Genomic DNA, 53,597 nt, shown 5'->3' on the forward strand with positions numbered 1-53,597 from the left:
CCCGCGGAGCGGGCTATGCCCCGGCAAGCCGGGGCATAGAGCGCGAATTGCGCAAGCGCAATTCGGATTCCCGCGCAAGCGCGGGAATGGAATTCCGCAAGCGGAATTACTAACGGAATCCAATTCGCGCAAGCGCGAATTGGAGGCGACCGCGCAAGCGCGATCACCCGGACTGGCTATGAGGGGAGGTGCATCACGCGCGGGCCTGTGTAGGGCTTGGGGTTCCTGACCACCACCCCGCAACGAGAGTGACGGACCGTCGGCCCGATCGGGTGCCGGCCCGCGCCGCAGTGACGGGCTCCGCTGCGCTCCACCCTGACCACTCCCCCACCCTCGAACCCGGCCGCTCACGTTCACCAATACCCCGCCAGCATACCCTATGAACCGTGCGTGCGGGGCGGGATTCAGCCAAGCATCAGCCTACAGAGCGAACCTGTCGCGTGGGTAATGCATCACGGGTGCCGGGTGTGTAGAGTTTGGGACCAGACACCACCACCCCGGCCCGCCAGTCACCGCGCCGGACTCTCATTCCTAATACGCGTCGCATTCCGCGAAAAGGAGAACACGGGAATGGCCGTGAAACTGCGTGAACACCAGATTGAGGCCGTAGCCGCCATCGTGCGCGGCCTCGATATCCCGCCGGGCGGCATTCCCTGGAATGGTCTGCGCGGGCAGGTGCACGCCGCGTGCGGGACAGGAAAGACCATCATCGCGGCGGCCTCCGCAAAGCGGATTGTGCCCAAGGGGCGCATCCTCGTGGTGGTGCCGACCCTGGATCTCCTGGCGCAGACCGTGAAGGCGTGGAGCGGCGCCGGGCACAAGGGGCCGGCCGTCATGGTCTGCTCGCCCCTGGACGACCCGGAACTGTTCCACCTGGGGGTGCGGAGCACCACCAACCCCGTGCAGCTGGCCCTGTGGCACAGCGCCGGGCCGGTGACCATCTACGCCACCTACGCCTCGCTGGGCGTGCTCGTGGAAGCCTTCGAGGGCGCCTACGGGCAGAAACTCGCCCCCGTGGACCTGGCGGTGGTCGATGAGGCGCACCGGACCAGTGGCTCGATGGGGAAGGCGTGGGCGGACATCCACGACCAGACGAAGATCCCGGCGCACCGCCGGCTGTACCTGACCGCGACGCCCCGGATCTGGGAAGAGCGGCTGAACCGCGAGGTCGCCGAAGGGGTGCGTGACCCGCTGCCGCGCGAGATGGCGGCCTCCATGGATGACGAGAAGGTCTTCGGGCCGGTCCTGTACAAGCTCTCGTTGGCGTCGGCGGTGTCCCGGAAGCTGCTGGCGCGGTACCAAATCATCGTCCTGGAGCTCCAGGACCCGGTCGTCACGCCCGAGCGGCTGATGGGCGAGGAGCGGCACACCGAGGAGGTCCGCGGGCAGCGCCTCGGGGCGCTCCAGGCCGCGCTGCTGCACACGATGGAGCAGCACAACCTCCAGACCTGCATCACCTTCCACCACCGGACCATAGAGGCCGCGGCGTACGCGGAGGGCCTTCAGCGCGTGGCCAAGCGGCTGCACGCCGACCAGCCCGAGAAGTACCCCTCCGAGATCTGGGCGGACTGGCTGTGCGGCGAGCACGTCCCCGAGCGCCGGCGGGACGTGCTGGGGAAGTTCGGATCCACCGCCCGGCGGGCCGTGCTCTCCAACTGCCGCGTCCTGGGCGAGGGCGTGGACATCCGGGCCGTGGACTCCGTGGCGCTCCTGGACCCCAAGGGCGCCCCGCACGACATCGTCCAGGCGATTGGCCGCGCGCTGCGCCAGAAGCCCGGACAGGGAAAGCTCGCTTCTTTGATCGTGCCGGTATTTCTCCAGCCCGATGAAAGCCCGGAGGATATGTTCACCTCTGGTTCGTACAAGCCGTTGGTGAAGGTTCTTGAGGGTCTGCGGGCTCACGATGAAGAGGCCGTGGAATTGCTGGCGATCCCGCAGGAGCCTCAGAAGGACATCGCGCAGCCCTCCGAATACATCGGTGCCGCGCCCGCCGATAACGAGGAAGAAACCCGTCTGCTGCTCCGTTTTTCGGCCCCGCGTGATCCGTCGATGGTCGCGAACTGGGTGTCCTTCAACGTGATCGACACCGAGCGGCAGGACTGGGCCCGCGGCTGGGCGAAGCTCAAGGACTTCGTCGAGCGCGAGGGCCACGCCCGGGTGCCGTACGAGCACAAGGAGGGCGCGTTCCCGCTCGGGACGTGGGTCGCGGAGCAGCGACGTGCGTACGGGGCCGGGCAGATGAACGGCCGGCGCGCGGCGCGGCTGGAGAAGCTCGGCATGGCCTGGTCGGCGGCCGATGCGCGGTTCCAGGAGAACCTGGCGGCGGCCCGGGTGTACTACCAGGAGCACTGGACGCTGTGCGCTCCCCGGTCGGCGGCCGCGCTCGACAAGCCGGTGGGGCAGTGGTTGAGCAACCTGCGCCGTCCCGGTGCGCTGGCCGAACACCCGGAGTGGGAGGCGGCGTTGGCGGCCGTGGACGAGGACTGGAACCCCGAGTGGCCCACGGAGTGGCAGCGGCACTACGCCGCGCTGCGCGAGCTGGTGCGTGACGAGGAAGGCCCGGCAGAGGTCCTGCCCGGCTTCACCGTGCACGGCATGGACGTCGGCAAGTGGCTGGCTCGGCAGCGGCAGCCCAAGGTGTGGGCGGCCCTGGCCGACGGGCAGCGCGAGCGCCTGGAGGCCGTCGGCGTCACCCCGCTCGCCGCTCCGGCCCCGGTCGAGCAGGCCGCGCCGACGGAGCCGTCCACGGCGCCCGTGAGCGCCTTCGAGAGGGGCGTTGCGGCCCTGGCGCAGTACAAGGCCCGCACGGGCTCTGTGAAGGTCCCCAGGGCCCACGTAGAGGCGTTGCCGGACGGGACGGAGGTCAAGCTCGGGGTGTTCCTCAGCAACAGCAAGAGCCGCCGGGCCAAGCTGACCGTCGACAAGCTCGCCGCGTTGGCCGGCCTCGGGCTGGAGTGGGCGGCCACGGAAGGAGCGGCGTGATGAGCGCGAGCGACCAGGAGACCGAGGAGCAGCGGGTGCAGGACGCCGTACGGCGGCACGCGCGCACCAATGCCTTCGCGGAGGCGGAGGACATCATCTCGGCTGTGCTGGCCGACCCGGGGGTGCAGGCGGCGCGGGAGCGGGTGGAGGCGGCGGAGACGGAGCTCGGGCTGGAGCTGTGCGCCCGTCTCCAGCCGTTCCAGGACCGTTACGACCAGGCCGTGGCGGCGGGCGACGCGGACGGGCTCACCGGGCTCTGTGAGGGCAAGCACGGGCGCTGGGGGCGGATCTGCGTACTGCCCGGCGGGCACGAGACCTTGATGGAGGAACCGCACTGGGGCCGCACCAGCGAGGGCCGGCCGATCGCGTGGGTGGGCAGTGCACCTGACGACTGGTGAGCGTCGACGGTGAGAGTGGCGAAGGACCCCGAGCGCACGGGCGCCCGGGGTCCTTCGCTGTCCGGGGCCAGCGGCACCGCTCCCAGGTCCTACACGCACTGGGGTGCGATGCCCGGGGGTTCTGAGCTGCGGCATCGCACTGGTGTGCGTGTAGGGACTGGGATCTTCGGGCCGCTCCCCCGGTGAACTACGCGGTGGCCGGGGCGGGTTCGGTGAGGCGGTCGAGCCGGGTGTAGAGGGCCTGTACGAGGCGGGCTCGATTCTGGACGCAGCGGGCGGTGCCGTTGAGCGGGGCGGACAGGCGGCCGTCGGCTTCGCGGAGGATGAGTTCGGCGAGGGCGCCGCGGCCGTCGCTCTTGGGCAGGGCGGTGGCGAGACGCCGGACGTCGGCGGCGACCGCGCGGGCGTGCCCGGTGAGCTGGAGGGCGATCTGCTCGTAGTCGCGGGGCGCGAGGTCCGGGTCCTTCCACGCGAGGACGGCGGTGACGAGGGCCTCGTGCGGGGCACGGTCCAGAGGCAGTTCGGCGTCCAGCAGGCCCTCGGGATCGTGGAGCACGGCGTAGGCCCCGCTCACCGCAGGCCCGCCGCGTCGTCGGCCTGGCCGTGGTCGCCCCTGTCGGCGTCCGGGTCCGGGTCGGCGAGGAAGCGGGCGTAGCCGCGTACGGCGCGCTCCAGCAGCGCGGGGGAAGGCCGGCCGAAGTCGGGCCGCTGGAGGCCGGGTCCGTCGGGTGCGGGTCCGGCGGGTGTGGGTGCGCTCATGGGCACCGCCTCCGTGTGCTGAGTGGTCGCGTCGGTGTCGTTCGACGCTACGGAGGCTCTGGCTCCGTCCTCAACGAGATTGCGGGAAATTGCGGAAGTTCACCCCAGGGCGTCGATCGCGGCCGTGATGCGGTCGCGGGCGGCGTCGCCGTAGACGGCCATCTCCGTGAGGCCGGCGAACGCCCGCGCGTAGTCGGCGAGCTCGCGCGGCTGCTTCACCTTGATCTCCGCCGTCAGGGTCTCCACCACGGCGGTGGTGTCGTCGTGGAGGTAGAACGCCTCCAGCGGCCACACGGTGCGCTGCGCGGTGAACGGGATGATCCCGAGCGAGACCGAGGCGAGCGGCATCACCGCCAGGAGGTGGCGCAGCTGCCCGCGCATCGCCTCGGGGTCGGCAGTGCGGTAGCGCAGGACGGACTCCTCGAGGAGGACGACGTAGCGGTGGCCGCCCTCGTAGAGGAAGCGGGAGCGGGCGATGCGGGCGGCGACCGCCTCGGTGACGTCGTTGGGGGTGCCCTGGAAGCGGGTGATCTGCTCCATGAGGGCGGTCGCGAAGGCCGGCGTCTGGAAGAAGCCCGGGAACACGTTGGAGACGTAGACCCGGCAGACGCGGGTCTGTTCGTGCAGGCTGTTCCAGCTCTGCTGGACCTTGCGCATCCCGTCCTTGTGCAGACGGCGCCACTCCAGATACATGGAGTCGACGGCGCGGGCGGTGGCGATGAGGTCGTCGGCCTGGTCGTCCGCGCCGCACGCCGCACACCAGGCGCGGATGTCCGCGTCGGAGGGCGGGGCGTCGGCCTTCTGAATGCGGGTGGTCTTCGCCGGGTGCCAGCCGCACCGGGCGGACAGGTCCTTCCCGGAAAGGCCGGCGTCCTTACGCAGGTGGCTGAGCCGCACGGCCAGGGCCTCGCGGGCGGCCTGTGCGCTGGACGATGGGGATGCGCTCACGGTGCTCTGCTCAGTGATTCTGGACGGTGTACTTCTCGTGCGGGACGCCGCGCTCCCACACGGTCTCGAACGCGGCGCGGCACAGCGCGACGGCGGCCGGGTCGGTGGTGCGCTCCTTGCCGTCGGTCGCCCAGTCGCCGGTGCCGGTGAAGTGGTGGAACTGCACCAGCCGGTCGTCCAGGAGCCAGAAGTCGTTGCCGGGCAGCGCGATGTCGGAGGCGCGGCGGCGGGGCAGCCAACGCACGTCCTCCCCGGCCTGGAGGTTGAGCGGGGTGATGGCGTGCTCGTACCGGATGTAGTCGGTGACCGGCTCGGAGACGATCCTCGCTCGGCGCATCACCACGCCGCGGGCGACCGCGTCCTGTACGAGCGGCATCCACTGGGGCCAGAACGACCGGGCCGGGTCGAGGTTCGCCGCGCCGGTGGCCAGGAAGTTGGCGTAGTCGTCGGCTTCGTCGCCGACGGCGTACAGGTCGCGCATCTCCAGGTGTACCGCCGTGTGGTGGGTGTCGGCGAGCAGCTCAGCGAACGTCGCGGTGTTCAGCTGCTGCGCGTTCAGCGGCATCGCACGCCTCCCTCAAGATCTGCACCATGTGGAACGGGATCCGGATCACCCGCTCGTGCGGCGGGATCCCCGTCTTGTGGCCGGCGACCCACTCGGTGGAGCCGACCAGGGACTTGAGGAGGGCGTCGGCTTCCTCGCCCTGGAGGACCACGTCCGCGCTCTCCTCTTCCACCCACACCGTCGCTGATCCCTCACCGCCGGTGTTGGGGTCGATCCCGACGAACCGTAGCGTCATCACGTACTCCCCTGGGACTCGGTTGCGCGTAGTTGCGCCGACCGTCCCGCGCGGGGCCGCCGACGTCAAGGGGGCGTCGGCGGCCCCGGTGCTTCTGATCCGTCCGGGTGACCAAGGGCCGCAACTGCCGTGAGGGCAGACGCGCTCCCCCTACCGTGCGGCCATGAACACCACCCCGATGCCTGAGCCGCTGCGCCGGGCGATCCACCAGCTGGTCTCCGAGGGCGTGCAGAACTGCCAGGAGGTGCTGCGGTACACCGAGCCCGACCAGGCGCACACCTGGAAGCGGATGACGCTGTACCGGGCCACGGACGCGGCGGACACCATGAACATGCTGGCCATGCTGATCGCGGCGTACAGCCAGCGCACCGGTACGTCGAAGGACACCCTGGAGTCGTATCTCCAACTCTCTCAGCAGCGCGACCGGGCCGCCGGGCCCGGCGAGGGCGAGTGGGCGCACCTGGCGGGCCTGCTGGGTGAGGACGCGCCTGCCAGCACCGGCGAGGCGGGGAGCTGGCCCAGCATGCAGTTCCACGGGGGACAGACGCACGCCCGGAACGCGCAGCAGCCCGAGGATGACCCGCAGAGGCTGTTCACCGAGGCGTGCCTGCACGGGCTGAAGGCCCGGCTGTGCGACGACGTCGACTCGCTGGACAGCTACCTGCCGCCGCAGGTGGCGCAGCTGGCCCGCAAGGTGGCCGAAGCTCTCGAAGTGCCTGAGCTGGCGGCGACGTAACGGCGGAGTCGGGCCGTCGTTGAACAGCGCGACTCCAAAAGTCGGGCCCCGGGGATGTCATGGCTGATCCCCCGGGGCCCGTGGCGTGTCCGGCGCCCGGGTCAGCTCTGGGGGTCCTCCGGGTCGGTGAGCCAGGTGACGACGTCGGCGTCGGTCATCCAAATCGTCTGCGTCTCGTGCACCTCCTCGCGCTGGACGACGTGGCCGCGGCCCCCGTGCTTGCTCGGCTTCGGCGCGGGGCCGGCGAGCGGCGCGAGGCGCTGCCAGGTGCTGGCGGAGACCCGGGCCAGGATCACCGTGCCGAACATCTCGTGCGGCGCGGCCCCGAGGACGCCGGGGGCGGGCGTGCCGTCGAGGATGACGTGGACGCGGGCGGCGCGTCCGGTCCACAGCGCGGCCTCGAGGGCGGCGACGGCCGGGGAGGTGTGCGGGTCGTCCTTGCCGCGGAACGTCTCCCAGTAGCGGGTGAGCTGGCGCAGCGCGCTGTAGGCGCTGTCCACCGAGACGATGAGCCGGGGCGTGGCGTCCAGCTCGCTGTCGTTGAGGTCGAGGCGGCGGGCCAGTTCCTCTCCGAGGCCGACCAGGGCGTCGTGGATGCCGGCGACGTTCCCGCGGTGGGTGACGGTCGGCAGGCCCCTGGCCCACAGGTGGGAGATCCGCTTGGGGTCGATGACCAGGGCGTGGGCGCCCTGGTGGAGGAACTGGGCGGTCAGGGAGCGCAGCACGGTGGTGCCGCCCCCGCCGGTGGCGGTGCAGACCAGGACGTGCGGGCATTCGCCGGTCAGGTCGACGGCGATGGCGTCGCCGTGGGTGCTGATGCCGATGAGCGCGGTCCCTTCGGGCAGTGCCTCTATCTGCTCGCGCAGGTCGGGAGCGTGGAAGCTGAGCTTCGTGGGGAGCGCGGTCTTGTTCATGGCGGGGTGTTCCTCTTCTGTGCGGTGCCTGGAGAACCGGGTGTTCTCCAGAGCTGGGGGGATCGTGTCGGGGAAAGCGGACAGGTCCGGATCGGTGGGTGGCGGGTCGGATTTCCGACCCGCCACCCACCGCCGTCAGTCCAGGTCGGTGGTGCCGGTGGCGGCGCGGGGCCGGTTTCGGGCCCACTTCTTGAGGTCGCCGACGCGGTAGAGGAGCTCGGCTCCGCGCTTGTCGACCGGGTCGGGGAAGGCCGGGTCGTTGGCGCGGGCGAAGCGCAGCGCGGCCAGGGTGATGCCGGGCAGGTGGTGTTCGGCGGCCTCACGGAGCCCCACCGCCTGGTCGTCGTCGCCCGGGGCCGTCGGCGACGGCGGGGTGTGGTCCGTGGGGCCGCCCGGGTCGGCGGCCGGGGCCGGGGTGAGGCTCCAGGCGTCGGCGAGCGCGTCGCGGTCGGCGGGCGGTTCGATGGCGGGCTGCAGTTCGGGGGCGGGCGTGGACCAGGCGTCGGTGAGGGAGTCGGCGGGCGGCTTCTGCAGCTGCACCGAGCCCGGCTGCGCCCCGGCTGCGGGCGGGGCCGGCGTGCCGGTGGTGGCCCACTCGCGGGCTTCGGCCTCGGTGAAGAACAGGATCTGCGTCTCCCGCGCGGACCCGCCGGAGACGACCTGGGCGCGGCCGTGGTGCTTGGTGGACTTCGGCGCCGGGTGGACCTCCGGGGCGAGCATCCGCCAGGCGTTGACGCTGTAGCGGGCGAGGATGCGGGTGGAGAACTGCTCGCGGACTTCCGGGCCTCCGAGGGCGCGGGCGGTGGCGGACTGCGCGACCAGGAGGACATGCATGCGCAGCTGGCGGCCCATGTAGAGGATCTCGTTGAGCGCGTCGACGGCCGGGGAGATCTTCGGGTCGCCGGACTCGCGGGTCTTCTCCCAGTAGCGGGCCAGCTGCTTCATCGTCGCGTTGACCTCTTCGAGGAGGATCAGCAGCCGCGGGCCGATGTCCTTCGGGTCGGCGTCGATGCCCAGTTCGTCGGCGACGCGGGTACGGCGCCGGCCTTCGATGCCGAGGGCGATGAGCTGGTCGTGGATGTCGGCGATGTCGCGGCAGTAGGTGACGCCGGGCAGGCCGTTGGCCCACGGGTGGGAGATCCGCTTGGTATCCAGGACGAACACGAGGCTGCCGTGGTGGAGCATCTGGCAGGCGATGCACCGCAGGGTCACCGACTTGCCGCCGCCCGTGCTCGCGTTGACCAGGATGTGCGGGGACTCGGCGTCCAGGTCGACGGTGACGATCCGCCCGGCGGAGCCGATCCCGATGACGGGCGCGGACTCCTTCGCGGCGGCCACGATCTCGCGGACCTTGGGCTCCTTGAAGGCCGCCTTGGCCGGGGGCTTGCGGGTCTTCTTCACCGTCACGTACGTCTCGCGGCCCGCCAGGTGCCAGGAGAAGGTGACGCCCTCCAGGGCGAGCTTGGTGGCGATGATGTCGACGACCAGGTCCTTGGCGAAGTCCAGGCGGCCCGGCACGTCCACGCGGATCACCGCGTCGTCCTCGGAGAAGTTGCGCGGGATGTGGAGGTAGCGGCGCGGGTCGGTCTGCTCCGGCAGGCGCAGCGGCAGCGCGAGGGCCTCGTGCAGCGGGAGCACCCACTCGCGCATCAGCTCCCGGCGCTTGCGGGTCAGCGCGAAGTAGGCGGCGGTCGAGACGGCCGCGGTCGACGCGGCGGCGATCCCGGTCTGCTCCAGCGCGGCGAGCGCGGGGGCCGGGTCGGCCCATATCTGCTGGGCGGTGGCGACGGTGGCGTCCTGGTGGACCCACCCGGCCTGGTAGCCGCCCGCGCCGACGGCGGCCAGCGAGCTGATGCGGAAGGTCAGGCGCTTCCACCCGGCGCGGTAGGAGGACCGGGAGACGCGGCCTTCGACCTTCGGCAGGACCCGGGTGCCTGAGCGCCAGAACGTGGCGTCGGTCTTGCGCTCGCCGTCCATCGGTCGGCCGGCCAGGAACCGGCCGATGCCGAACGCGAGGGATTCGGCGGTGTCCTCCACCTGCTTGTCGAACTTCGTCTGTGCCATCGGTCGTGCCCTTTCGGTGTGCGTCCCGGCACCTCACACCCGGAAGCGGACACGAACCGTAAAGCCGTTGGCCTGTGGATAGAGCGCGGCGAAAAGTGGGCCCTGAGCTGCGATCTGTGGACAACTTTTCGGCCCGAAAATCGGCAGCGGCTCCGCCTGTGCGGGGCGGTCGGTACAACGGTGAGGAGAGATCAACCTGGGAGGGGCTCCATGACCGAACACGACGACGACGCACCCGAGTTCAAGGCTGCGGTGGAGCGCGCGAAGCAGTACGAGGCGATGGCCGCCCGGTACGTCAAGAAGGCGTTGGCGGGCGAGGCGGGCGCGGCGCAGATGGCGCAGACGTTCGCGTCGCTGGCGGCCGCTGCCCGGATGGAGCGCCTGGACTGGCGTATGCGGGTGCTCGGCGACCAGCTCGGGGACGTGAAGAAGGCGATGGACGGTCTTCGCCGCAAGCTGCCCGAGCGGTGACGTCCATCGGGTCCGACCACATCACCGACCCCTGACCGCCCCCTGTGGGCCGCACGGGTGACTGTGCTGGTCAACAGGGGTGCGAGGGCCGGACGATGGGGGCTATGAGTACAGACGAGCCTGATGTTCCGCCGACCGAATTCCAGCCGGGTGACTCCCTCACCGGCTCCGCCTGGCCGGGCATCCTGGTCACGGCTTTGCCCGTCGCCACGGCGGTCACGGTGGCCGGGCGGGTGGCGAAGGCGCACATCGAGCAGCGCGGCGCGACGGAGCGGACGGCCATCGAGCAGCGTGGCGAGACGCAGCGCGCGGTCATCGCTGCCGAGGTCGAGCGTGAGCGGATCCGCCGGCCTCAGCTTCCGCCCGGCGACGGCGACGCCGCCTGACCGCTACTCGGTGGTGTGCTCAGGGTCCGGCAGTTGGGGCGGGAAGTGGCGCTCCAGGATCTCCACCCACCGGTGCAGGACCACGAAGCCGGTGGTGTCGGCCTGGGCCTGGACCAGCTCGGTCAGAGCGTCGACGAACGGCTGGGCGGGGCTGTCCGGCGGCAGGCTTTCGGCAGCATGCTTCAGCCGCTCGTGCACGGTGGGGAAGAGCTCCTTGGCCCACGCGTCCTGTTCCTTGATGCGCCGGGAGCCTGCCTCCAAGCTGATCTGCATGACGGTCCACTCCGGGCAGTCGGAGGTGTGCCAGATCTCGTACGGCGTGCCGCCCGCGACGCGGACGTTCTCCCGGGCGGGGCCCGCTGTGCAGTCCGGGCACAGTTCGCCCGGCGTCTCCGCGAAGCCGTTCTTCATCTTCTCGTTCCCTCCGCCTGGAAGCTCACGAGCCTGTCATGGGAGATCACGCGGTGACCAGGGCTTTGCCGCGAGGCCCTTCGCACGAGGCAGGGGTGGCCTTGCGTGGGGTCGGTCGTCCAGGGTGGGGCAATGAGCGCACTGCGACCCGGTGACATCACCGACGACATGATCCAGGCCATGGACACGGCCAAGCGGCAGGGACTGCAGAAGGATCTGCGCGCCCTCGCCGCCAACATCCGCGCCGACGCCGAAGGCCGGTACGACAGCGCGGAGCCCGGGTGGCGGGCCGGAGTCGAGTGGACGCTGCTGTGGATCGAGAACACCGCCGCCCAGCTGACCGAGGGCACCCCGGGCGCCGGGGCCGGCGGCTGGGGTCAGGGTGTGTCGCCGGAGTAGTAGAAGCGGCAGCTGACGCCGGGGCCAGGCGTGCGGGGCTCGCCGGGCTGCGGGTCGTACAGGGCGCGGCCGCCGGGCCACCGGGACAGCTCGGTCGTCAGGGCGACGCCGTCGTCGACTTCCTCGGTGCGCCAGCCGTGGATGTCGAGCAGCAGGCCGTCCAGCAGGCCGCCGACCAGTTCGGCGTAGGTCCGGTGCGGGAGCGGGCCGGGGTTCGGGTCGTCGTGGTCCGCGCCGTAGACGCGACCGGTCAGCAGCTGCTCGTCACCGTTCATCCGACCAGCCTTCCAGCCGTCACCGACAACGGGGGGGCGGAGACGGCGTCGGGCCCGGCCGGGGTGGCCGGGCCCGAGGCGGGAGCGATGCGGTGCTACTGGGTCTGGAGGGCGCCGCGGTCGATGAGGCCCTGGATGTAGTGCGGCCAGTCCCGCTCCAGGCTCGTGGTGATCGCGGCGTGGACGTCGGCGCGGACCTGTGGGGTGACGTGCTCGACTTGGCCGCCGGGGTAGTACAGGCGCACCCCGTCGCGGCTCGCGTCGCACAGGATGGCGTGGGCCTTCTGGACGAGCGTCATGTAGAGCTGCGGGACCGGTGCCTTGACGAGTTCGTCGATGACGGCTTCGTAGTCGGCTCCGAAGTCCGCCCAGTCCTTGCCCTGCTTGTCGAGCCAGAGGGTGACGTCGGAGAAGAAGACCGCTTTGCCGGGCCCCTCGTTCTGGTCGCGGGCCAGGCCGGTCGCGAGGTCGAGCGCGATGCCGGCGCCTTTGCTGACGAGGTGGCGGGGGATCATCTGCGGGGCGATGGCAAGGGCGCACTCGCCCCAGCCGTCCTGGGTCTTCTCCGGCCAGGGCAGCCCCAGCACGAGCCAGCCGTCCGGACGCAGCAGTGTGTTGCTCACCGTGTTCTTCCCCCTCGATGACGTCGGTGGTCTGTGTCGATCTTTCCGCCCGGTGGAGTGGGCGGGCAAGGCGGCCTCCGGTCAGATGACCTCGCGGTCGCTCTGGTCCACCGAGCCCAAGCCGATGAGGAGCACCAGGGCTGGTTCCACTCCCCCGCCGGGCGCGAGGCGTTCGACGCCGCCCTCGCCCACCGCCTGGAGCAGCGCCTCGAACTCGAGGTCGGGCAGGACGCCCGTGGTGACGGCCCCGACCCGGACGGCGGTGTCGTCGTCCAGGCCCTCGATCGCCTTGCGCAGGTCGCCGACCGTCAGCGCCCGGTGCAGCAGGCCCTGCCGGTTGGTCGCCATGCCGAACTCGAAGGTGTGGCGGCCGTCGTGGCCGTCGAACAGCAGGCACGGCGTCGGGTCGTCCGGGGCGTGCTCGGTGTCGCGGGCGGTGCAGGGCGGAAGATTGACCAGCTCACGGGCCCCGGGCCGCCAGCGCAACCACCAGTTGCCGTCGCTGGCGGTCTGTCCGAGGGCGTAGTGCCACTCGCCCTCGTGACCGGACTCCACCTCGCACCAGGTGAAGTCCTCCAGCGCGTTCGCGCCGAAGCGCAGGTTGGCGAGCTCGCGGTGTTCCTCCACCGTCAGCTGGGTGGCCACCGCACAGTTCTTGCGCACCAGGGACACGTCGATCGGCTCCTTCACGTCGTTGTTCGCGGTGCTCATCCTCGCCTCCGGCCGGGCCGCCTGTCCGGCCGGAGACGGAAGCCGCCCGGCTACCGGCGGCGCCCGAACAGCCCGCGGGGCTTCACGGCCGGCGCTTCGGCCGCCGCGCGTTCCGCCTCTTCCGCCTGGCGGCGCGCGACGCGCTCAGCCTCTGCGCGGTCGGCGGCCTGCTCCGCGCACGATCCGCACAGCCCGTCCCACTGGCCGTGCCACGAGGACCCCGCGGTTACCTGCCAGCGTTCGTCGGTGAACTTCGTCCCGCACTGCGTGCACACCGGCCGCTGCGCCTCGCGCTCCGCGGCCTTGCGTTCCGCCTGCCGCCGGCGGGACTGTTCCTCTTCCCTCCGGTAGAGCCGCTCGCCGTCCGGGTTGTCCAGGGCCTCGCTCAGCGTCTGCCACTCATCGCGCCCGAGCCGCCGCCACACCTTCCCCGCGGCCCCGGCCGGGTCGGCGGTGATCCGCTCCAGCTCGGTGACGACCACGGGCACCGCCTGGTGGTAGTCGACGGCCGTGAACCCGGCCCACGGGTACCGGGTGCCGGCGAAGTAGCGGCGGGCGGCCTGCTCCAGGCGCCGCATCCGGCTCTCGCGCTGCGCGGCGGTCTTGCCCGTGAACACGAACGCCACCGGCACGTAGCCCTCCCGCCCGGTCGCCGGGTAGATCCGCGACCACAGCCGGAAGTCGTGCACCGCCGCACCCTGCCGCCGGGCGGCCTTCTCCCTGTCCTTGTCGGCCTTCGGCGCCAGGAGCTCGAACCAGTCGTTGTAGCGGCGCAGCTTCGCCGTCAGGTCGTCGACGGGCTCGTTGACGCGGTCGACCTCCAGGAGCATCGCGGGCACCCCGGCGTCCGGGGCGCGCATCGTCAGGTCGGCGTACTGGGTGTACCCGTACGGCAGGCGGTGGGCGATCTCGGTCTGCCAGGACAGCGGGGTGCCGTACCCGGCTCCGGTGAGCACGGCCGCGGTCGAGGTGACGGCGGCGGCGTGTTCGTCGTAGCCGTCGCCGTCGACCGGCTCTCCGTCGTCGTCGTACTGGAGCTTGCGCAGCACGGACATCCGCGCGCTCTTCGGGAGCAGCTGCTTGGCTTCCTTGTGTCCTCGCTCGGTCAGCACCCACAGCTGGTGTCCCGACTCCAGTCGTGTCTCCACCCGGACCTTCCCTTCGCCCTTGAGGGCGTTGAGGGTGTCCCTCGTGCACCGGTCGTGCCGGTCTCCGGGCCGGAGCATCCGCCACAGGTGGTCAGCGGTAGCCCTCTGGAAGATCCCCAGAGCCGTCAGCACTTCCTTCTTCCTGGTGTGGGTCGGCTTCCATGTCTGCTTCAAAGACTTAGAAGGGTTGTCGAACGCGTCGCCGGACCCTGACTTCCCGGGCTGACCTGCGCGGATGCGCCCGGCGGGCGAAGTGGCCGTGGAGGGGGCGATGGAGGGGCCCGTGGAGGGGGCCGGCGGGGCCTGGTCGACGCCGTCAGCGGGGCTGCGGTCGGCCGGCTCGTGCGGCTCGAAGGCGGGGTCGGGAGTGAGGTCGGCGGGCACGGGGTCCTCGGTTTCTCCGGCCTGCAGGCCGGGTCGGCAGTCGTCCGGCCCGTACGCGGTTGTGCGCGCGGGCCGGGGCCACCGTGTGAAGCCACCCCTTGACCGTCGTCTAACGATCAGCGACAGCAGGTGTCCGATTCCTCCTTGACCACCCCCATGTCCTCCCGTTTTGTCCGTGAGCGGCATCACGATCGGCTCCCTGTCCCCCGGCAGGCTGACAGCAAGAGCGAAGCTCCGTCCGGACCGGGGAACGTGCTCTAGCGTGAGCGCTCCCGTCACCCGCTTGGCAGAGGAGCCCAACGTGCCCGAGGTCTGGATCGGCCCGCGCCGCTACGCGACGAAGAAGGCCCGGCAGGAAGCGGTGCAGGCGATCCTGGGCCGCTACGGCCTCGGTCAGGACGTCGACCAGGAGGACGACGACCTGCTGCTGCGGGACCTGCTCGACATGCACCCCGACGCGGCGCAGAAGGTCGGCCCGGGGGTGGACCGCTTCCGGATCATCCCCACCCCGCGCGGTCACCACAAAGGCCCGGAAGCCGTCCTGGTCGACGGCAGCAAGGTCGCCTTCTCGTACCAGAAGTGCCTGGACGCCCCCACCCACCGGCAGCGCGTGCTGGCCGCGATGCGTACCGAGATCCAGCCGCAGGTCAACGCCTACTACGAGTCCCGCAAGGGGTCTCACACGCTCGTGTCCGACGAGAGCGGCCAGCCTCTGGCCCCGGACGACACGCACGTCTCCTACTTCCAGGGCCCGCGCTTCCACGACATCGCGATGGAGTTCGTCCAGGCCGCCGGTGGCTTCGATGCCGTCGACCTGACGGCGGAGACGGCGCGGGGGCTGGCCCTGTTCACCGACCGGACCCTGGCGGAACGCTGGCACGCCCACCACCAGGAGCACGCCGTACTCGGGCTGCTGTCGGCCAAGGAGAACCTGCGCCGCCCGCGCGTGTAGCGCACCGGATGTCCGGGCCGGCGGCGCGCGGGTGCGGACCGGCGCGCATGGTGCGTTGAGTTGCGCGCGATGGAACGCACTTCCCCACCCGGTGGAGCGCACCGAGTGGACTCCACCCGCACCTGGTGCGCTTCGCGATGGCCTCCACTCTCCACTCGGTGCGGACGATGTCGCGCACTCCCACCCGGTGGAACGCACCACGATGCGGCGATGCACGGCATCCTCCGCACCACGCACCCGCCTTACGGACGGTGACGGTGCGCGGTGCGCCGGGAGGGAGAAGTCTCCCTTCCCACACCGGGTATCAAGGGCACGGTGCTGGGCGTCTCCGTGGTGGTAGCGGAGTGTGTCAAGGGGAAACGTCGAAGGTCACGCCGAAACTCGTGGGTGGACAAGGGTTGCTTTCCATCCGATGGGCTGGGTGGAATCCGGCGGCACACCCGGTCAAGGGGGGTGCATCGAGTGCACCGCACCCGATGCACCGTCACCCTCCGTACACGCATCGAGTGGAGCGGACGGGAGTGGCGGCCACTCCGACGCGCGCCAGTGGAACGTGCGGTGCGGCGCACCGGTGCGGTGGTGCGGTGCGGTGGGAGTGCACGACATCGTCGGCGACCGCACCGGTGCACCCGATGCACCGCACCACCGCACCCGATGCCGGGATGTTCCGCACTCCCGCACCGGGTGGAGCGCACCGAGTGGACCGCTCGATCCGCACCACCGTGGCGTCCACTCCCTCCGAGCGCGGCGCGGTGGGGTCCACCGTGTCCACTCAGCCCCGGCGGCGGCGCAGGCGCGCGCTGCGCCACGGGTTCGGCCGGCCGCCGGGGTACTGCCGGGAGCGGCGCCGGACCGACGGCCGCGGCGTCGGCGCCGGGTACAGCGCCGTCCGCAGCTGGCTGGCGTCGACCAGGTGCTCCAGGCGCTCGCGCTGCTTCGGCGAGAGCTGTATCAGGATCAGGTCGACCACGGGTTCCTCCTCGTTCACGGGGGCGGTCCCCGTACTCTCGCCGCGCTCTGGTGTCTCCGGGGCCGGGGCGCCGGGGGCGTGCCGGGGGCTGGCACGTCGGCTTCGATGTGCGTCCCGCCGGGCGGTCACGGCCGGGGACCGGGGCCCTGGCCGTGACCGGGCTGCCGGTGCTGCTGCTCGTGCTCCTGGCGGCGGCTGTCGGCGACGGGGGCGTCGGGCGCGGCCGGGGGCGTCGTGTCCTCGTAGGTGCGGCGGCGGGCGTCGGCGGCGCGGGTGAAGGCGGCGAGCCGCTCCAAGTTCTTCGGCGTGCGCAGCCACGTCCCCGCGTCGGTCGTGCGGCCCTGGAGGTACTCCTCGGGCATCGCGGCCTGCTGATGAGCGTGGACGGCGGCGGCCCGCTGCGCCGGGGTGAGGGCGGCGTCCCGGCCGGGGTGGTCGACGGCGTGCGGCGGGGCTGACGCCTGGTCGTGGTGCTGGTCGTCCGTACGCGCGGCGGCCGACGTCGTCGCGGCCGGGGCGTCGGCCTGCCCGGCGGGAGCGGTACGGGCGGCGCGGATCGCGTTGCGTACGGCGAGGCTGGCGACCCGGGCCCGCTCGTAGCGGGACGACTCCCGGGGCGGCTTGCCGCCGGTGCCGGCGATGAACCAGGGCTCGGGCTCGGGAAAGTCGGCGGTGTAGAAGATCTGGTCGGCGGCCGGGGCCCGGCGGCCGGGCTGGGGATCGGTGGTCTGGCGGCCGTGGTCGGCCAGGGCGCGGCCCGCGATGTAGTCGTCCAGGCCGCGCGTGAACTCGCGGCCGCGCAGGGTCTCCAGCAGATGCCGGCGCGCTTCGGCCAGGACGTGGCGGCGGGCGAACTTGCCGCGCACGGTGAAGACGACCGCGGCGACGTCGACGGCGGCGAGCACGACGTCGACGTGCGGGTCCACCCGGGCCCGGATCGCCGCACCCGCCGCGCGGCAGCGGTGAAGGAGCCCGTCGACCACCTGCTTGCCGAACTTCAGTAGCGCGGACGCCTTCCACCACGCGAGCAGCTGCTCCAGCGGGCGCGGGGTCTTCTTCTCCCGGCGGGTGTCCTGCGCCGCCCACCACCCCAGACCGTGCCGGGCCTGCTCGCCGGGCAGCCGCCCGTGCTCCTGCGCGTACTTGTAGGTCAGGCCCTCCAGGACGTCCTCGATCTGCTGGCGGCGGGTGGCCGACCAGTCGATGAGCTCGGAGTCGACACCGGCGATCTCCATCACGGGGCGCAGGCCCGGCGTCACCTCCCGGGGCACCGTCGCCAACCCGAGCTCCTCGCACACCTCGGTCGTCATCGCGAGGGTGTAGAGCGTCCCGGCGGCCACCACGTGCCGGTAGAGGCGGCGGGTGTCCAGCGCGCCCCACCTCGGATCACCGTTGCCGTCCAGGCGCTGCACGCGGTTGAGGACCAAGCAGTGCTCATGCAGGAGCGGGAAGCCATCGCGATTCTCGAAGTGCCGGAAGGCGGCGACCACCAAGGCCGGGGTCTTCGCGCGGCCGCGGCCCGACGACCACCGGGTCTCGGCGACTTCGTCCTCGAGCCAGCGCAGCGCCCTGTCGACGGCCCGCTCGTGCGCCCGCTCGATGACCCGGCGCGTGTGGGCGTCTCCCAGTGCCCACAGCACGATCAGGGACGCCTGCGGGCGGAAGGTGAAGTCGAGGGCGAGCAGCGGGGTCTGGTTGCGGGCCTCGATCTCCTCGATCGGCTGCCCGAGCACGGTCGCCCGACGCGCGGTGTCCGGGTCGGCGCCGTCGTCCAGGAGGTGCTGCTCGATCCGGTCGGCGTCCGGGTGCCGGCCCTGCCCGAAGGTCAGCTCCATCTGCCGCTCGGACACCTCCGTGCCCGCGGTGAGCCCGAGCGCGGCCAGGCCGCGCCCCCACCACCGTCCCGGCGGGAGGCCGGCCATCTCCTGGGCGGCCTTGAGGGACTGGCCGACCGGGCGGCGGCCGTCCCCGAAGGCAACTCCGCGTACGTAGTAGCGCCAGGCGTTACGCCTCTGGACCTTCGCGACACTCAGCATCCCCACAGGGGACACCGGGCCTGACCTGCAAAAAAGCCCGATCCCGTGGGGCGGGAGGGTTCACCGGAACTTCACGGCCGATCCCGTCCGGCGGGCACTTCCGGCGGCGCCGCGCCCGCCCGGCGGACACCACCCGGGCCATGCAAATGCTGCGCGGCCACCCCGCCACATCCGCCTCACACGCCCCGAAAACCGCGAGTAGACGCCTCCAGCGTCAACGAGCGCCTTACTGCGTACCGCTCCCCCACCCAGCGGCCAAGGACGCCGCACCCAGCACCACGTCACCCACTCTCGCCCCCGGCAGCGCCGGGGGCTTCTTGCTGCCTGGAGGACCGACGTGCCGACCTACGAGACCATGACCCGCTTCAACAACGACCTCCGCCGCCTCACCCCCGAACAGCGCCGCCGCTTCCGCCGGGCCGTGGCCGCCTTCGTCCACGACCTGCGCGACAACGACGGGCACTTCCGCGCCGGCCTCCGCATCAAGCAGATCAGCGGCTTCCCCGGCATCTACGAACTCACCTGGTCCGCAGGCACCGGCCCGGCCGGGCGCGCCACCTGGCAGTACGGGGCCTCATGCCGTCCTGGCGAGCGGCACATCATCTGGCGTCGCATCGGCACCCACGACATCCTCACCGGCCCCTGACCGTCCGGCGCAGCCGCGGGATGGCAACGGTGTTGGGCCTGGAAGCCGAGAGCCCGGCCCGCGTACGGCGCGGGCCGGGCTCTTTACGGCGTAAAGACCGGTCAGTCGTAGAGCTTCATCGCCTTGCCCACCTTGACGTAGGCGATGGCGGCCTCGGTCTTGGGGTTGTAGAGCGTGACCGGGAGAGAAGCCGAGTACGACTCGGGGACCTTCACGTCGTCGCGGATGGTGGGCTGGACGACGAGGTCACCGTACGCCTCTCGCACCTGTCGCTCGATGTCGAAGTAGACCTTGCCCTGGGAGATGCCCGTGACGCCCTCTCCTATGACGATCCAGTCGAGTCCGTCGCGCATGCCCATGACCCCGAAGGATTTGTGCAGGTCAGCGATCTTGTCTTCCAGCGCCGTCAGGCCGCGCGCTTCCTTCTCCTGGCTCTTGGTGCACCCGACGATCTCGGTTGCGGCGATGAGGGCGCCCTGGGTGCCGAGGTCCAGGTTGCCGGGGCAGTCGAGCAGGATGATGTCGAACCGCCCGATCAGCTGCGGGAGCAGCCGCTGGAGCCACATCTCCCGCGCGGTGACTCCCGCGAGCTTCAGGCTGAGGGAGTCGAGCCTGTCGGATTCCAGGACGAGCCAGAGGTTCGGGATCGGCTCCTTGGTCTTGCTGTGGCGGCCGGGAACGAGCGCTTGATCGAGGGTGCCGAGGCCGTCGACAACGTCGATGAGGGTGAGCTGATTTTCGTCGGCGTCCGGGTCGTCGTAGCCGAGGAGGCGGGACACGTCGCGCTGCCGGTCCAGTCCGATGACGCAGACCGTGCGACCGTGCGCGGCGGCCTGTTCGGCGAGGGCTCCGGCGAGGGTGCTCTTGCCGGAGCCGGCCGAACCGCTGGCGAGCGTCAGAACGCGGGTCGGGAGGCCCCTGTCGGCGGGCTTGGTCAGGGTGTCGGTGCTCATGTGCACTCCGCTCTACGCCGTCGGAGCGGGCGCGGCGTCGGTGGGCTGGTAGTCGGTGTGAGTCTCCAGCCAGTCCGCGTACGCGCGGGCGTGGGTGGAGTCGGTGCCACTCGAACGGGTCATGTGGAGTTCGCAGCGGGCGAGGGCCAGCGCGAGGGCGCCCTGCTTCTGGCGGTCGGTGCCTTCCTCGCCGGACAGGGTCGCCAAGTCCAGCGCGGAGGACCCCACAGCGGTTTCGGTGAGCCACTGTCCCGCGAGCGCGACGGCTTCGTCGGCATCGGCCGGGGCCTGGGCGGCGACGAGGAAGAGGCGGGCGAGGTCACCGGCGCCCGCGACGATGGCGAGGACGCAGGCTTCGCGCCTGGCCTTCACCGCAGCGTCCTCCACCGGGGAGCCGGCTCCGTCGCCAGCCCCTCCCTGGGCGGGCACCTTGCTGGCCTTCTTCGACTTGGACTGCTTCCCGGCCGACGGGTTGGCAGAGCGATCCGCGGCGCGCTCCGCGGCGCGCCATGCCTTGAGCTGCTCTTCGCGGACCTTGATCTTGCCGAGGTCTCGGGCGAGCTCGATGGTCATGCCGGGGGCCCGCGCCTCGAGCGCCTGGCGGACTTCGGGCTCCAGGTTGTGCAGGCGGCGGCGCTGGGAGACCCAGCCTGCGGTCTTGCCCAGCTTCTTGGCGACGGCGTCATAGGTGCCGAGCTCCGCCTTGAGCTCCTCGATCGTGGCGAGCTCCTCGAAGGGCTTGAGCTCCTCGCGGGCGATGTTCTCCGTGGCGGCCGCGACGAGGATGTCTTCCCGCGTCTTCAGCTTGGTGTTCACGTGGACAGGCAGGGTTGCCAGCCCCGCCTTACGCGCGGCTGCGAGACGGCGGTTGCCGCCGATGACCACGTAGGCCCCGTCTGGGAGATCCGCCGCGTTCTCAGGGAAGGCAGCCCGGAACGTCTCCACGGGAATGACGAGGCAGGGCTGCAACACTCCCGTCGTCTCGTAGGTCTCCGCGAGACCGTCGACGCCTTCCAGGTTCTGGCGGGCGTTGCGCGGGTTGTGAACGAGGGAGTCGAGGGCGAATTCCGGGGTGGCGTTCGCACCATCGGCCGACGCCCCTTGCGGGTTCGCCGCGGCTTCCTCCTGTGCCCGCTTGGCCGCGAGCTGTCTACGTCGCTCCGCCAGGGAGAGCCCGTCGTTCTGTGCGCCGGCCATTCGTACTCCAGGTAGGTCTTGCTGCTGTCTCGGCCTGGAGCTTAGCGAGGACCGAGGGCCTTCCAGGCTCAGCCCGCGTTCTTTACGCCGTAAAGAGCGACACCCGGCAGCATCGCCCCGTCGCTCGGCACCCCTCGGGCCCTCGCTCTTCTTTACGTCGTAAAGAACGCCTCGGGCTCACGGAGCAGGCAACGCGAAGATCCGTAAACGCACGAAGGCCCGCACCCCCGCATCGTTCGCGTGGGGTACGGGCCTTCGTGGTGGGTGTCAGGTTGCCCAGGTAGCGGGCGCGTCTGCGTCGGGGTTGGGAATGCCAGCGGCGGTCACCGCGGCCGCCGGGTGTCGTAGGGCGGTGACCGGGACGGCGCCGGGCTCGGTGGGCGATACCCAGACCAGACGCCACTGGTCGTCCCACGCGCAACCGCAGGGGTGGGCCGGGTGCGGGTGGTGCAGGACCGCGGCGTGCGTGTGAACGGCGCGGGGGATCCGTGGGATGACGTCACCGTGGTCGGCGTGCGGGTAGGTGTGAAGCTCCCGCCAGTCGTAGATCTTGACCATGTAGGCGGCCGCGGCCTCGATGACGTGACCCCAGCGGTGGTGTCCGAGCGCGATGAATCCGACGGGCGGTTCGTCCTCTGCTCCGTATCCGGTGATGGTGATGCCGTTGTGGGTGATGAACCCGAGTCGCTTCGGGTCGCCGTAATCCGGTGTCCAGAGGTGTTCGACGGGGTGCATGGTCCCGTCGTCGCCCTCGCTGGTCTCGATCTCGTACAGGGCCGGGGCGGTCATACCCTCGCCCCCGCGACGGCCGCCTCCAGGAGCGCGACGGCGTCGGCCTCGTACGGGTCGGCGAACAGCTGGTGGTCGCTGACGTCGAACGGCCCGAACCGCACGCTGACGCGGTAGCCGGGCACGAGGGTGGTCTCCCGTCCGTCCAGTGCGGCGGTGATCCGGTCGTCGTAGTCCTGTTGGGCGTGCCGGGTCTGGGTGTACGGACCGAGGCGCAGCAGGGTGAAGCCGTCGCGGCTGTCGTCGCGTTTGCGGGCCTCGATGTAGAGGGCGTAGTGCGCGGGTTCCATGCCGACGTCGTCGGGCAGGGGCAGGCCGGCGGCGGCGTGGGTGAGCATCGCGTAGCCGGGCTGCCAGAAGCCGAGGATTGCGGTGGTCTCGCAGCGCAGCCAGCCGCGTTCGGTGTAGCCGAGCTGGCGGCCGTGGAGGTAGGCGCTGGCGTGCGGGGTGCCGGGGTGGACCAGGGCGACGGCGATCACGTCCGGGCCGTGGTCGTCTCCGGGCCGGGTGTGCGCGCGTTCCACGAACGGGCCGACGCGCACGGCGATGTCGCGGGCGCTGCCGGGCGCCCAGGGGTCGGGATTGCGCAGGGCGGTGAGCGTCGCGCGGAACTGGTCGACGACGGCCTGGTCCTCGGAGGAAAGGGCGCCGGCGTTTCCGCAGCGGCGGAAGAGGGAGGGTCGCTTCATCGGGTGGACTCCTGCTCCGGGGTGAGGTGGGCGGTGAGGGCTACGGCCGCGCTGAGGATCTGGGCGTGGTCGAACGCCAGCTGGTCCGGCAGGGCGTTCAGGGGCCACCAGCGGGCGGTGCGGGCGTCGTCTCCGGCGGTGATCGGGGTGTCGGCGGGGACGGTGGCCAGGTACGCGACGGTGACGTACCGGCCGCGGGGGTCGCGGCCGGGCTGGTCCCAGACGCCGATCTGGTGCAGGTCGCCGGTGTCCACGTGGACGCCGGTCTCCTCAGCGAGTTCGCGGGCGGCGGCCTGGCGGCTCGTTTCCCCCGGGTCTACGTGTCCGCCGGCGCAGGCCCAGTGGCCTTCGAACGGCGGCCAGTCGCGCTCGATCAGCAGGACGTCGCCGCCGGGCGTCAGGACGACGACGTCGGCGGTGTAGCGGATGGTCTCGAACGTCTCGGTGTCGGTCACGGGGACCTCTCGGTTCGGCGGGCTAGTGGGTGGTGTCGGTGACGACGAGGAACTGGTCGGTGGTCAGGTCCATCACGACGTGGGCGTCGGTGCCCTGGGCGCGTTGGGCGGCGGCGTATTCGTCGGCGGGCCAGGAGCCGCGGGGGTGGCCGGCGGGGAAGCGTTCCAGGACGGTGCGGGGCTGCGCGGCGGTGGCCATCAGGCGTCACCGCCGTGCACGCGCTCGTCGATGTCGATCAGGGTGGCGATGGCGTCGGCGTTGTCGGCCAGGCCGACCCACCGGCCGTTCGCGGTGAAGACGGGGACCTGGTCGTGGTCGGCGTCGAAGACGACGATGTAGTCGGCGTACCTGTCGAGCACCATCTCTCCCAGGACCGGGATGAGCGCGGTGTCGAGGACCTCCAGGACGTCCACGGTGAGCCGGGTGGGTTGGCCGGGCACCGAGGGCTGGAGCAGGGTGCCGGTGACGCGCAGCAGGTCGCCCGGCTGTATGGCGTGCAGCAGCTCGTGGACGATCGGGGCGGCCGCGCTGGTGCAGGAGATGACCGTGTCGGGGGCGTCCTCGGGGAGGGTGTCCGCGTCGGCGGGCCGGACGGTCAGGTCGAAGGTGGCCGTGCGACCGGGGCCGGGGGCGGGGATCGCGTCGACCCAGCCGTCGACGGCGCAGTGCTTGGTGTCCATCAGCGGGCCTCCGCCAGGGTCTTCGTGGGGCGCGGGGTGCGGGGTCGGGTGGTGCGCTGCGCGAGTACCAGGAGCTCGCAGTTGCGCTTCTGCTGAGCGGGGGTGAGAGGCCGGGGCGTCGCGCCGCCGTGGCGGTGCCAGAGCGGGGAGGCCGGCGGCTCGGGGTAGGCGAGAGCGTGGTCGACGTCGCGGTCGGTGCTGCTCATGGGGACCTCCGAGGGGAGGGCGTTCAGGCGTGGGTGGCGCGCTTGCGCGCCGGAGGCCGGGACCAGGCCCGGCGCGAACGGCTGCTTCTTCTGGGCTCGGGCGCTGGTCACGGCCGGAAGTCGGGCAGCTGCTGGAACACGCGCTCCAGCAGGTCCGGCGTCGGCCTCCAGGGCACGACCTGTCCGCGCGCGGGGACGGGGAGGGGGAGCTCCTGGACGTCGGCGAGCACGAGGTGCCAGGCGCCCGGGTGCGCCCACTCCGAGCAGAGCGGCGCGCCCTCGAGGTCCTGGTGGCAGTCGGTGATCCGGGCGACGCCGACGACCGCGCCGGTGACCAGCTGGCGGTCGCGGATCGTGCGGCCGATCAGCGGGAGGCGCAGGGCGGGCCGGTCGACGGTCTTGCTCGTGTGCAGCAGCACCCAGCCGGTCCGCCACCGTGCGGGCCGGTTCTCCACCGTCTTGGACCCGGCGAGGATGCAGGCCGCGTACGGCTGTCGGATGCTGATGCCGCGGATCCAGTCGCCCTTGGGCAGGGTCACGGTGCTCATGCGGCCCGCCCCCAGACGCTGGTGCCGGGACGGCCGGCCCGGCGCCCGTTGATGGACGCCACCGTGGTGTGCTGCGCCGTCGCGAGGACCGCCCGGCCCGAGTGCTTGCCGTCGTACAGGGCGGCGTCGGCAGCCCTCTGCAACACGGTCAGGTCGCGGGAGCCGACCGGAGCCGGGGCCGCGGCGCCGACCGAGGCGGCGACGGCGACGGTGCGGCCGTCGTCCAGGGTGACCGGCGTGTGCAGCATCCGGACCAGCTGCTCCAGGCGCTGGGCGCGGCGATCGGCCTTCAGCTCCAGGACCACGGCGAACTCATCGCCCCCGAGCCTGCCGATCGCGGCGCGCGGGCCCGCCCACGCGGTGAGTCGCGCTCCGATCGAGGCGAGGACGGTGTCGCCCGCCTCGTGTCCGAGGCCGTCGTTGATCTCCTTGAACCTGTCGGCGTCGACCATGACCACGGTCGTGTCGTCGCCGCGCCGGGCGAGGATCCGGCGGGCGCGGGCGGTGTAGGTGTCGCGGCGCAGCAGGCCCGTCAGCGGGTCCTTCTCCTTGGCGGCGATCTGCTTGAGCAGCACCGTCGCGTGGACGGCCCAGCCGGTCAGCGGGACGGCTGCGGCGGTGATCAGGAGGGTGCGTGGGCCAAAGCGGCCCGTGGTGTGCAGGACGGAGTCCATACTGGTGTCTCCCTCTCGTCTCGTACGGGATGGGGAACCCGGGGCAGGCGACGGTTTCGACGCCTGTGGCGCCTGCCTCGGGGCGAATTCACATCAGGCTGTTGGGGTTGGTCCACGCCTCGGTGGTGGCCTTGTGCCAGTCCAGGACCCAGTCGGGACGCAGGCCGTGTGCGGCCCATCCGTCGCTGGAGTCGTCGGGTGCCGGGCGGCCGGCGGACAGGTGCTGCATGGCCCGGTCGTAGGCGTGGTGCGCGGCGGCCAGGGCCTCGCTCTCTCCAGCGGCGCAGCCGATGAAGACGTGAAGACCTCGCCGTTCCTGGTCCGTTGCGTGGTGTATCGGGACGTCAACCTCGTACCGGCGCATGACGTCCAACTCCTTCCGTGCTTGGGGGACCACCGCGACCGCCCCGGCCTCCGTCGTGCGGAGAGGCCGGGGCGGCACGGAGCGTCCGTCAGGCGCGGTAGACGGGCGGGCGGACTCCGGCCCGCAGTTCGCGGATGATCGAGCAGGGGCCCTTGGTGGCGCAGTACGCGTCGTCGGTGTCCGGCAGGGCGTTGCCCGTGGTGCCCCACATCTCGCGGGCGGCCGCGTTCACGGCGCGCAGCATCTCGCCGTTGTTGGGGCGGCAGGCGCTGTTGGTGTCGCCGACGCCGTGCCGGTGGGCGCTGATGAGGTGCTGGCGGGCCTGGCGGGCGGCCCAGCGTCGGCTGTCGGGGCCGGTGTTCTCGTGGACGTGCCCGCAGTCGTGGAAGGTGTCCAGGTGACAGCCGGTGCAGTGGTAGGTGACCAGCTGCTGCGGCTCGCTGTCCGGGAGCCACTTGCCCTCGAACTCGAAGACGATGACCTCCGCACCCGGGATCTCGGTGTGCGCGAAGGCGGTGACGAGGCCGACGCCGTCCGCGATCCCACCGCGCTGCGCCTGGTTCCAGAAGACGCGGGGGAGGAAGGTGTCCCAGCCCTTGCCGTGGGGCCACTGGGCGTACATGACGCCCTGGGAGGGGTCGAAGGTCGCCTGGCCGCCGTTGGCGTTCTCGCGCTTGTACTGCTCGATCTGTGCGATCGACCCGAAGTACGTGGCGGAGAACTCCTCGGACTCCAGGAAGATCAGCCCGTAGCCCTCGGGGCGGGTGTCGTGGTCGTTGTCCTTGAGGATCTCGACCATGTCCTCGTAGCCGGGGTTGCCCGGGGCGATGGTGCCGACCAGCGGTAACCGGTAGCGGTCGCAGCTGGTGACGTGGGTCGGGTTGGTATCGCTGACGTTGTGCGCGGTGCCGTAGGTGTTCGTGATCGTGATGCCCATGGCGGGGTGTCCTTCCCGGGGAAGCAGCGGGCGCCCGGCGGGGCCGGGCGGGTTGTGGCTGTTCGGCGAAGCGGCGGCGGTGCGGCTCACTCGCGGACCGCGGCCGCGTACTGCTCTTCCAGGTCGGCGCGGCCCTCGGGGTCGTCCTCCTGGTCCTCGTCGGTGTTCGGGCCGTGGACGGTGCAGACGATGTCCTCGTCGTCGTCCAGGTCGCCGTTGAGCGCGCGGAACAGGCAGGTGACGCTGTAGGCGGGCACCCAGGCGTGGCCGGTGCACGCGTCGTCGTGCGGGCACGGCACCATCACGTCGAACCCGACGTCGCCCTCTCCGTCCACGTCGGTGCGCAGGGCGAGGGTGAGGGACTGCTGACCGAGGCGGATCTCAGCGACGCGGTCGCCGCCGGCGATGTTCGAGCTGGGCTTCCACTGCCACAGCGGCAGGATCTCCTCGCCGAACACCCGGGAGACGAGGTTCAGGTCACCGAGGCCGTTGCTGCCGTCCAGTCCGAGGTCGGCCTGCCGCGTGCCGCTCAGGCGCTCCAGGTACGGCGCGAGTCGGCAGATGCTGTCGGAGTAGACGATCTCGGGGAAGCCCTCGGACTTCAGGGTGCGGCGGGAGGCGAACATGTCGTCGTGCTGCTGGGCGACCACCTCTTCCGGCACCGTGCGGTTGGCCGGCCTCGGGCCCTGCCGCTCGATGCAGATGCTGCCGGGCGTGGTGAACACGACCGCGATGGGGAGCATGTCGTGGCGCTTGGCGGCGGCGATGAGCGGCTTCCTGGAGGCGGCCGTGACGTTGGTGGCGTCGACGACCGTGAACAGCCGGCGGCGCATCCTCGCCTCCAGGAGCAGGTGCAGGGCGGCGACGGCGTCGCCGGTGGCGTCCTGGTCGCCCGCGTCGTCGGCCACGGCCTCCCGCAGTGCGTCCAGGGACAGGACCTGCGAGGCGGGCCAGGTGCGCGCGAGCGTCGACTTCCCGGCTCCGGACGCACCGATGAGGACCACGAGGCTGTGCTCGGGCATCGGCGGGTAGCAGATCAGCTCGGTCATGCGAGATCTCCTTGCGGGTGGAGGGAGCGGGCAGCCCAGTTCAGGCGGGGCCCGGCGTTGTCGGTGAGCAGGGCGGCGGCCTCGTGCAGGGGGCAGGAGGCGTCGCCGTCGCGGTCGGGCTCGATCTGCTCCGCCCGGCGTGCGGCGGCGGTGACCAGCTGCGCGAGGGCGGGGAAGAGACCGCCGGGGACGTCGACGTCCTCCTGGAGCTCGCGCAGGATCGCGGCGAGCTCCTCCTGGTCGACGTCGTCGGCGCTCAGGTCGTCCTCGATCTGCTGGAGGGCGAGCTGGGCGATGCCGACGGAGGCGCGCACCCGGTCCAGGCGGGTGCGGGTGTGGCCGGTCACCGGGTGGTGGCCTTGGTGGTGGCGACCACGGCCGCGACGGTCTCCCAGCCGTGGTGCCAGGCGGAGTCGAGGTGGAAGGCGCCGTTCATGCCGAAGTCGGCGAGCTTGTAGAAGCCGCCCTTGCCGGTCTTGGTGGCGATGCGCTCCAGCAGGCCCTTGCCCGGGACGCGGCGGTCCGCGGCGTAGTGGGTGCCGAAGGAGATGGCGAGCGCGGCCGCGGCGGCGGCCGGGTGGACCTTGATGCCGAGCGCGCGGACGCCGGCCCCGGCGACGATGGCCTGCGTGGCCGTGTAGGTCAGGCAGTGCTTCAGGCACGCCTTGCGGCCGTCGGCCGTGCCGTGGACCGTCTTCTGCTCGGTGGCCGGGTCGACGTAGGTGACCGGGTGGTCGTCGGAGGCGCCCTTCACGCGGGCGCAGAAGTCGTCCTGGATCCAAAAGTCCCCGATCGCGCTGGCGGCGCGGGTCAGTCCGAGCAGGGCGGCGAAGGTGGCGGGGCGATGCGTCATGCTGGGGTTCTCCTGATCTCGATTCGGGTGATGGGAGCGGGACGACCGGCCTCTTTGCCGATGCTGCGGTCGACCCCGTGCGCCTTCGCCCCGGCCTGTGCGGCCGGGGCGGAGGTCGTTCAGAACGGCGGTTCGTCCGGCCAGGCCGGGACGGGCAGGAGCCGGACGCGGAGCTCGCGCCGCTCGGACCAGCAGCCGCACGCCTCCATCTCCGGGAACGGGCCGCCGGTCCACCAGCCACCCGCGCCCCGGCAGTCGGGGCAGGAGCGGCGGGGTCGGGGCTTGAGCTCGATGCGGTGCCGGTCGACGTACAGCCGCCGATGGCCGGCCTCGAGGAAGGCGGCGGCCGCGGCGACCGTGACGAGCACGGTGGCCGCGACCAGCACGGCGGTTCGGGCGCGCATGGACAGGGCCGGGCGAAGGGGTGGACGAGCCACGGTGACTCTCCTTCGAGGGGTTCGTTGATCAGGCGGCCAGCCGGTGGATGACCGGGGCCGTGGAGGCGAAGTAGGTGTCGGGGCTGGGCTCGTAGCCCCGGGCGCAGGGGTCGCAGCAGCCCTGGGTGCGCAGCGGAAGGCAGAAGTAGTACCGGCGCAGGCACTGCGGGCAGGTGGACCTCGCGGCCATCGCCCGGTCCAGTGCCCATTCCTGCGCGAGCGTCGGCACGCGCTTGGGCCGGGCGTTCTTTACGTCGTAAAGCCAGGCCCGGGTGGGGTGGTTGCACGACTGGTCGGGCCGGTACGCGCAGTACTTGCAGCGCAGGACCGCGACCGGGCCGTGCCCGCCGGGGCACAGGCCCCGCTCGCGCAGCTGGCGTCGGGTGACCAGGCCCTCGGGACAGGAGCGCCGGTCGAACTCCTCCAGCGTCGCGGTGCTGCGCGGCACCTTCTTGAGCTCGCGGCGACGACCCTTCTTCCGAGGGCGCGGCATCACCGGCTCCAGGTACCGGGGAGCCGGGCGGGGCGCTGCGGGTAGCGGGGGCCGGGGCGCTGCGGGCGAGGCCGGCCGATACGGCGGCGCGGGCGGGAAATGAGCACGGGTGTCCTCCAACAGGGTTGATGGCGGGCAGTGCTGCGCCCCGCCGGCGGAGGACCGTCGACGGGGCGGAAAGGGGTGAGGCGTGCGGCCGGGCGGCCTGTCCGGTCCTCGCCGGCCCCGAGGGCGGGGCGGGCGAGGGCCAGGCAGAGCGTCAGGTCAGCGGCGGGCGGTGCGGAGGCGGCGGGCGGCCCACGACCGAAGCCGGTCGAAGCGGGTCGGGTGGGTGTGGCGCCAGGCGGTGGGCCACACGCCCTGCTCGGTGGGGAAGGAGCGGGACGCGCCGCACGTGCACGTCCAGCCGTACGGCTGGGGCCGGGTGTCGTCGCGGGTCGCGGTGACTTCGGCCGGGATGCCGTCGTGGCTTCCGTGGAAGGTGCCGACCCAGAACTCGGTCTGCTCAAGCTGCGGTTTCATCAGATTCCCTTCGGTGCTGGACGAGCGGGGATGGGAACGGCGCGCCCCCCGTGTGGGAAGCGCGCCGTGGTGTGGCAGCGGTCAGGCGGCCTCTTCGCCGCTCTCCTCCGGCCGGGGACCCAGGGCCACCTTCGAGGTCTTGCCTTCCTTGACCCGGTGGATCTTCCCGGCCTTCTCCAGCTTGTTCAGCACGTTCGCGAACGTGCTCTCCGCGACCCCGCAGGCGGCCTGCAGCTGGCCCCGTTCCACGTAGTCGACGTCGTCGGGGTCGATCTCGTCGCCCTGGTCGAGCATGTCGACGTACATGGGGTCGGACTCGTCACGGAGGGCGGCCAGGACCTTCTCCTCCGAGGTGAGCTCCTTGGTCTTCGGGAGGTCGACGCCGGGGAACGAGGTCCCGGCCTCGCCGGTTCCGCCCTCGCCGTCCTTCTCCTCGAAGCCGGGGATGGGCGTCATGGCCAGCTCCTCCATGTACGCCTCGTCGCCCCACCAGGGCACGTCGACCGGCGCCAGGATGTTCTCCGGCCGGATGTGCTCGGTGGCGTCCTCCAGGTTGTCGATGCGCATCATGCCCGCGCGACCGCCCGGGGCCGCGACGTAGCCGAGGCCGAAGGTGCGGCGCGGGTCGGACTCCTCGATGGTCGGGTCGTAGACCAGCGAGTCGTCCTCCTCCACCCACACCGGCGGGATCAGGGAGGGGTCGATCCCGTCGAAGCCGGGGGGAAGGTCGCCCAGGTTGATCTGGTCGCTGTCGGTGCGCAGGATGATCCAGGTGCCGCCGGCCAGGAGGTTGGCGCGGATGGCCTGCTCGCCGCCCAGCTGGTCCAGGTTCACCGTCTGGTTGATCAGGACCCAGGGCATGCCCATGGAGCGGGTCAGGGAGGCGCCGTCCTTGACGATCTTCACGGCCTCCTTGCGGTTCGGTGCGCCCGGGGCCAGCATCTGGGCGGCCTCGTCCAGGATCGTGGCGCAGTACGGCCGCATCGCGGTCGGCTCGAAGTTCTTCAGCTCCAGGCGGGCGGCCTCTTCGATCCGGTGCTGGAGGACCCACCAGGACAGCCGCATGGCGCCCAGGGCGCCGATCTGCGTCAGGCCGCTGTAGGCGGCCATCTTCGGGATCGCGGGGTTGGACGCGCCCTTGGGGTCGCCGTAGAGCTGGGCCATCTTGTTGGCGTGGTACGCCAGGCTGATCATCTGGCCCGTGCCGCCCTTGCCGGAGCCGGTGGTACCGGCGATCACGACGTGCAGGGCGCCCAGCTTCGGGTCGAACAGCTGGATCTTCGCGGGGAAGCCGCTCACGATCTTGCCGATGTTGACCCAGCCGCCCGGCGTCGCCTTCAGGGAGTCCAGGCCCTGGAAGTCGTGGCCGGCCTCCAGCGGGTTGTGGTCCATGACGCGGATGATCGCGCGCCGGGGGTCGCGCCGTCCCGGCTCGTAGGAGACGAGGTCGATGGAGCGGCGCAGCGCACCGGCAAGCTCCCCGAGGTTGACGACGCGGGGGAGCGCGTCCAGGTCGTCGTCGGCCACGACGCGCGCCACCTGGCCGCCGGTGTTCACGTCCTCGCCGACCTCCTCCAGGTGCGTCTTCGGCAGGACCCTCGCCTGCACTCGCTTCCAGGCGCCCTCCAGCGTGGAGGGGTCCAGCTCCGCGCGCTGCTTGTACCAGACGGTGATGAACGCCTCGCCGGAGTGCGCGCCGTACTTCATGGTGATGTCGTCGACGGAGCGGCCGAAGAGACTGGAGACGGCCTCCTTCGACACGTTCACGGAGTCGCCCAGGGCTGCGGTGATCCGCCCCTCCCAGCGGTCGGCGTAGATCACGACGTCGGAGAGGACCTGGTTGCGGTGGCGTCCCGACTTCGGGTCGCTGATCACGCGCCCCCAGGCGGCGATCATCTTGTCGGCCAGGGACACCGGGCCGGGGGCGCCGGTGTTGGCGGGGGCGGCCTGCCCGGTCGGCTGCGCCTGCGGCACTTCGATCTTCTGCCTGCCGAAGACGCGGCGCAGGCGCCAGCCGGTGAAGACCACCGCGGCCCACCAGCCCAGCGACAGGATGCCGGGGATGGTGGTCGGCTCGAGGGCGCCGGCCATCAGCGCGTCGGACGCCTCGGCTCCGCCCAGCTGGCCCAGGGCCAGGCCCATGCCGGTGGTGATCGTGGAGATCCCCATGGTGTCGCGGTGCGCCCGCGCGATGTCGATGCCGGGGAGCTGGTTCGCCCAGCGGCCCAGGCGATTCATGTAGTTGGCTCCGGCGAACGTCGCCCCGGCCAGGAAGCCGGCCCCGGCGTAGGCCGCCGCGTTCGGGTCCAGGTAGGGGGCCAGGATGCCCACCCCGACGGGGAGGACGATCTGGAGCGCCGCGGCGGCGCGCTCCGCAGGCTCCGCGTTCGGCACGGCCTTGGTGATGGTGGACATCGGGGGCTACTCCTGTCTGGGTACGGGTCCGCAAAGGGCGCGGCCGGCCCGGGGATGCGCTCCATGCGCTCCCCGGGCCGGCCGCGCCGGTGGTGGGTGGTGCTATTCCTGCTCGAACCAGTCGCGGCTGACCTTCTCCAGGTCCGTCACGTCGGAGCGGTCGAAGGCTTCCTGGAACCCGGCGTGGGTGGTGCGGGCCTGGTCGCCTGCCGCCTTCGCGGCCTTCGCGGTGTCGGCCGTCTTCGACGCGTAGGTGATCGCGCCGTCCGACACTCCGCGGATGATTTTCGACAGCTCCTGGCACTCCGCCAGGGAGTCACGGTCCACGCTCTTGGCACCCAGCGCGTCCGCGTCGGAGGCCGTGTCGTCGGCCAGCTCCTTGATGTTGTCCGCCGCCTTCTTGACGCCCTCCGCGTTGCGGGCCAGGGCCTTCTCCTTGTCCTGGGTCTTCCGGACGAGGACCTTGTACGTCAGCTCCGCCATGATTTTCTATCCCTCCTGTGGCTACGCGGCGGGCGCGTAGGAGCCCTTGTCGTTGTAGAAGCGCAGCTCGGCCGGCTTCGTCTCGTCGCTGTCGACCACGGCCTTGTACAGCGGCGCGTACCGGGTGCCGATGTTGGTCAGGACGACCTTGCACATCTCCGCCGCCCGCTTGGCGCGCTTGTGGAGCTCGGCGGCCTCCGCCGCCTGGGCCTTCGCGCTGTCGGCCAGCTTGGTCAGCTTCGCGGCCAGCTTCTCCCCGCCTTCGACGGCCTTGGCCTGGTCGGCCAGCTCCTGGCAGTCCTTGGCCTCGTCTTCCGCCGCGGCCTCGAGCGACTTGCACGCGTCGGCCACCTTGATCAGGTGGTTCTCCTTGGCCTCCAGCTTGCGCTCGTACTGCTTGAAGTTGCGGAGCTCCTTGCGGCTGACCGTCCCGCGAGCACCGTCCGTGCCCAGGGTCAGCGTGTTCGCGTCGATCTCCTTGACCAGGAGGGGCTTCACGTCCGTGCTCACTCCGTCGTCTCCTTCGTCCGGCGGGGCGATGACGATCGTCTGGCCGCTGGGCCCGGTCACCGTCGTCCCCTGCTGCTTCGGGTCGTCCTTCTTCGGGTCCTGCTGCTTCGCCTTGTGGTCGGCGTGCGCCTTGTCCAGCCGCGCGTGCTCCTTGCCGTTCTCCTCCTTCTTGTCCTGGTAGCCGTCCTTCGCGCCCTGCGCGTACGCCTTCACGTGGTCGACCGCGTTGCGGACCGCGGAGCCGTCGCCGTGCCCCGTCTCCCGCGACCGCTGGAGCGGGGTCCGGTCGTCGGTCCCGTTCGCGCTGTGACCGGAGCCGCCGTTCTTCCCGGAGCTGCCGCTCTTCCCGGACCCGCCACTGCTCCCGGACCCGCCCTTGCCGGACCCGCCGCCGCTCCCGGAGGAGCCGCTCTTCCCGGACCCGCCGTTCTTGCCGGATCCGCCGCTGCTCCCGGAGGAGCCGCCCGAGCCCTGGCCGCTGCCGCCGCCCTTCTTCAGGTCGACCTTCGAGCCCTTGTCCTTGTCGGCCTTGTCCTTCGAGGTGCCGGAATTACCGCCGGACGAGCCGCCCGACGTCGATCCGCCGCCGCTTCCGGAGGCACCGGCCTTTCCGTCCTTGCCCGCCTTTCCACCGGCTCCCGCGTTCCCCGAGGAGCCGTCCTTTCCTTTACCCCCGGAGTCCTTCGCACCCTTGGGGCTGGTGTCCTTCGACGAACCGCCGCCACCATTTCCGCTGGTGCCGCGCCCGCCGCCGGATCCACCACTCCCATTCGAGCCGGACGAACCGCGCCCGCCGCCTCCGGTGGCGCCGCCGCTTCCGCCGCGTCCGGTTCCCGCAGAGCCGTTCCCGGTAGAACTACGGCCCGAATTACCGCCGCTGTTTCCACCGGAATTTCGACCCCCTCCACCGGCCCCTCCGGAACCGTTTCGGGTGGGAAGCCCAGGCGATTTCATGACCGTGGTGGTCCGGGCCTCTTTCACCTGGTGCGCGCTGGCCCTGGCCTTCTCCAGGTCCAGCCGCTTGTTCGCGGTTCCGCCGCCCTTTGCCCAGCGGGTCGCGCCCGCCCGGATCAGCGTTTTGAACACGCCCTCCTTGTGCTTGGCACCGGCCGCGTCGGATCCGGCCCCGGTCAAATCCTCGGGGGCCTTGAACGCCTCGCTGGTGACGCCGGGGGAGGAGCGGTCCACCACGCCGTCGGCGTCCGCCTTCGCGACCGGGTCGTCCCCGTCCGGGCGGGCCCCGGCGGTGGCGGTGACCGGTCGGGCGGGCTCCACCGCAGCCATCAGGGCGGCCATGATGCCGGTGTCCGCGGCGGGTGCCGGCGCGGCGGGGGCGGCCGGCGCAGCGGGCGGATCGGGGGGTCCCGCGGGGACCGGGGGCGCCGTATCGGTCGCCATGATTTCCTCACTCTCCGTGGTCGCGATGGTTCCTTACTCCTTACCTCCCAGCGGAGAGCAGCCGATCAGCCGGATCATGGGAGTCCGATTGCGGCGCTCTCCGCCAGGAGGGAGGGAGTAATTAATCACCGTGCGTGACTAGGCGTCAGCCTTCTTGCCCTTGCGTGCGAACACCGCGACGGCCAGGCCGCCACCGGCGACGAGACCCAGCAGGGCGGGAGAGTTGATCCCACCGCCCTCGCCGTTGCTGGCGTTCTGGGTGCTGCTGGCGGCCTGCATGCCGGACCCGTCGACGGTCTCGTACTGCTGCTTGCAGTCCGCGACGACGTCGCTCCTGGAGGGCGATCCGAACCCCTTGCCGATCTGGTCGGAGGAGTCCTTCACGCACTTGTCGACGGCCGCCTGGATCTTCTCTGCGGAAGCGCTCGCGGCCTTCTTGTCGGTGCTGGCCTGCTCGTTCCGGATCCGCATTTCCTCCAGTTCCAGCTTCTTCATCTGGACCTGGAGGGCGGCGGCCTCCTTCTCGTCCTTCGCGACGGCCGCCGAATGGACCTGGAACCAGATGGTTCCGCCGCCCACCATTGCCACCCCGGCCACCGCGATGGCGATCTTTCCCCGGCGGGTCAGACCGGCCTTCTTGTGCACGACCGGGGTTCCGTACGGCCCTTCGTCGGCGTACGGGGACGCGTCCGGAGCGCTGTTTCCGAAGGTCATTCCGGCCGTCATTCCGGCCTGAATTCCTTCGAATGCCCTCTCTTCGTCCGGTGTCATTTCAGTCTCCGTTCTTACGCGCCATGTCGGAGGCCGCCGAAATGGTGGCCTCCACACCCCGGAAGGTGTTGCTGGAAAGGTCGTTCCATTCCCAGAACCGCATGTTCACGCCCTGCCGGGCGAGCTGGGACTGGAGATAATTCACGGCCTTCCCCCGGTCGATCGTGGTGACGTGCCCGGTGGATTCCAGAAAGGTCTGGGCACCCCGGATGCACATACGTCCGGTGGGGGAGAAGTCGAAGCTCTGGCACCAGCCGTAGCGGGTGAGGACTTCGATCACCTGGACCAGGTGGAACGAGGGCTTCAAGGGGCGCGGCTCCTGCCAAAGCCCCAGGTCAGCCATCGCGGACCGGACCCCCTTGGGGATCAGGCGCTGGCCCCAGGTCGGGGGGTCGGGCGCCCAGATCTCCAGGGCCGGCGGGATCACCGCGGGGGGTGCCAGCGCGGGCGCCGGCGGGGTCGTCGTACGGGGGAAGCGCCCGGTCGTCGTGGGTGCCATGGTGTGCTCCTTTCTTGCGTGAGCAGAAGACCGAGGCCCCCCGCTGATCACGCTTCAGCGGGGGGCCTTCGTGCGCCTGAACCGCGTCGCTGATCTCCAGCTGCTCGGGGCGGGGCCCGAGCTCGGTGCAGGGAGACGGATGCGGTCTGGCGCGGGGCGGGTTGTGCCTGGCCCGCTGTGTCCGCGCTCGGGGCGCGGTGCGGGCGAGCGGCCTGCCGGCCGTGGCCGTCACCGGTCCGCGTTCACGCTCGGGAGCGTGGACGCGGGCCGGGGACGACCATGAACGGCAGGAGGGACGGCGGATCAGGCCAGGTGCTTGTCCGCGTCCTCGGGGCGCAGCAGGCCGGCCTTGGAGAGCAGGCGCACCGCGCGGTCGTTGTTGACGGAGAGCTTGGTCCGGGCCTGGTAGAGGGTCACGAACCCGTCCTCGGTGCGGGGGAGGTTCTGTACGAGCGGGAGCAGTTCTTCGTCCGTCCGTACAGGCGTACCGGGACGGTCCGCGCCCCCCGTACTGCCCGTTCCGGTTGCAGCAGACGATGCGGCTGCCGTACCTGTACGGGCACCCGGGACGCTCTCGCCGCCGGACTGTGTACGGACGCTGATGGCGTCGGTGCGTCCCTGTGCGGCCGCGCTGACCGTCCCGGTACGCCCCACGGCTGCCGTACCTGTACGCGCAGCACCTTCGGGGGTGGTGTGTACGCCGTATGTACGGCCGCTGTACGCCCTGGTCACCGCCGCTTCGGCCTCGCCGTCGTGCGGCGGGTGCGAGGCGGGGCGTACAGGGTCCGTACCGTCCCATCCGGCGCCCATACCGTCCGGCTGAACCGCGTTGTGCGCGGCGTACAGGTCGTTGCTCGCGCCCTCTGTACGGCTGGACGAAGCAGCGTCCGTCGCGTCGGTACGCCGGTGCGTACCTGTACGAGCAGGCATTCCGTTTCCGCCGTCCGTACCGGTACGGCCGACCGCAGCGTCCTTGCTGCCGTGGCCGTCCGTACCGTCGTCGTGCATGAGCGTGTGGACGCGCCAGATGACCGCCACGAAGATCAGCACGACGAACGTGGTCAGCTGCCAGGGAGCCGACTGGCCGTCCTGGACGAGGTGCGCCTGCTCGGACAGGTGGTAGGTCACGTTCGCCGACGCCATCAGCAGCAGCGCGTAGGGGATGTCCTTCTTGGCCCGGAACGCGGTGACGCAGTAGACGTCGATGCTGACCGGCAGCAGCGGGGCGACGTACGGGTGGATGCCGACCATGCGGGCCAGCTCGTACTCGCCGGAGGCGGCGAGCCCGACGCCGGCGGCGAGCGCGATCCACGGGGCCGTCTTCCATGCCTTGCGGCTGACGTTCTGCTGCCAGCCGTTCCAGCGGGACGCGGACCGCTTCGCCTCCCGGGCCTCCTCCAGGAGCCGGCGGGCGCGGGCCTCGTCGGCCGCGGCGCGGTCGGTGACGGCCTTCGCCTTGCGCTCCGCCTCGGTGGTGATGCGGTCGGCTTCCTTCTGGGCGGCCTCGCGCAGCTGCACCGCGACGGTCTTGGCCTCATCCCGCAGCCGCTCGCGCTGCTTGTCGCAGGCGGCCTTGAGTCCGGCGAGTTCGTCGGTGAGGACCTTGCGCTTGGCAGCGGCCTCCGCGTCGAACTCGTCGGTGAGCGCGCGCAGCTTCTCGCGCAGCTCAGTGCGGGCCGCCTCCGCCTCGGTGTGCGCGGCGGCGACGCGGTCGTCGGCCTCGCGGCGCCGCTCGTCGGCGGCCTTGACCGCGTCCGCGTACAGCGCCTCCGCCTCTGCGCGGCGGCCGTCGTACTGCTCGGCTGCCGTCGCCGCGAGCTGGGCGAACCGCTCGCGGGCCTGGTCGACCTCCCGCTGTGCGGCGGCGACCAGGGCGTCGGCCTGCTCCTGGGCGCGGGCGAGGATCTGGCCGGCCTCGATGCGGCGCTGGTCGACCAGGGCACCGAGTTCGGTGAGGTCGGCCTCCGCCAGGCGGCGCAGCTCGGCAACCGCCTTGCCGGTCGCTTCGCGGTCGGTGGCGGCCAGCTCGGTGAGGTCGGCGACCTGCGCGCGGGCCTCCGTCACCAGGGTCTTGGCACGGTCGCGGGCCTCCGTCAGGAGCCGGTCGGCCTCACCGCGCGCCGCCTCCAGGTCCTTCTTCGCCGCCGCGCGGTGCGCGGTGGCCTCCTGGTCGGCGTCGTCGGTGATGCCCGCAGCGCGGGTCTGCGCCTCGGTCATCAGGACGGTGACCTGCTCGTGCGTGGCGGCGACCGTACGCGCGGCCGCACTCTCGGCTTCCGCCTGGAGGGCGGCGGCCTCCTCACGCGCGAGGTCGATGACGTCGGCGGCCCGGTCGGCGGCGTCGGCCAGGACCGGGTCGGCCTCCGGGTGCACCAGCGGCACCGTCTCCTCGAGGGCGGCGGCCTGGGCGGGAACGGAGGCCGGTGTCGCCGGTGCCTTGGCGCGCCCGTTGCGGGGCTTCGGGTTCGCCGCGGGGCGCCGGCGGCGGGCGGCGGGCTTGGTGGCCACGGAAAGTCCTCTCTCTTCCGGGCGCCTCCGAGAAGGGGCACCGTGGATCTGCGGCGGTGGGTAAGGTCGCACCAGGCCCTCCGAGGCCCCGGCAGCTCTAATGCCGAGGACTCGGAGGGCCGTTGTGCTGCGGTGGTCAGCGCCGGACGGGCAGCGTGCTGCTGTCCTGCGCGAGGTGCTGGCGCAGCCAGGCGACGGCGGCCGGGGTCATCGCCCCGGTGTCCGGCTCGCTCAGCGGCGCGGTGTCGATGTCGTGCATCGCGTCGGCCGCCGGGAGCGGCCGCATGTAGTCGGGGTCGATCCCGGCGCGGGCGCGGTTGCCGCTCAGCTCCGTCAGGTCGTAGAGGAGCTTGCCGTTGTGGACGTTCGTCCAGGACCGCTCCACCCGGCCGACGAAGGTGTGGCCGGGCAGACCGAGCCAGTACCGCTCGACGTCGCGGAACAGGACCATCTCCCCCTTGATGTAGTGGGTCTTCGGCCGTACGGCGGGCTGTGTCTGCGGCTGCTGTGCCATGGGCTCTCCTCGTATCGCGTGCACCGGCGGGGCCGGTCGTCCGGGCTGTCCGGCTCTCAGTCACCGCCCGTCCCGGCCGCCGGAGTTCGGCGGTCGGTGCGGGCGGATCAGGCAGCCGTCAGACCGTGGCGAGGGGCCGGTGCGGGGCGATGATCTGGCCGTCGGGCAGCAGCTCCCCGGTGTCCTCGAAGAGCACCAGGGCGTTGCACAACAGGCTCCAGCCCTGTTCCGGGTGAGCGGACACGACCTGTGCGGCCTCGCGGTCCGGGCTGTCGGCCGTCGGGCACTTCGGGGTGTGCGTGCACTCCGCGTCCGGCATCTGCGAGGTGCCGGTGGGGGGCGTCGCGGTGTCGAGCTGGTGGCTGCTTTCCATGGGGCTCTCCTGCGGGGAGGAAGGCGATCCCGGGATTGTCCCGGGCTGGAGACATGCAAAAAGGCTGGCGGCCCGCCATGCGGACAGCCGTTGTGCGGCAGTGCTGCGGAGCGGGCCGGAAACTGTCCGGCGCTCCCGTCAGGCGGTGCGCTTGCGGGCCGCGCGGCGCCGCATCCGGCGGCGCTCGTCCTCGTCGGTGCCGCCCCACACGCCGTGCTCCTGGCCGCTCTCCAGCGCCCACTGCAGGCAGCGCTCCATGACCGGGCAGCGGCGGCAGACGGCCTTGGCTTCCTCGATCTGAAGCAGCGCCGGGCCGGTGTTGCCGATCGGGAAGAACAGCTCGGGGTCCTCGTCCTTGCAGACGGAGGCGGCCCGCCAGTTGGTGTTGACCGGCAGGTCGGCGGAGGGCGAGTAGACCGCGTTTACGATGGAGTGGTTCATCAGGGCCTCCCAGAAGGTCCGTGCAAGAGGCAGCCCCGGGGGTGCATCCCCGGGGCTGTTCGCGTATTGGCGGCCGGACGGCCGGAGCGGGGGTGAGCTCCCGACGCTCTCCGCCGGCCCCGCCCATGGAGGCGCGGGGACGACGGGCAATGCCGGGGGATCGGTCAGCGGCGGTTCTGCTCGCTCCGCTTGTTCTGCTCGCTGTTCTTCTTCGACAGGTCCTCGCGCTCCGCGTCGGTCAGGCTCGTGATCGCGTTCATCACTTGCCGCCCCTCGCCCGGCGCAGCGCCTCGTCCATGTCCGGGTCCGAGTCCGTGTTGCCGAGCGGGCGTGCGATGCTGTTTCGCATCAGGTCCTCCAGTCAGGTCCTGGACAGCCCCGGGGGTCTCAAGTCGCCGGGGCTGTCGTGCTGTTCAGGCTGTCGTACGAGCAGCCACGGCCCCGGCCTCCCCGATCGCTCGGGATGGCCGGGGCCGTGGCGGTTCGTGCGGGGCTCAGCGTGCGGAGCGCTGGGGGTGGAGCGTGTCCAGCGGAACCGCGGGGCTCTCCGTGGGGGCGTCACCGGCGGGGATCGCCCGGCGGTTCTTGTCGGCGGCGGCCACGCGGGGCAGTACCGCGTTCCAGTCGGCCACGCGTCCGGTCGGCGTGCGCTCGGCACGGGCCCGCAGGGTCCGGTCGGTCTGTGCGCTGAACGCCTTGGGCAGTACCGCGGTGGCCTGGCGGCTGGAGGCTTCCTTGACCGCGTCGGTCAGGGCCTGCCGCCACTCCGCGATCGTCATGTCGAAGTCGACCCGGCGGTTGCTGCTCCGGCAGTGGATCGCGGCGTCGACGCCGGCCTTGCCGGTGTGGTGCGGGACCAGCTTCTGGACCTTGCCCTGCATGCCGGTGATCGGCACCCAGGTCTTGCAGTCCTCGCAGACCAGAACGGCCATCAGCGGCTTGCGCAGGTCGATGTGCGAAGGCAGGAGCTTGGAGAGCTTGATGGCGGGGAGGGCGCTGACCCGCTTCGTTCGGGTCCGGCGGGGGCGTTCTGTGGCGGTGGGCATCGCGGCGGTAATGGACATGCGGGATCTCCTCATGTGCGAAGGGGAGGGGCTGCGTCGCGGTGCTCTCTCCGCCCGCCAGGCCGCGCGGGTGACCCCGGCGTCCTGACGGACGGACAGCGCATAGCGCTGCGACGTGCAGTAGAGAGTCGAGAACCCGGGGGATTTGGTGTTGCCATCGACCCCGGCCCCCTCTTGCGAGGCGGACGACTTCCTACGTGTCTTGCGGCCGGCGAGGTGCCCAAAGGCGCAGGTACAGCACCGGCTACGCCCCGCATCCGGCTACTCACCGCTTGCTGGGGCTCTTCGATTGAACCTTGCTATCCCCCCTCGGTCAACCTGTCTAGCTAACTTGTTTCTGACACCCCCTCTGACCTGCTATTTTCTTGGTGTCGTTAAACGAGCGCGAGTCTCGGCTTTCGAGAAACAACTAGACATGCGATGCTGTGCGCACCGGGCAGCGAGATCCGCTGGCCGCACGATGCGCACGGGAGGGGGAGCAGTGGCCACCAAGCAGAGAGAGCCCGGGAAGGTCGAGCGGATCGCATCCGAGATCCGGGACAAGATCGAGCGAGGCGCACTCGCACCTGGGTCGCGCCTGCCTGGCGTGCCTCAGCTCCAGAAGGAACACGGCATCGCCTACCAGACCGCGCGCGACATCTACGGCACGCTCGAAGACGAAGGTCTGGTCTTCTCTCGCCGGGGCAAGGGCACCTACGTGTCCCTGGTGATCGGCAAGATCGTCTCGGATCGCACCCAGCGCTACCTGCCGACGCTGCGAGAGGCCGGCGGAGCCGTTGGGGCCTTCGAGGCGGAGATGCGGTCGATGGGATTCGAGAACAAGGACCCGCTCGTCACGATCGCCAAGGACGTGCCACCGAAGAAGATCGCTGAGATCTACGGGATGCACCACCGCGCGAAGACTCTCAAGCGTGAGCGGATCATGCGGGTGGGGCTGCCGGGCAACGACGATGCCTTGGAAGTCGTTCAGGTGGCCACCAGTTGGTTCCCGCCGGACGTCGTCGACGCCTGCCCCGTGCTCGCGGAGAACAACACGGGCACGGGAGGCAGCAAGTCGCGGATGGCTGAGGCCGGCTTTAAGCAGGTTCGGCTGCGCGAGGAGATCGAAGTCCGCTCGCCCACGCCAGAAGAAGCTGATGCTCTCGGCATTCCGGTTGAGCGGGCCGTACTGGAGATCACGCACAAGGGGCTGACCGCCGAAGGCCGGATCGTGGAGATCTGCCTGCACGTCCTGCCGCGCTCCAAGTGGCGGCTGGCCTACGAGTGGGTCATCGACACCCCGGGAACCGGCTGACCAGCACGGAACACACAAGCGTCCATCAAGACACCAGCAAGGAGCATTTAGCACATGGCTAGCAACCGAATCGACGACAGCGGTGTGGTCCTGCGGGACGCGCGCACTCGGTACACCACCGGCCAGCGCGAAGAGAACGGCGCGCACGGTGCGTTCGATGCCGAACTGCGCCGGTCCGGCCGCACCCCTCGCACCGAGGTCTCCGTCAGCCGCGCCGCTGCGCCGGCGGATGTCGCTCAGCTCCTGGGCGTCGAAGGCGACGTCGTCGTGCGCGCTCGGGAGATGTTCGACGGCGACCGCGTCATTCAGCTCGTCACCACCTACATCCCGGTCGACGTCGCCGAGGCTGCGGGCATCGAGCAGGTGGACACCGGCGTCGGCGGCATCATCAGCCGCATGAAGGAGGCTGGCTTCGACCAGGGCGATACCGCCGTCGAGGACGTCGAGCTCCGTCCCGCCACCTCGGAGGAGTCGGCCCGCCTCGGTCTGCCCGAGGGTGCCGACGTGCTGACCATCAACCACGTCGGCACCGCCAACGGGCGCGTGGTCGAGGTGACCCAGCACATCCTCGGCAAGGGCTGGAAGCTGCGCTACGCCGCCCCGCTCGCCTGACGAAGTGTCTCGGGCGCCCCGGCCTCGCTGGGGCGCCCGTACCGCTGGCCCCTTTGAGTCCTTGGAGACCGATCCCGACATGAACACCGAGAAGCGGCTCACCGCCCCCGAGCTCGTGGACGAGATCCGCAGCTCCCTCGCCGTGACCAACGGGTGGATCCCCGCACTCTCGGGCCCGAACGGTCCGACCGGCGTACTCGAGGACGCTCCCCTCTCCGACATCGCGCGGAGCTTGGGCGAGTTCGCGGACACGCCGACCCTGCCCTCCGCCGTTGCCCAGCAGCTGCGCCGGGCCGCAGAGTCGGCCGCCGCCTCGATCTCTGCGGACTCCACCACGGCGTACGGCCACCTGGGAGCCGCGTACGCATACGTGATCCAGGCGCATCGCGCCGCTGACGCCGACACCACCAGCTGATTCCGAACCTCGCAACCATCGCGAAGGAGGAGCCGTGAAGTACACGCTGCGCTCGTCTCTCGCGGCTGTCGGGCGGGACTCAACATGGGCCGTTCGCCTCCCACTGGGACGGGGATCAACTCGTGTGAACGGCACTCACCGTGCGCCACTCGGGACGCTTCGCAAAGTGACGATCACCGGTGACATCTGGGATGTCACCCCCACTTGTCACCTCCGCGCGATCACTGGCCCGTGCCATGCTCGGCCGCAGAAGGGCCGGCCTCCGCTCTGCGGGCATCACCCTGTCGGGGCGCAGGCTGCGCCGCTGGACCGTACGGGGAAGGGAAACCGCAATGGACGAGCGTCCTGACTGGGCACGCCGGATGGTCGAAGAGCGTGCGGCGCGCGACTGGTCGCAGGCCGACGCGGTGCGTGCGCTGATGGTCCGGCTCCCCGAGGACCAGGAGGTCAGCGAGCAGGACCTTCTTCGCCAGTGGAAGCGCTGGGAGCGCGGTGACGCGCAGCCGACGAAGTACCGGTCCGCCATCGCCGCCGTCTTCAACACAACGACGGGCGCCTTCTTTCCGGAGCGGGGCCGCCGCGACGGACGATCTGAGATTTTGCAGGTCAGCGGCATGGACACCGTCGACATCATCGCCCGGCTGCGCGCCTCGGACGTCGACGTGGCCACCCTGGACGCCCTGCGAATCACTGCGGACCGACTGTGCTGTGAGTACGCATACATGCCTGCCGACCAGCTGCTCCTTGAAGGAAAAGCCTGGTTGGCGCGGGTAGTTGGGCTCCAGCACCAGCGGGTGAGCCTGGCGCAGCACCGCGACATCATCGCGCTCGCCGGGAAGTTGTCGCTGTTGGTGGGCTGCGTGGAGTACGACTCCGGCCGACCGCGGGATGCCGAGGCCACCCGGCGGGCCGCGCTGATGCTTGGCCAGGAGTCCGGCGAGCTGAGCGTGCAGGGGTGGGCGCATGAGATGCGCGCCTGGTTCAGCCTGACCCGGGGCGACTACCGCGGTGTCGTCGCGGCTGCGGAGGCCGGCATCGCGGCGGCGCCCAACGAGAGCGTCGCCGTGCAGTTGTACGCGCAGAAGGCGAAGGCGTGGGCCAGGCTGGGGGACAGGACCCAGACCGAAGTGGCGTTGGACCAGGGCCGTCAGCTCCTCGAGCGCATGCCGTACCCGGAGAACATTGAGGACCACTTCGTCGTCGACCCGGCCAAGTGGGACTTCTACAGGATGGACGCACTGCGCAAGGTCGGCGAGAACCGCCTCGCAGAGCAGCTCGCCCGCGAAGTGATCCGGGCGGGGACAGACTTCGACGGGACGGAACGCTCGCCCATGCGGATCGCGGAGGCCCGGGTCACGCTGGGCGTGGTCGCGGCCCGCGAAGGCGACCTGGACTCAGCGCTGGCGTTCGGCGAGCGGGCGCTCACGGGCAGCCGGCGCTCGTTGCCGTCGCTAGCGATGGTGTCCGCCGACCTCGGTCAGGCCCTCCAGTCCCAGTACGCCCACGCCTCCGAGGCCCAGGCGTTCATCGCTCACCTCCGCGAACTGCGAGGCGGCCAGTGACCCAACGACCGGCCCTCGTCTCGGGCCCGCTGGCGAGCGCTCAAGGCTCGCTTCCCGCCAGGCGGGACGGTTCACGAACCAGTGTCCCGTCAGGCGGGATCGGCAGGGTTACGAGTCGACGAGTGCTGGAACTGCCGCTCGAAATCTGTTCCGATTCAGGGGCACCAAGGGGTTCCACCTGCACGTTCTCACGTCAGGAGCGGGACCGTCGTCAGCGGGGGGAGGGAAGTCGGATGGGGCCGATCGGTGTCTCGTGCGGCAACACGCTCGTTCTCCTTACCGAAGATCGTCCGGATCATGTATCTTTTCAGGAATCATTGCCTACGGTGGAGGTTCCGATGTCTGATCCGCTGAGGCGAATTGACGCCCTGGTGGAGGAGGACACCCTCCCCACACTCAAGGTCCGGCAGCAGCTCCGTCTCGCCGCCGGCCTCACGCAGACCGAAGTCGCTGAGGCCATCGGGGTCAAGCGTCTTGCGATCGCACGCTGGGAGGCGGGGGCCACCCAGCCTCACCGCGGGAACCGCCGCGCGTACGCGCACCTTCTTCGGAAGCTGGCGGAGAAGTACCCGGACGCCGCCGTCGAGGAGGCGTCCGATGAGGGATGACTTCGCGGTGCCGCCCGTTTTCGGGTTCGCCGACTCCGCCTTCGGCATCGAGGGGGTCGGGATGACCTAGGTCATCGGCCGCGCGCGCCAAAAGAGTGGACTGGTAATCCACCCCGGCCTCGCGCGGCCCGTCAGCGCCGACCACTCACAACTTAGGTCGGCTGCCTGGCCCCGGTTGGCGCCGGTTCCAGGCTCCAGCTCACTGAGCTGGTTCTTCACATATCGCAGTACCGCACTTCAGCAGCACCCCGCCTTGGCAGGCGGGTCGCACTCGCACAACCGCAGTCGCCCCTGGCAGGGGGAGGCCGCGCGCTCCAGAGGCCCCTGGCAGGGCCGACAGAGCATCCGTCCGAATCACTTCAAGGAAGCCAGGAGGCCGCCTCTGGTTCTTCGTTCGGCGCCCGCTCCTCACGGAGGGGGCTCCCACACATCCACACGAACGGATAGGCCCAGCCCCGCTAGGGGCTCGGTCGGTCCACGCATATGGAAGCTGGTCTCTTCATAGTGCCCGATCTGGTGTCCCCCTGTCAGCTTGGCTCTGCCCGATTCACCCCGGTTCAGGCTCGGTGGGCTTCCCGTGTGACGGGATTCCCGAAGCCGTTTTTCCCGTTCCGCGCAGTTCGTCCGGCATGTGCCCACGGTTCGAAAAACTTCGACGGGAGCGTCACACGCGACCCGATTTTTCAACCTGTAGAAGATGTGACCCCCTCTTTTCGTTCCGACCTGTCCAGCCTCGCTCTCGTTGTCCACAGGCCCGCCGCTGATCTCCGGACTCTGCCCACAGAGGAAGTCCCCGAGGCTGCCGGGATGGTCGTTCGCGCCTGCCCGCCCGTGTCCGCGCACCGCCCTGCCGGGACGGTGGGCCGGTGAGCGCCGTGGCGGTGGAGACCGCCGTGGTGATCCCGGCCCCGCGCCCGGCCGGCTCTTCGGTCGACGGCACGGTCTCTGTGCTGCCCGGCCTGTTCGTGCCGGAGGCTTCGCAGTGGCTGTCGACGTCGGCGGGCCGGATCGCCCTCGAGGGCTACTCGTGGATGCAGGCGGTCCACTGGGTCGCCGGGTCCGGGCTCTACAAGCCGCGGCGGCACCGGTCGCACGGGCCGCGCTCGTTCGGGCCGACGACCGTGCGCGTCGCCCAGGAGCTCGCGCAGCTCTTCCCGTGTCGTCCGGGCATCGACTACCTGGTGCGCCGCACCGGTCTGTCGGAGCGGTCGGTGGAGTACCACCTGGGCATGCTGCGGGAGGCCGGGCTGCTCGCGTGGGTCGTCAAGGGCACGCGGGTGTCTGGCGGCCCGGCGCAGGCCAGCGAGTTCGCGCGGATGATCCCGGTGGAGTTCGACGTCGCGCTGGGGATCCGCACGGTGCAGCGGGACGAGGACGCTCCGGCGTACACGCGGGCAGCATCGGGGATCGCGGAGGCCGGCCGGGAGCTGATGGCCCAGCTGGCGGCGAAGGCCTCCCGGAAGGTGCGCAAGCCGCGCTCAAAGACGTCATCGAAGGCCCCGGCGAAGGCCTCGGGGAGGGGTGCTGAGCAGCGGGTTGTGACGGCTGTTTCGGATGAGGTCCGTTGCACCCCAATGCAGGTCGGTACCTCAGCGTCTTCCACTGCGGGTACTACTTCCCTCCCCCCTGAGAGCAAGCTCGCAAGCGGGGTCAGCAAGTCCCCCACCCCGAAGAAGTCCAACGGCAAGGCCGGCGGTCGCCGGAAGCTGAACGCGGTCGGACGCCGCTTCCAGCTGGCCCGCGAGCTCACCCAGGAACTGGACTGGCTGCGCGGCTGCTCGGTCCCCCGGATCGCCTGGGTAGCCCGGAACGTCGCTGACGCCGGATGGACCGTGACCGACGTCAAGGGCTGGCTGCACCTGCGCGGCGAGGCGGCGAGGGTGCGCCGGGGCTCGGGTCTGCTCGCCGTGCTGCTGGCCGGTGCCGAGACGGTCCTGGACACCTCCGCCAAGCGGGCCGACGCGGTCGAGCAGTGGCGCGGTGCCCAGGAAGCTGCCCGCCGTCACCGCATCCAGCAGGTCCGCGCCCGCACCGAGCGGTACGAGGGCGACTGGGACGCACCCACCAGCCGCGCGGTCCGCAGTGAGGTGGAGGCAGCGTTTGCCCAGGTCAGGGAAGCGGCGAACGGCGGCCGCCGCCAGGACCTCGGCGTCGTCGCCGACGACCAGGCCCTCGCGCTGGAGCCGAGCGAGCAGGAGTTTGCCGAGCTGCGCGCCGCCGCCGCGGGCGAGCTGATGCGCGGCGAGACCACGCTGATCCGCTCCCTGGACCCGGAGACGGCGCTGCGCATCTTCGGCGAGCGCCTGGTGCGCCGCGCCGACCAGATCGAGGACGGCTCCCGCAGCTCGCTGATGACCTACGGACACCGGTAGGAGGCCGACGTGACCGAGCAGACCACCACCATCACCGACCAGACCGGCTGCGACGCCGACAGCCCGGAGCTGTCCGGCGTCGACCTCGCCCGGGTCGCTCTGCAGCAGGCCCGCCTCGCCGCGCGGAACAGCGGCGGCGAGGCCCGCGCCCCGCGCCGGCGCCGGGCGACGGCCGTGAAGCGGGACGGGCGGGAGCCCTCCGGATTCGCCGCCGTGCTCGCAGGCCTGATGGCCGACCGGGCCTGGGAGCTCCCAGCCGCCGGCGGCAGCGTCCTGGACCAGTGGCCCGACATCGCCGGAGCCGTCGCCCCGCAGCTGCCCCACCACGTCACGGCCGTCGCGTTCCACCCGGAGACCGGACAGCTCGACCTGCGCCCGGACTCCCCGGCCTACGCCACCCAGCTCCGCTTGATCACCGCGCGGATCGTCGCCACGGCCAACAGCACGGTCGGCACGGACGCGGTCCGCACGGTGCGGGTCCTGCCCCCGGGGGCCGCGCCCGCGTCCCGGACCGCGTCGGAGGCCCCGGCCGCCGCGCCGGACGCTTCGCAGGCGCCGGTGAAGACGCGCGAGATGGGATCGGCCGGCTTCCACCAGGCGCTCGCCGCGCACCAGGCCGTCGTGCCTCCGAGCCGTGTCGACCCGTCGATCGCGGAGGCGGTGGAGCGGCAGACCGCCGCGATGCGCGCGCTCAGCCGCCGGGCGTTCCCCGAGACGGAGGCGGCGGCCGACGATGCGCCGGCCCCGATCGAGCAGGCCCGTACCGAGCGCCGCCGCCAGGCCGACGCCTCCCACGCCGCCGCGGTGCGCCGGGCCCGTGCGGAGCGCGCGGCGAGGGAGGCCGGGACGGCGGCCGTGGTCCCGCAGCCGACACTGCTGGGCAGGACCGCGTGAGGAGAGGCGGCCTCGAGGCGTCACCGAGGCAACCGCCTGTGACACCAATGCCTCTGATGGCAACATGAGTTGGGAGGAAAGGCGGGGATTCGGTGCGCGGCGACAGGCGGCAGATTCAGACGGCAGTGCTTGGCAGCGTGGATTCCGACGAGCCTTTGATGCTGCCGCTGGAAGCGATCGAACTGGACGTCTTCCGACGTCGGCACGATGGTGACACGTTCTGGTGCGGGCTCCTGCTCGGGGGCTGCGGCCTCCAGCTGACCACGAAGCTCTACACCGACCGGGTCTGCCATTTCGCCCACCATCGCGGCCCCGAGGGGCACCTCCATGTGTGCGGCCGCCGTGCCCGAGGCGTCTCCAGCGCCGACCATCTGTACGTGAAGTCCGCCGCCAGCGCCTGGCTCCGGGAACGCGGCATGCCAGCTGGTTTCGAGTTCGCTCAGCCGGACGGGGCACCGATCGGCTCGGTGGTGGACATCCAGATGGAGCGCAGGGGACTGCGGGTGCACTTGGACCAGGCCGTGGCGCCCGTGTGGGACGAGGAGCGCGAGCCGGTGCTGGGCGTGTCCGTTCCGGTGGACCGGGACACTCTGATCCGGCGCTGGTACGTGCACCGCATCCGCTTGGACAGCGAGGGCACGGCCCGCGTGGTCAGGATCGGCACCGAGGCGTTCGCGCGGCCCACCGAGTGGTTCGGCCTCGAGGACTGCGAGGTAACGGAGCGGGGCCTGACGACGCCGGCCGTGCAGCGAATCGTTGCGTCCCACAGCGCACCTGCACCACGCTGGACGCCGGGCAAGGCCAAGAAGGAGCCGACCGTGAACGCCCAGGCGCGGGCGCTGCTGAGTCAACTGGACGATGCCCGCAGCCTCGGTCTCGTGCTCGCCGCAACACGGCTCTGCAGCGAAATCGCGGCTCTGCCCGAGGTGGACCGAGAGGCACAGGAACGGCTGGACGCCGCCTTGAAGACGACGAAGGGCTGGCTGGAGGAACAGGTAGAGCTGCGCCGGTCTCTCTACGCCCAGCTGGACCAAGCGGTGATGGCCCAGGACACCCAGCAGGTGCGCACGCTCTACGCCCACGTCAACGCCAAGGCTGCTCATGACCGCACCGAAGAGGAGGACGCCATCGTGAGCAGGGCCGCGGACCACTTCGCTGACCAGGCGCGCGCCACCCATGAAAGCATCTTGGCGAAAGTCACTGCCGAGAGAGCAGCCGCGGATGCCATCACCCGCGTCGGGAACATCCTCAAAAGCCTGAACCAGGGCCGCTACAGGAACATGCGCGACCAGGTGGAGACTCTCGTTCGCTACGGAGAGGTCGCCGGCGACCGGGTCACGGTCCAACAAGGGCGCCAGATTGAGATATGGAAGCAACGGGCCGGCCTCAGCCCCGGGGAAGAGCCGACGGAGCCGTTGGACGACGACGGGACTCAGCAGCTCAAGCGCAAAAGGCCGCTCTACCGGCAAGTGGCACGTCGGCACTGGATCAAACGCAGTTGTCCGCGCTGCCTCGCAGGTCGCGGGGCGGACTGCGTGATCGCCGATGGAACAGGCAACGGTGAACTGCGCTACGTGCCGCACGACGAACGCCTGCAGCCGATCCTGGATCAACGAAAAGCTCGACTGCCGCGTCGGAAATGACCGCGTAGGTGTAGTAACACACGGCCGGTCCGGGCAGCGAAGCCGTCAGGTTTGCTGCTGCGCTCCGGAAGCCGTCAACGACGATGCTTCGGCGGCGCTCGTTTAGGTGATCACCGGCCTGATCACCGCCACGACGACGGAGGCCGTCGCCAGACTCAGCATCGTGCCTGACCCGAACGCTCCCGATCTTGCTTCCGAGGGCTCGCCTGCCGTGGCAGGGCCGACGACGACTGTCACCGGCCCCGCCCGCTTCTCACTCGTGCGGTGGGTGCTCGCCCCGCGTACGACATGGCAGGCGCGGCGCTTGGCCGCTGACTTCGGCGAGGGGATGGACGCCCGGACCGCGTGGGTGATGGCACGCCTGGCCCGCCATCCGGATGAGCACAGCTACGCCGTGAGCCACCTGGACGACGACAGCCGGGCTAAGGACTGAGCACAGCTCAGGTGCCAGCCTTCGGCTCGTGGAGTTCCGCCTGCCCGGTTCTCTTGCCGGGCACGGACTCGCCGTCGGTGGACCACAAGGCGCGCGCCAGGAAGTACAGGGCGACCATCCCGGCGTAGATGAAACCGCCCCAGCCCACGATCAGCACGAAGACGTTGGCGTCGCCGCGCGCGGAGCTGTAGGCGACGCCCTGCCCGGTGGTGAACAACCACGGGAACCAGGCCGATCGGACGAAGCCCGGGTCGGCGTAGCGGCCGCCGCCCCGGCGCCACGCCATCAACGGGACCGAGGCGAAGCCGACACTGGCCAGGCAGTACATGAGCGCGAAGAAGTCGTTGGCGATGAACCGGTGGCCGTTGGTGATCCCGAGGTAGGCGACCCCGGGCAGGAAGAACGCGGCCGGCACCGCGAAGCCCAGCACCTCGCCACGGCTTCGAACCTTCGCCACGCTCTCCCCCTGCTGCTGTCGACGTCGTCATGGGCACCGTACCGGCCGCGCCCGGCTACTCGCGGCGCGCGAGCTCCTCGGCGGTGGGCACGTGGCGGGTGACGTGTGGCTGGCCGCTGTAGTCGACGGTGATCGTGTGCCGCAGGACGTCGTCGTCGGCGTCGTAGAAGATCTGCTCGATCTCCAGGCAGGCCCGGTCGGTGGAGATCCCGAAGTCGTGGGCCTCCTGCTCGTTCACCCGCCGGGCCCGGGTGCCGGTGACCATCCGCACCGTCCCGGCCGGCGCGCCCGGCGGCAGTTCGACAGCCCCCAGTTGCGCCCGTGTCGACCACGTCTGTGACTCGCTATGGTCCGCCATGGTCGCCACCGTAGCGAGCCCGGCCGCCCAGCGGTGCGATCTCTCGGCAACTCGGTCCGCCACCTATGTGTCTCACACGGCGTTTTCGCAGGTGGAGGCGGTGCGCGATGAGGCTGTGAGGTGTGAGCCAGGGCCTGCGGCGGACCCTTCGAGCCGTCCACTTCCCGCCCGATCAGTGAATCCGATCGGGTTAAAAAAGTGGGTTAAAGACTAGGGTAAACAATGCTAGGGTGAGGGCACGAGAGGAGATCGACATGGCATCCGAAGAGGAGCTGTTCGCGAACATCGACGCGCTGCTGGAGGAGGAGCCGCAGCTCCCGCCCCCGGCGGAGCGCGCCCGCCTTCGCGAGGCCGCCGGCATCACCCAGGCCCGCCTCGCGACCGCGCTGAAGTCGACCGTGCAGACGGTCAAGAACTACGAGAACGGCCGCTCCGAGCCGAAGTCGCCGCGCCTGGAGGCGTACCAGCGGCTCCTCAAGGGATGGGCGGCGAAGTACCCCGCCCACGCTGCTCCCGCCGCCCCGGCCCCGGCCGTCGCGCCTCAGCCCGAGGTGCCGCAGACGTTCACCCGCGTGCCCACCGTGGAGCAGGACGAGGCGGAGCCCGACATCGGTGTTGCGGTGAAGCCGGTACCCGAGCGTCCTGCCCGTCCGGCCGCGCGCCCGGCGACGTCGTCCCGGCGTCCGGCGGCGAAGAGGGCCGCGAAGCCCGCGGTCGACCCGCGCTTCCCGCACGGTCCGCTGGCCGTCCTGGACGGTGACGGCTCCGCGTACGCAGCGGGCGGCGTCGTGCTGGACTGCCCGGCGACCACCGTCCCGGAGCTGGTGGAGTGGACGCTGCGCGAGTCCGGTCTCGGCGCCGCCAAGCTCAACCGGTACGGCAAGGACAGCGACCCGCTGATCGTCCTCACCGCCGCGGCCGCCGTGAAGCTCGGGCTGCCCGAGCGCCTGGAGGGCCACGAGCAGCGCCGCTCCCTGCGCCTGCCGGAGGACCACCCGGTCGTCAAGCAGGTCGCGAAGGCGAAGTGGCAGCTCACCCAGCGGGGCTTCGGGCCGTGGGCGAGGATCTACCGCAAGGCGCAGGGCCGCGACCGGCAGTGCGTGCAGCTGGCGATCCTGTCGTGGGACGCCCTCGATGAGCGGTCCTGGCCCGGCGTCGCGGAGATGGAGCCGGCCGACATCGCCCGCGTCCTCGGCGTGTACGCCCAGCGGGTCATCACCCCGCGCGGCTCCACCGCCGTCTCCGGCCTGGAGCTGATGACCGCGCTGCGCCCGCCCACCAAGGCCGTGCAGGACCCGGCCACCGGCAACTGGGTCTCCGGCTACAACGCGGGCAGCCTCGGCACCGACCCGATGGACCCGGCGCCGCCGGAGGCCACCCCGGAGCACCCCGTCGTCGTCAGCAGCGGTTGGAAGGGCGGGTTCCTCAACGAGGAGGCGTACCAGTGGGTGCGGGACGTAGACACGCTCTCGGATGAGGAGTGCACCCTGCCGTACGCGGTCGGCCTCGACCTGAACACAGCGTTCCTCGCCGCCGCGGCCCGCCTGGTCGTCGGCCTCAGCGCGCCCGACCACTTCCACGCCCCGAAGTTCAACCCCAAGATCCCCGGGAGCTGGCTGGCCGACCTGTCCCACATCGAGCTGGACCCGCGCCTGCCCAGCCCGTTCACGCCGGACGGCTCCCGCCCGACGGGCCCGGCCTGGTACCAGACGCACACCCTCGCCTACGCCCAGGAGCTCGGGCACGACGTGCACCCGATCGAGGCGTACCTGCGCCGCGAGACCGGCGCGTACCTCGACCCGTGGCACGACCGCCTCAAGAACGCCTACGTCGACACCCTCGCCGACATGGGCGTCACCCGGGACCTGTCCGACACCGAGTTCCTGGCGGCGATGGAGCACCACAAGGAGAAGGACCCGGGCCTGGCCGCCGTCCTCTCCGCGATCAAGGCCACGGTGAAGGGGGGCGTCGGCAAGCTCCGCGAGCGCCCCCAGGGCAAGCACTACAAGGAGGGCGAGACGTGGCCGGCCCTCGCACGGCCGACGTGGCGCCCTGACATCCGGGCCGCCGTCATCAGCAAGGCCCGGGTCAACATGCACCGCAAGCTCCGCAA

62 protein-coding genes (1 of these 62 running past the window's edge) are annotated in these 53,597 nt (G+C 71.3%); 18 read left to right on the top strand and 44 right to left on the bottom strand.

Annotated elements, in window-relative coordinates:
- Positions 1–570 precede the first annotated feature (570 nt).
- Positions 571–2,982 carry a DEAD/DEAH box helicase gene (locus tag SYYSPA8_RS37710; protein WP_323452010.1) on the top strand — a complete coding sequence of 804 codons (2,412 nt, stop codon included), beginning with the start codon at positions 571–573 and terminating at the stop codon, positions 2,980–2,982.
- A complete protein-coding gene (locus SYYSPA8_RS37715) occupies positions 2,982–3,380 on the top strand; it encodes a hypothetical protein (protein WP_323452011.1) in 399 nt (132 codons plus the stop codon). The genes SYYSPA8_RS37710 and SYYSPA8_RS37715 overlap by 1 nt, the downstream gene beginning before the upstream one ends.
- A 187-nt stretch (positions 3,381–3,567) precedes the next feature.
- On the opposite strand, the gene SYYSPA8_RS37720 is transcribed toward SYYSPA8_RS37715, so the two are convergent.
- The 5 genes from SYYSPA8_RS37720 to SYYSPA8_RS37740 all read right to left on the bottom strand — a co-directional run bounded on the left by SYYSPA8_RS37720 (position 3,568) and on the right by SYYSPA8_RS37740 (position 5,887).
- Complete coding sequence (locus SYYSPA8_RS37720; protein ID WP_323452012.1) at positions 3,568–3,954, bottom strand: restriction endonuclease; 387 nt, start codon at positions 3,952–3,954, stop codon at positions 3,568–3,570.
- Positions 3,951–4,139 (bottom strand): hypothetical protein, encoded by a 189-nt coding sequence (locus SYYSPA8_RS37725; protein ID WP_323452013.1) that lies wholly within the window; start codon positions 4,137–4,139, stop codon positions 3,951–3,953. The genes SYYSPA8_RS37720 and SYYSPA8_RS37725 overlap by 4 nt, the downstream gene beginning before the upstream one ends.
- A gap of 99 nt (positions 4,140–4,238) precedes the next feature.
- Positions 4,239–5,087, bottom strand: coding sequence for a helix-turn-helix domain-containing protein (locus tag SYYSPA8_RS37730; RefSeq protein WP_323452014.1), 849 nt, complete (start codon positions 5,085–5,087; stop codon positions 4,239–4,241).
- A gap of 10 nt (positions 5,088–5,097) precedes the next feature.
- A complete protein-coding gene (locus tag SYYSPA8_RS37735) occupies positions 5,098–5,652 on the bottom strand; it encodes a DUF6879 family protein (RefSeq protein WP_323452015.1) in 555 nt (184 codons plus the stop codon).
- Complete coding sequence (locus SYYSPA8_RS37740) at positions 5,609–5,887, bottom strand: hypothetical protein (protein WP_323452016.1); 279 nt, start codon at positions 5,885–5,887, stop codon at positions 5,609–5,611. The genes SYYSPA8_RS37735 and SYYSPA8_RS37740 overlap by 44 nt, the downstream gene beginning before the upstream one ends.
- A gap of 163 nt (positions 5,888–6,050) precedes the next feature.
- On the opposite strand from SYYSPA8_RS37740, the gene SYYSPA8_RS37745 reads away from it, so the two are divergent.
- Entirely contained in the window at positions 6,051–6,623 is a 573-nt protein-coding gene (locus SYYSPA8_RS37745; RefSeq protein ID WP_323452017.1) for a hypothetical protein, read from the top strand.
- Positions 6,624–6,724: 101 nt separating this feature from the next.
- Here SYYSPA8_RS37745 and SYYSPA8_RS37750 read toward each other — a convergent pair whose 3' ends face one another.
- Together SYYSPA8_RS37750 and SYYSPA8_RS37755 are read right to left on the bottom strand one after the other, a co-directional pair.
- Complete coding sequence (locus tag SYYSPA8_RS37750) at positions 6,725–7,537, bottom strand: hypothetical protein (protein WP_323452018.1); 813 nt, start codon at positions 7,535–7,537, stop codon at positions 6,725–6,727.
- Between the two features lie 135 nt (positions 7,538–7,672).
- Positions 7,673–9,601 (bottom strand): pRL2-11, encoded by a 1,929-nt coding sequence (locus tag SYYSPA8_RS37755; RefSeq protein ID WP_323452019.1) that lies wholly within the window; start codon positions 9,599–9,601, stop codon positions 7,673–7,675.
- Between the two features lie 210 nt (positions 9,602–9,811).
- Between SYYSPA8_RS37755 and SYYSPA8_RS37760 the strand changes: the two genes are divergently transcribed.
- Positions 9,812–10,072, top strand: a complete 261-nt coding sequence (locus SYYSPA8_RS37760; RefSeq protein WP_158564905.1) for a hypothetical protein — start codon at positions 9,812–9,814, stop codon at positions 10,070–10,072.
- A 104-nt stretch (positions 10,073–10,176) separates the two neighbouring features.
- Positions 10,177–10,458 (top strand): hypothetical protein, encoded by a 282-nt coding sequence (locus SYYSPA8_RS37765; RefSeq protein ID WP_111339965.1) that lies wholly within the window; start codon positions 10,177–10,179, stop codon positions 10,456–10,458.
- Positions 10,459–10,461: 3 nt separating this feature from the next.
- Here SYYSPA8_RS37765 and SYYSPA8_RS37770 read toward each other — a convergent pair whose 3' ends face one another.
- Entirely contained in the window at positions 10,462–10,869 is a 408-nt protein-coding gene (locus SYYSPA8_RS37770) for a hypothetical protein (protein WP_323452020.1), read from the bottom strand.
- A gap of 132 nt (positions 10,870–11,001) precedes the next feature.
- Here SYYSPA8_RS37770 and SYYSPA8_RS37775 point away from each other — a divergent pair, with 132 nt between their 5' ends.
- Positions 11,002–11,268 (top strand): hypothetical protein, encoded by a 267-nt coding sequence (locus SYYSPA8_RS37775; protein WP_323452021.1) that lies wholly within the window; start codon positions 11,002–11,004, stop codon positions 11,266–11,268.
- On the opposite strand, the gene SYYSPA8_RS37780 is transcribed toward SYYSPA8_RS37775, so the two are convergent.
- The 4 genes from SYYSPA8_RS37780 to SYYSPA8_RS37795 all read right to left on the bottom strand — a co-directional run bounded on the left by SYYSPA8_RS37780 (position 11,247) and on the right by SYYSPA8_RS37795 (position 14,409).
- Positions 11,247–11,543: a hypothetical protein gene (locus tag SYYSPA8_RS37780; protein ID WP_323452022.1), complete on the bottom strand. Its 297-nt coding sequence runs from the start codon at positions 11,541–11,543 to the stop codon at positions 11,247–11,249. The two genes, SYYSPA8_RS37775 and SYYSPA8_RS37780, sit on opposite strands and share 22 nt — an antisense overlap.
- Positions 11,544–11,638: 95 nt before the next feature.
- The gene (locus SYYSPA8_RS37785; protein WP_323452023.1) at positions 11,639–12,166 is read right to left on the bottom strand and encodes a hypothetical protein; all 528 of its coding nucleotides are present in this window, start codon (positions 12,164–12,166) and stop codon (positions 11,639–11,641) included.
- 81 nt (positions 12,167–12,247) lie between these two features.
- A complete protein-coding gene (locus tag SYYSPA8_RS37790; RefSeq protein ID WP_323452024.1) occupies positions 12,248–12,877 on the bottom strand; it encodes a hypothetical protein in 630 nt (209 codons plus the stop codon).
- Between the two features lie 50 nt (positions 12,878–12,927).
- Positions 12,928–14,409: a replication-relaxation family protein gene (locus tag SYYSPA8_RS37795; RefSeq protein ID WP_323452025.1), complete on the bottom strand. Its 1,482-nt coding sequence runs from the start codon at positions 14,407–14,409 to the stop codon at positions 12,928–12,930.
- Between the two features lie 301 nt (positions 14,410–14,710).
- Between SYYSPA8_RS37795 and SYYSPA8_RS37800 the strand changes: the two genes are divergently transcribed.
- Complete coding sequence (locus SYYSPA8_RS37800) at positions 14,711–15,361, top strand: DUF3223 domain-containing protein (RefSeq protein ID WP_323452026.1); 651 nt, start codon at positions 14,711–14,713, stop codon at positions 15,359–15,361.
- A gap of 772 nt (positions 15,362–16,133) precedes the next feature.
- Here the strand turns inward: SYYSPA8_RS37800 and SYYSPA8_RS37805 are convergent.
- Together SYYSPA8_RS37805 and mobF are read right to left on the bottom strand one after the other, a co-directional pair.
- Positions 16,134–16,349, bottom strand: a complete 216-nt coding sequence (locus SYYSPA8_RS37805; RefSeq protein ID WP_323452027.1) for a hypothetical protein — start codon at positions 16,347–16,349, stop codon at positions 16,134–16,136.
- A 107-nt stretch (positions 16,350–16,456) separates the two neighbouring features.
- The gene (mobF, locus tag SYYSPA8_RS37810) at positions 16,457–18,367 is read right to left on the bottom strand and encodes a MobF family relaxase (protein ID WP_323452028.1); all 1,911 of its coding nucleotides are present in this window, start codon (positions 18,365–18,367) and stop codon (positions 16,457–16,459) included.
- Between the two features lie 337 nt (positions 18,368–18,704).
- Here mobF and SYYSPA8_RS37815 point away from each other — a divergent pair, with 337 nt between their 5' ends.
- Entirely contained in the window at positions 18,705–19,013 is a 309-nt protein-coding gene (locus tag SYYSPA8_RS37815) for a hypothetical protein (protein WP_323452029.1), read from the top strand.
- Between the two features lie 101 nt (positions 19,014–19,114).
- Here SYYSPA8_RS37815 and SYYSPA8_RS37820 read toward each other — a convergent pair whose 3' ends face one another.
- The 28 genes from SYYSPA8_RS37820 to SYYSPA8_RS37955 all read right to left on the bottom strand — a co-directional run bounded on the left by SYYSPA8_RS37820 (position 19,115) and on the right by SYYSPA8_RS37955 (position 40,836).
- Complete coding sequence (locus SYYSPA8_RS37820; protein ID WP_323452030.1) at positions 19,115–19,966, bottom strand: ParA family protein; 852 nt, start codon at positions 19,964–19,966, stop codon at positions 19,115–19,117.
- A 12-nt stretch (positions 19,967–19,978) separates the two neighbouring features.
- A complete protein-coding gene (locus SYYSPA8_RS37825; protein WP_323452031.1) occupies positions 19,979–21,163 on the bottom strand; it encodes a ParB/RepB/Spo0J family partition protein in 1,185 nt (394 codons plus the stop codon).
- A gap of 267 nt (positions 21,164–21,430) precedes the next feature.
- A complete protein-coding gene (locus tag SYYSPA8_RS37830) occupies positions 21,431–21,952 on the bottom strand; it encodes a hypothetical protein (protein ID WP_323452032.1) in 522 nt (173 codons plus the stop codon).
- The gene (locus SYYSPA8_RS37835; protein WP_323452033.1) at positions 21,949–22,641 is read right to left on the bottom strand and encodes a hypothetical protein; all 693 of its coding nucleotides are present in this window, start codon (positions 22,639–22,641) and stop codon (positions 21,949–21,951) included. Before SYYSPA8_RS37835 ends, SYYSPA8_RS37830 begins: the two co-directional genes overlap by 4 nt.
- Positions 22,638–23,096 (bottom strand): NUDIX hydrolase, encoded by a 459-nt coding sequence (locus tag SYYSPA8_RS37840; protein ID WP_323452034.1) that lies wholly within the window; start codon positions 23,094–23,096, stop codon positions 22,638–22,640. The genes SYYSPA8_RS37835 and SYYSPA8_RS37840 overlap by 4 nt, the downstream gene beginning before the upstream one ends.
- Positions 23,097–23,118: 22 nt before the next feature.
- The gene (locus SYYSPA8_RS37845) at positions 23,119–23,295 is read right to left on the bottom strand and encodes a hypothetical protein (protein ID WP_323452035.1); all 177 of its coding nucleotides are present in this window, start codon (positions 23,293–23,295) and stop codon (positions 23,119–23,121) included.
- Positions 23,295–23,777: a hypothetical protein gene (locus SYYSPA8_RS37850; protein WP_323452036.1), complete on the bottom strand. Its 483-nt coding sequence runs from the start codon at positions 23,775–23,777 to the stop codon at positions 23,295–23,297. The genes SYYSPA8_RS37845 and SYYSPA8_RS37850 overlap by 1 nt, the downstream gene beginning before the upstream one ends.
- The gene (locus tag SYYSPA8_RS37855; RefSeq protein WP_323452037.1) at positions 23,777–23,983 is read right to left on the bottom strand and encodes a hypothetical protein; all 207 of its coding nucleotides are present in this window, start codon (positions 23,981–23,983) and stop codon (positions 23,777–23,779) included. The genes SYYSPA8_RS37850 and SYYSPA8_RS37855 overlap by 1 nt, the downstream gene beginning before the upstream one ends.
- Before the next feature lie 107 nt (positions 23,984–24,090).
- A complete protein-coding gene (locus tag SYYSPA8_RS37860; RefSeq protein WP_323452038.1) occupies positions 24,091–24,531 on the bottom strand; it encodes an ASCH domain-containing protein in 441 nt (146 codons plus the stop codon).
- Complete coding sequence (locus tag SYYSPA8_RS37865) at positions 24,528–25,205, bottom strand: GGDEF domain-containing protein (RefSeq protein ID WP_323452039.1); 678 nt, start codon at positions 25,203–25,205, stop codon at positions 24,528–24,530. The genes SYYSPA8_RS37860 and SYYSPA8_RS37865 overlap by 4 nt, the downstream gene beginning before the upstream one ends.
- 88 nt (positions 25,206–25,293) lie before the next feature.
- Positions 25,294–25,569: a hypothetical protein gene (locus tag SYYSPA8_RS37870; protein WP_323452040.1), complete on the bottom strand. Its 276-nt coding sequence runs from the start codon at positions 25,567–25,569 to the stop codon at positions 25,294–25,296.
- 88 nt (positions 25,570–25,657) lie between these two features.
- Entirely contained in the window at positions 25,658–26,506 is an 849-nt protein-coding gene (locus tag SYYSPA8_RS37875) for a hypothetical protein (protein WP_323452041.1), read from the bottom strand.
- An 86-nt stretch (positions 26,507–26,592) separates the two neighbouring features.
- Positions 26,593–27,555: an ATP-binding protein gene (locus SYYSPA8_RS37880; RefSeq protein WP_323452042.1), complete on the bottom strand. Its 963-nt coding sequence runs from the start codon at positions 27,553–27,555 to the stop codon at positions 26,593–26,595.
- On the bottom strand, positions 27,552–27,902 hold the full coding sequence (locus SYYSPA8_RS37885; RefSeq protein ID WP_323452043.1) for a hypothetical protein: 351 nt from the start codon (positions 27,900–27,902) through the stop codon (positions 27,552–27,554). Before SYYSPA8_RS37885 ends, SYYSPA8_RS37880 begins: the two co-directional genes overlap by 4 nt.
- A complete protein-coding gene (locus SYYSPA8_RS37890; protein WP_323452044.1) occupies positions 27,899–28,408 on the bottom strand; it encodes a hypothetical protein in 510 nt (169 codons plus the stop codon). The genes SYYSPA8_RS37885 and SYYSPA8_RS37890 overlap by 4 nt, the downstream gene beginning before the upstream one ends.
- A 119-nt stretch (positions 28,409–28,527) precedes the next feature.
- Complete coding sequence (locus SYYSPA8_RS37895; protein ID WP_323452075.1) at positions 28,528–28,812, bottom strand: hypothetical protein; 285 nt, start codon at positions 28,810–28,812, stop codon at positions 28,528–28,530.
- Positions 28,813–28,873: 61 nt separating this feature from the next.
- Positions 28,874–29,338 (bottom strand): RRQRL motif-containing zinc-binding protein, encoded by a 465-nt coding sequence (locus tag SYYSPA8_RS37900; protein ID WP_323452045.1) that lies wholly within the window; start codon positions 29,336–29,338, stop codon positions 28,874–28,876.
- A 264-nt stretch (positions 29,339–29,602) separates the two neighbouring features.
- The gene (locus SYYSPA8_RS37905) at positions 29,603–29,860 is read right to left on the bottom strand and encodes a hypothetical protein (RefSeq protein WP_323452046.1); all 258 of its coding nucleotides are present in this window, start codon (positions 29,858–29,860) and stop codon (positions 29,603–29,605) included.
- A gap of 81 nt (positions 29,861–29,941) precedes the next feature.
- A complete protein-coding gene (locus SYYSPA8_RS37910; protein ID WP_323452047.1) occupies positions 29,942–32,275 on the bottom strand; it encodes a hypothetical protein in 2,334 nt (777 codons plus the stop codon).
- 102 nt (positions 32,276–32,377) lie between these two features.
- A complete protein-coding gene (locus tag SYYSPA8_RS37915) occupies positions 32,378–32,758 on the bottom strand; it encodes a hypothetical protein (RefSeq protein ID WP_136319684.1) in 381 nt (126 codons plus the stop codon).
- Positions 32,759–32,779: 21 nt separating this feature from the next.
- Positions 32,780–34,666: a hypothetical protein gene (locus tag SYYSPA8_RS37920; RefSeq protein WP_323452048.1), complete on the bottom strand. Its 1,887-nt coding sequence runs from the start codon at positions 34,664–34,666 to the stop codon at positions 32,780–32,782.
- Between the two features lie 138 nt (positions 34,667–34,804).
- Positions 34,805–35,392, bottom strand: a complete 588-nt coding sequence (locus tag SYYSPA8_RS37925) for a hypothetical protein (protein WP_323452049.1) — start codon at positions 35,390–35,392, stop codon at positions 34,805–34,807.
- A gap of 46 nt (positions 35,393–35,438) precedes the next feature.
- Positions 35,439–35,936: a DUF6197 family protein gene (locus tag SYYSPA8_RS37930; protein ID WP_323452050.1), complete on the bottom strand. Its 498-nt coding sequence runs from the start codon at positions 35,934–35,936 to the stop codon at positions 35,439–35,441.
- A 303-nt stretch (positions 35,937–36,239) separates the two neighbouring features.
- Positions 36,240–38,444 (bottom strand): hypothetical protein, encoded by a 2,205-nt coding sequence (locus tag SYYSPA8_RS37935; RefSeq protein ID WP_323452051.1) that lies wholly within the window; start codon positions 38,442–38,444, stop codon positions 36,240–36,242.
- Between the two features lie 136 nt (positions 38,445–38,580).
- A complete protein-coding gene (locus SYYSPA8_RS37940) occupies positions 38,581–38,958 on the bottom strand; it encodes a hypothetical protein (protein ID WP_323452052.1) in 378 nt (125 codons plus the stop codon).
- 118 nt (positions 38,959–39,076) lie between these two features.
- Entirely contained in the window at positions 39,077–39,277 is a 201-nt protein-coding gene (locus tag SYYSPA8_RS37945) for a DUF5999 family protein (protein WP_323452076.1), read from the bottom strand.
- Between the two features lie 192 nt (positions 39,278–39,469).
- Positions 39,470–39,772 (bottom strand): WhiB family transcriptional regulator, encoded by a 303-nt coding sequence (locus tag SYYSPA8_RS37950; protein WP_323452053.1) that lies wholly within the window; start codon positions 39,770–39,772, stop codon positions 39,470–39,472.
- Positions 39,773–40,266: 494 nt separating this feature from the next.
- Complete coding sequence (locus tag SYYSPA8_RS37955; RefSeq protein WP_323452054.1) at positions 40,267–40,836, bottom strand: hypothetical protein; 570 nt, start codon at positions 40,834–40,836, stop codon at positions 40,267–40,269.
- A 481-nt stretch (positions 40,837–41,317) separates the two neighbouring features.
- On the opposite strand from SYYSPA8_RS37955, the gene SYYSPA8_RS37960 reads away from it, so the two are divergent.
- The 9 genes from SYYSPA8_RS37960 to SYYSPA8_RS38000 all read left to right on the top strand — a co-directional run bounded on the left by SYYSPA8_RS37960 (position 41,318) and on the right by SYYSPA8_RS38000 (position 50,669).
- The gene (locus tag SYYSPA8_RS37960; RefSeq protein WP_323452055.1) at positions 41,318–42,130 is read left to right on the top strand and encodes a GntR family transcriptional regulator; all 813 of its coding nucleotides are present in this window, start codon (positions 41,318–41,320) and stop codon (positions 42,128–42,130) included.
- Between the two features lie 54 nt (positions 42,131–42,184).
- Entirely contained in the window at positions 42,185–42,742 is a 558-nt protein-coding gene (locus SYYSPA8_RS37965) for a UTRA domain-containing protein (RefSeq protein ID WP_323452056.1), read from the top strand.
- A 79-nt stretch (positions 42,743–42,821) separates the two neighbouring features.
- Positions 42,822–43,157 carry a hypothetical protein gene (locus tag SYYSPA8_RS37970; RefSeq protein WP_323452057.1) on the top strand — a complete coding sequence of 112 codons (336 nt, stop codon included), beginning with the start codon at positions 42,822–42,824 and terminating at the stop codon, positions 43,155–43,157.
- A gap of 332 nt (positions 43,158–43,489) precedes the next feature.
- On the top strand, positions 43,490–44,719 hold the full coding sequence (locus SYYSPA8_RS37975; RefSeq protein WP_323452058.1) for a tetratricopeptide repeat protein: 1,230 nt from the start codon (positions 43,490–43,492) through the stop codon (positions 44,717–44,719).
- Between the two features lie 338 nt (positions 44,720–45,057).
- Complete coding sequence (locus SYYSPA8_RS37980) at positions 45,058–45,327, top strand: helix-turn-helix transcriptional regulator (RefSeq protein WP_323452059.1); 270 nt, start codon at positions 45,058–45,060, stop codon at positions 45,325–45,327.
- Positions 45,328–46,193: 866 nt separating this feature from the next.
- Entirely contained in the window at positions 46,194–47,699 is a 1,506-nt protein-coding gene (locus SYYSPA8_RS37985) for a transcriptional regulator (protein ID WP_323452060.1), read from the top strand.
- A 9-nt stretch (positions 47,700–47,708) separates the two neighbouring features.
- Positions 47,709–48,593 (top strand): DciA family protein, encoded by an 885-nt coding sequence (locus SYYSPA8_RS37990; protein ID WP_323452061.1) that lies wholly within the window; start codon positions 47,709–47,711, stop codon positions 48,591–48,593.
- A 92-nt stretch (positions 48,594–48,685) separates the two neighbouring features.
- Entirely contained in the window at positions 48,686–50,236 is a 1,551-nt protein-coding gene (locus tag SYYSPA8_RS37995; protein WP_323452062.1) for a hypothetical protein, read from the top strand.
- Between the two features lie 106 nt (positions 50,237–50,342).
- On the top strand, positions 50,343–50,669 hold the full coding sequence (locus tag SYYSPA8_RS38000; protein ID WP_323452063.1) for a hypothetical protein: 327 nt from the start codon (positions 50,343–50,345) through the stop codon (positions 50,667–50,669).
- 7 nt (positions 50,670–50,676) lie between these two features.
- On the opposite strand, the gene SYYSPA8_RS38005 is transcribed toward SYYSPA8_RS38000, so the two are convergent.
- Entirely contained in the window at positions 50,677–51,126 is a 450-nt protein-coding gene (locus tag SYYSPA8_RS38005) for a hypothetical protein (RefSeq protein WP_323452064.1), read from the bottom strand.
- 55 nt (positions 51,127–51,181) lie between these two features.
- On the bottom strand, positions 51,182–51,484 hold the full coding sequence (locus SYYSPA8_RS38010; protein WP_323452065.1) for a hypothetical protein: 303 nt from the start codon (positions 51,482–51,484) through the stop codon (positions 51,182–51,184).
- 254 nt (positions 51,485–51,738) lie between these two features.
- On the opposite strand from SYYSPA8_RS38010, the gene tap reads away from it, so the two are divergent.
- Positions 51,739–53,597 carry the 5' portion of a telomere-associated protein Tap gene (tap, locus tag SYYSPA8_RS38015; protein WP_323452066.1) on the top strand. 268 nt of this gene lie beyond the right edge of the window, so 1,859 of the gene's 2,127 nt are visible here — the first part of the coding sequence; it begins with the start codon at positions 51,739–51,741; its stop codon lies beyond the right edge, outside the window.

Origin of the sequence: Streptomyces yaizuensis, from assembly GCF_034961445.1 — a bacterium.
In the GTDB taxonomy this organism is placed as follows: Bacteria; Actinomycetota; Actinomycetes; order Streptomycetales; family Streptomycetaceae; genus Streptomyces; species Streptomyces yaizuensis.

Coding starts and splice junctions, on each gene's coding strand:
- SYYSPA8_RS37710 (WP_323452010.1), top strand. CDS start 571: ATGGCCGTGAAACTGCGTGAACACCAGATTGAGGCCGTAGCCGCCATC.
- SYYSPA8_RS37715 (WP_323452011.1), top strand. CDS start 2,982: ATGAGCGCGAGCGACCAGGAGACCGAGGAGCAGCGGGTGCAGGACGCC.
- SYYSPA8_RS37725 (WP_323452013.1), bottom strand. CDS start 4,139: ATGAGCGCACCCACACCCGCCGGACCCGCACCCGACGGACCCGGCCTC.
- SYYSPA8_RS37735 (WP_323452015.1), bottom strand. CDS start 5,652: ATGCCGCTGAACGCGCAGCAGCTGAACACCGCGACGTTCGCTGAGCTG.
- SYYSPA8_RS37740 (WP_323452016.1), bottom strand. CDS start 5,887: ATGACGCTACGGTTCGTCGGGATCGACCCCAACACCGGCGGTGAGGGA.
- SYYSPA8_RS37745 (WP_323452017.1), top strand. CDS start 6,051: ATGAACACCACCCCGATGCCTGAGCCGCTGCGCCGGGCGATCCACCAG.
- SYYSPA8_RS37750 (WP_323452018.1), bottom strand. CDS start 7,537: ATGAACAAGACCGCGCTCCCCACGAAGCTCAGCTTCCACGCTCCCGAC.
- SYYSPA8_RS37755 (WP_323452019.1), bottom strand. CDS start 9,601: ATGGCACAGACGAAGTTCGACAAGCAGGTGGAGGACACCGCCGAATCC.
- SYYSPA8_RS37760 (WP_158564905.1), top strand. CDS start 9,812: ATGACCGAACACGACGACGACGCACCCGAGTTCAAGGCTGCGGTGGAG.
- SYYSPA8_RS37765 (WP_111339965.1), top strand. CDS start 10,177: ATGAGTACAGACGAGCCTGATGTTCCGCCGACCGAATTCCAGCCGGGT.
- SYYSPA8_RS37770 (WP_323452020.1), bottom strand. CDS start 10,869: ATGAAGAACGGCTTCGCGGAGACGCCGGGCGAACTGTGCCCGGACTGC.
- SYYSPA8_RS37775 (WP_323452021.1), top strand. CDS start 11,002: ATGAGCGCACTGCGACCCGGTGACATCACCGACGACATGATCCAGGCC.
- SYYSPA8_RS37780 (WP_323452022.1), bottom strand. CDS start 11,543: ATGAACGGTGACGAGCAGCTGCTGACCGGTCGCGTCTACGGCGCGGAC.
- SYYSPA8_RS37790 (WP_323452024.1), bottom strand. CDS start 12,877: ATGAGCACCGCGAACAACGACGTGAAGGAGCCGATCGACGTGTCCCTG.
- mobF (WP_323452028.1), bottom strand. CDS start 18,367: ATGCTGAGTGTCGCGAAGGTCCAGAGGCGTAACGCCTGGCGCTACTAC.
- SYYSPA8_RS37820 (WP_323452030.1), bottom strand. CDS start 19,966: ATGAGCACCGACACCCTGACCAAGCCCGCCGACAGGGGCCTCCCGACC.
- SYYSPA8_RS37825 (WP_323452031.1), bottom strand. CDS start 21,163: ATGGCCGGCGCACAGAACGACGGGCTCTCCCTGGCGGAGCGACGTAGA.
- SYYSPA8_RS37830 (WP_323452032.1), bottom strand. CDS start 21,952: ATGACCGCCCCGGCCCTGTACGAGATCGAGACCAGCGAGGGCGACGAC.
- SYYSPA8_RS37835 (WP_323452033.1), bottom strand. CDS start 22,641: ATGAAGCGACCCTCCCTCTTCCGCCGCTGCGGAAACGCCGGCGCCCTT.
- SYYSPA8_RS37845 (WP_323452035.1), bottom strand. CDS start 23,295: ATGGCCACCGCCGCGCAGCCCCGCACCGTCCTGGAACGCTTCCCCGCC.
- SYYSPA8_RS37850 (WP_323452036.1), bottom strand. CDS start 23,777: ATGGACACCAAGCACTGCGCCGTCGACGGCTGGGTCGACGCGATCCCC.
- SYYSPA8_RS37855 (WP_323452037.1), bottom strand. CDS start 23,983: ATGAGCAGCACCGACCGCGACGTCGACCACGCTCTCGCCTACCCCGAG.
- SYYSPA8_RS37860 (WP_323452038.1), bottom strand. CDS start 24,531: ATGAGCACCGTGACCCTGCCCAAGGGCGACTGGATCCGCGGCATCAGC.
- SYYSPA8_RS37865 (WP_323452039.1), bottom strand. CDS start 25,205: ATGGACTCCGTCCTGCACACCACGGGCCGCTTTGGCCCACGCACCCTC.
- SYYSPA8_RS37870 (WP_323452040.1), bottom strand. CDS start 25,569: ATGCGCCGGTACGAGGTTGACGTCCCGATACACCACGCAACGGACCAG.
- SYYSPA8_RS37875 (WP_323452041.1), bottom strand. CDS start 26,506: ATGGGCATCACGATCACGAACACCTACGGCACCGCGCACAACGTCAGC.
- SYYSPA8_RS37880 (WP_323452042.1), bottom strand. CDS start 27,555: ATGACCGAGCTGATCTGCTACCCGCCGATGCCCGAGCACAGCCTCGTG.
- SYYSPA8_RS37890 (WP_323452044.1), bottom strand. CDS start 28,408: ATGACGCATCGCCCCGCCACCTTCGCCGCCCTGCTCGGACTGACCCGC.
- SYYSPA8_RS37895 (WP_323452075.1), bottom strand. CDS start 28,812: ATGCGCGCCCGAACCGCCGTGCTGGTCGCGGCCACCGTGCTCGTCACG.
- SYYSPA8_RS37900 (WP_323452045.1), bottom strand. CDS start 29,338: ATGCCGCGCCCTCGGAAGAAGGGTCGTCGCCGCGAGCTCAAGAAGGTG.
- SYYSPA8_RS37905 (WP_323452046.1), bottom strand. CDS start 29,860: ATGAAACCGCAGCTTGAGCAGACCGAGTTCTGGGTCGGCACCTTCCAC.
- SYYSPA8_RS37910 (WP_323452047.1), bottom strand. CDS start 32,275: ATGTCCACCATCACCAAGGCCGTGCCGAACGCGGAGCCTGCGGAGCGC.
- SYYSPA8_RS37915 (WP_136319684.1), bottom strand. CDS start 32,758: ATGGCGGAGCTGACGTACAAGGTCCTCGTCCGGAAGACCCAGGACAAG.
- SYYSPA8_RS37920 (WP_323452048.1), bottom strand. CDS start 34,666: ATGGCGACCGATACGGCGCCCCCGGTCCCCGCGGGACCCCCCGATCCG.
- SYYSPA8_RS37925 (WP_323452049.1), bottom strand. CDS start 35,392: ATGACGGCCGGAATGACCTTCGGAAACAGCGCTCCGGACGCGTCCCCG.
- SYYSPA8_RS37930 (WP_323452050.1), bottom strand. CDS start 35,936: ATGGCACCCACGACGACCGGGCGCTTCCCCCGTACGACGACCCCGCCG.
- SYYSPA8_RS37940 (WP_323452052.1), bottom strand. CDS start 38,958: ATGGCACAGCAGCCGCAGACACAGCCCGCCGTACGGCCGAAGACCCAC.
- SYYSPA8_RS37945 (WP_323452076.1), bottom strand. CDS start 39,277: ATGCCGGACGCGGAGTGCACGCACACCCCGAAGTGCCCGACGGCCGAC.
- SYYSPA8_RS37950 (WP_323452053.1), bottom strand. CDS start 39,772: ATGAACCACTCCATCGTAAACGCGGTCTACTCGCCCTCCGCCGACCTG.
- SYYSPA8_RS37955 (WP_323452054.1), bottom strand. CDS start 40,836: ATGTCCATTACCGCCGCGATGCCCACCGCCACAGAACGCCCCCGCCGG.
- SYYSPA8_RS37965 (WP_323452056.1), top strand. CDS start 42,185: ATGGCTAGCAACCGAATCGACGACAGCGGTGTGGTCCTGCGGGACGCG.
- SYYSPA8_RS37970 (WP_323452057.1), top strand. CDS start 42,822: ATGAACACCGAGAAGCGGCTCACCGCCCCCGAGCTCGTGGACGAGATC.
- SYYSPA8_RS37975 (WP_323452058.1), top strand. CDS start 43,490: ATGGACGAGCGTCCTGACTGGGCACGCCGGATGGTCGAAGAGCGTGCG.
- SYYSPA8_RS37980 (WP_323452059.1), top strand. CDS start 45,058: ATGTCTGATCCGCTGAGGCGAATTGACGCCCTGGTGGAGGAGGACACC.
- SYYSPA8_RS38010 (WP_323452065.1), bottom strand. CDS start 51,484: ATGGCGGACCATAGCGAGTCACAGACGTGGTCGACACGGGCGCAACTG.